The sequence below is a fragment of the Paenibacillus aestuarii genome (assembly GCF_027789125.1).
Classification (GTDB): domain Bacteria; phylum Bacillota; class Bacilli; order Paenibacillales; family NBRC-103111; genus Paenibacillus_E; species Paenibacillus_E aestuarii.
This window is the reverse complement of record NZ_JAQFVF010000050.1, coordinates 1-56,844: the sequence shown is the minus strand read 5'-3', so window position 1 is coordinate 56,844 and position 56,844 is coordinate 1. Positions and strand designations below refer to the sequence as shown.

At 51.3% G+C, this 56,844-nt stretch carries 60 protein-coding genes, 11 tRNA genes, 1 pseudogene and 1 riboswitch (1 of these 73 only partly in view); of the genes and pseudogenes, 12 read left to right on the top strand and 60 right to left on the bottom strand.

Translation table 11 applies throughout. The annotated features are described in order from the left end of the window. From O9139_RS21245 to O9139_RS21225, 5 genes are all read right to left on the bottom strand, one after another. Positions 1–118, bottom strand: the start of a protein-coding gene (locus O9139_RS21245) for an MFS transporter (RefSeq protein ID WP_270881447.1). It extends 1,190 nt beyond the left edge of the window; the window shows 118 of its 1,308 coding nt (coding positions 1–118); it begins with the start codon at positions 116–118; the stop codon falls past the left edge of the window. A gap of 12 nt (positions 119–130) precedes the next feature. Further along, a complete protein-coding gene (locus O9139_RS21240; RefSeq protein ID WP_270881446.1) occupies positions 131–889 on the bottom strand; it encodes a PIG-L deacetylase family protein in 759 nt (252 codons plus the stop codon). A gap of 230 nt (positions 890–1,119) precedes the next feature. After that, complete coding sequence (locus O9139_RS21235; RefSeq protein ID WP_270881445.1) at positions 1,120–2,043, bottom strand: NAD(P)/FAD-dependent oxidoreductase; 924 nt, start codon at positions 2,041–2,043, stop codon at positions 1,120–1,122. 88 nt (positions 2,044–2,131) lie between these two features. Then, positions 2,132–2,716, bottom strand: coding sequence for a 5' nucleotidase, NT5C type (locus O9139_RS21230; protein ID WP_270881444.1), 585 nt, complete (start codon positions 2,714–2,716; stop codon positions 2,132–2,134). 42 nt (positions 2,717–2,758) lie between these two features. Further along, complete coding sequence (locus tag O9139_RS21225; RefSeq protein WP_270881443.1) at positions 2,759–3,514, bottom strand: GTP cyclohydrolase II; 756 nt, start codon at positions 3,512–3,514, stop codon at positions 2,759–2,761. A 289-nt stretch (positions 3,515–3,803) separates the two neighbouring features. On the opposite strand from O9139_RS21225, the gene O9139_RS21220 reads away from it, so the two are divergent. From O9139_RS21220 to O9139_RS21205, 4 genes are all read left to right on the top strand, one after another. Beyond that, positions 3,804–4,136, top strand: coding sequence for an ArsR/SmtB family transcription factor (locus O9139_RS21220; RefSeq protein ID WP_270881442.1), 333 nt, complete (start codon positions 3,804–3,806; stop codon positions 4,134–4,136). Positions 4,137–4,247: 111 nt separating this feature from the next. After that, the gene (locus tag O9139_RS21215; RefSeq protein ID WP_270881441.1) at positions 4,248–4,754 is read left to right on the top strand and encodes an SRPBCC family protein; all 507 of its coding nucleotides are present in this window, start codon (positions 4,248–4,250) and stop codon (positions 4,752–4,754) included. A gap of 126 nt (positions 4,755–4,880) precedes the next feature. Next, the gene (locus O9139_RS21210; RefSeq protein ID WP_270881440.1) at positions 4,881–5,174 is read left to right on the top strand and encodes a hypothetical protein; all 294 of its coding nucleotides are present in this window, start codon (positions 4,881–4,883) and stop codon (positions 5,172–5,174) included. 130 nt (positions 5,175–5,304) lie between these two features. Next, positions 5,305–5,853 carry a hypothetical protein gene (locus O9139_RS21205; RefSeq protein ID WP_270881439.1) on the top strand — a complete coding sequence of 183 codons (549 nt, stop codon included), beginning with the start codon at positions 5,305–5,307 and terminating at the stop codon, positions 5,851–5,853. Between the two features lie 47 nt (positions 5,854–5,900). Here O9139_RS21205 and O9139_RS21200 read toward each other — a convergent pair whose 3' ends face one another. From O9139_RS21200 to O9139_RS21155, 10 genes are all read right to left on the bottom strand, one after another. After that, positions 5,901–6,755 carry a DUF6454 family protein gene (locus tag O9139_RS21200; protein ID WP_270881438.1) on the bottom strand — a complete coding sequence of 285 codons (855 nt, stop codon included), beginning with the start codon at positions 6,753–6,755 and terminating at the stop codon, positions 5,901–5,903. A 23-nt stretch (positions 6,756–6,778) separates the two neighbouring features. After that, complete coding sequence (locus O9139_RS21195) at positions 6,779–7,795, bottom strand: CehA/McbA family metallohydrolase (RefSeq protein ID WP_270881437.1); 1,017 nt, start codon at positions 7,793–7,795, stop codon at positions 6,779–6,781. Beyond that, positions 7,788–8,264, bottom strand: a complete 477-nt coding sequence (locus O9139_RS21190; RefSeq protein ID WP_270881436.1) for a hypothetical protein — start codon at positions 8,262–8,264, stop codon at positions 7,788–7,790. The genes O9139_RS21195 and O9139_RS21190 overlap by 8 nt, the downstream gene beginning before the upstream one ends. Next, a complete protein-coding gene (locus O9139_RS21185; RefSeq protein ID WP_270881435.1) occupies positions 8,261–9,589 on the bottom strand; it encodes a hypothetical protein in 1,329 nt (442 codons plus the stop codon). The genes O9139_RS21190 and O9139_RS21185 overlap by 4 nt, the downstream gene beginning before the upstream one ends. Next, positions 9,590–10,390, bottom strand: a complete 801-nt coding sequence (locus O9139_RS21180) for an ABC transporter permease (protein WP_270881434.1) — start codon at positions 10,388–10,390, stop codon at positions 9,590–9,592. A gap of 44 nt (positions 10,391–10,434) precedes the next feature. Beyond that, positions 10,435–11,637: an extracellular solute-binding protein gene (locus O9139_RS21175; RefSeq protein WP_270881433.1), complete on the bottom strand. Its 1,203-nt coding sequence runs from the start codon at positions 11,635–11,637 to the stop codon at positions 10,435–10,437. Between the two features lie 26 nt (positions 11,638–11,663). Beyond that, positions 11,664–12,716 (bottom strand): ABC transporter ATP-binding protein, encoded by a 1,053-nt coding sequence (locus tag O9139_RS21170; RefSeq protein WP_270881432.1) that lies wholly within the window; start codon positions 12,714–12,716, stop codon positions 11,664–11,666. Between the two features lie 15 nt (positions 12,717–12,731). After that, positions 12,732–13,556 carry an ABC transporter permease gene (locus O9139_RS21165; RefSeq protein WP_270881431.1) on the bottom strand — a complete coding sequence of 275 codons (825 nt, stop codon included), beginning with the start codon at positions 13,554–13,556 and terminating at the stop codon, positions 12,732–12,734. A gap of 151 nt (positions 13,557–13,707) precedes the next feature. Then, positions 13,708–14,421 carry a GntR family transcriptional regulator gene (locus tag O9139_RS21160; protein WP_270881430.1) on the bottom strand — a complete coding sequence of 238 codons (714 nt, stop codon included), beginning with the start codon at positions 14,419–14,421 and terminating at the stop codon, positions 13,708–13,710. 150 nt (positions 14,422–14,571) lie between these two features. Beyond that, positions 14,572–15,903 (bottom strand): MFS transporter, encoded by a 1,332-nt coding sequence (locus O9139_RS21155; RefSeq protein WP_270881429.1) that lies wholly within the window; start codon positions 15,901–15,903, stop codon positions 14,572–14,574. Between the two features lie 448 nt (positions 15,904–16,351). Here O9139_RS21155 and O9139_RS21150 point away from each other — a divergent pair, with 448 nt between their 5' ends. Beyond that, positions 16,352–16,588 carry a hypothetical protein gene (locus O9139_RS21150; protein WP_270881428.1) on the top strand — a complete coding sequence of 79 codons (237 nt, stop codon included), beginning with the start codon at positions 16,352–16,354 and terminating at the stop codon, positions 16,586–16,588. Between the two features lie 45 nt (positions 16,589–16,633). Here the strand turns inward: O9139_RS21150 and O9139_RS21145 are convergent, their stop codons facing one another. From O9139_RS21145 to O9139_RS21110, 7 genes are all read right to left on the bottom strand, one after another. After that, entirely contained in the window at positions 16,634–17,833 is a 1,200-nt protein-coding gene (locus O9139_RS21145) for an MFS transporter (protein WP_270881427.1), read from the bottom strand. Between the two features lie 38 nt (positions 17,834–17,871). Next, positions 17,872–18,327, bottom strand: a complete 456-nt coding sequence (locus O9139_RS21140) for a MarR family winged helix-turn-helix transcriptional regulator (protein ID WP_270881426.1) — start codon at positions 18,325–18,327, stop codon at positions 17,872–17,874. Between the two features lie 120 nt (positions 18,328–18,447). Beyond that, entirely contained in the window at positions 18,448–18,621 is a 174-nt protein-coding gene (locus O9139_RS21135; protein WP_270881425.1) for a hypothetical protein, read from the bottom strand. A gap of 491 nt (positions 18,622–19,112) precedes the next feature. After that, complete coding sequence (locus O9139_RS21130) at positions 19,113–20,588, bottom strand: protein adenylyltransferase SelO (protein WP_270881424.1); 1,476 nt, start codon at positions 20,586–20,588, stop codon at positions 19,113–19,115. 95 nt (positions 20,589–20,683) lie between these two features. Beyond that, positions 20,684–21,949: an FAD-binding protein gene (locus tag O9139_RS21125; RefSeq protein WP_270881423.1), complete on the bottom strand. Its 1,266-nt coding sequence runs from the start codon at positions 21,947–21,949 to the stop codon at positions 20,684–20,686. 417 nt (positions 21,950–22,366) lie between these two features. Beyond that, on the bottom strand, positions 22,367–22,696 hold the full coding sequence (locus tag O9139_RS21115; RefSeq protein ID WP_270881422.1) for an antibiotic biosynthesis monooxygenase family protein: 330 nt from the start codon (positions 22,694–22,696) through the stop codon (positions 22,367–22,369). Positions 22,697–23,242: 546 nt separating this feature from the next. Continuing rightward, positions 23,243–23,806 (bottom strand): TetR/AcrR family transcriptional regulator, encoded by a 564-nt coding sequence (locus tag O9139_RS21110; protein ID WP_270881421.1) that lies wholly within the window; start codon positions 23,804–23,806, stop codon positions 23,243–23,245. Positions 23,807–24,124: 318 nt separating this feature from the next. Between O9139_RS21110 and O9139_RS21105 the strand changes: the two genes are divergently transcribed. Then, entirely contained in the window at positions 24,125–25,462 is a 1,338-nt protein-coding gene (locus O9139_RS21105) for a hypothetical protein (RefSeq protein ID WP_270881420.1), read from the top strand. A 52-nt stretch (positions 25,463–25,514) separates the two neighbouring features. On the opposite strand, the gene O9139_RS21100 is transcribed toward O9139_RS21105, so the two are convergent. Beyond that, positions 25,515–26,312, bottom strand: a complete 798-nt coding sequence (locus O9139_RS21100; protein ID WP_270881419.1) for a TrmH family RNA methyltransferase — start codon at positions 26,310–26,312, stop codon at positions 25,515–25,517. 7 nt (positions 26,313–26,319) lie between these two features. Continuing rightward, a pseudogene (locus O9139_RS21095) lies at positions 26,320–26,978 on the bottom strand (potassium channel family protein). Between the two features lie 145 nt (positions 26,979–27,123). Between O9139_RS21095 and sspI the strand changes: the two are divergent. Beyond that, positions 27,124–27,327: a small acid-soluble spore protein SspI gene (gene sspI, locus O9139_RS21090; protein WP_270881418.1), complete on the top strand. Its 204-nt coding sequence runs from the start codon at positions 27,124–27,126 to the stop codon at positions 27,325–27,327. A gap of 128 nt (positions 27,328–27,455) precedes the next feature. On the opposite strand, the gene O9139_RS21085 is transcribed toward sspI, so the two are convergent. The 8 genes from O9139_RS21085 to zwf all read right to left on the bottom strand — a co-directional run bounded on the left by O9139_RS21085 (position 27,456) and on the right by zwf (position 36,863). Continuing rightward, a complete protein-coding gene (locus O9139_RS21085; protein ID WP_270881417.1) occupies positions 27,456–28,550 on the bottom strand; it encodes a Gfo/Idh/MocA family protein in 1,095 nt (364 codons plus the stop codon). Between the two features lie 20 nt (positions 28,551–28,570). Further along, positions 28,571–29,200 (bottom strand): ThuA domain-containing protein, encoded by a 630-nt coding sequence (locus tag O9139_RS21080; protein ID WP_270881416.1) that lies wholly within the window; start codon positions 29,198–29,200, stop codon positions 28,571–28,573. A gap of 60 nt (positions 29,201–29,260) precedes the next feature. Continuing rightward, complete coding sequence (locus O9139_RS21075; protein ID WP_270881415.1) at positions 29,261–30,421, bottom strand: Gfo/Idh/MocA family protein; 1,161 nt, start codon at positions 30,419–30,421, stop codon at positions 29,261–29,263. A 16-nt stretch (positions 30,422–30,437) separates the two neighbouring features. Continuing rightward, positions 30,438–31,466 carry a LacI family DNA-binding transcriptional regulator gene (locus O9139_RS21070; protein WP_270881414.1) on the bottom strand — a complete coding sequence of 343 codons (1,029 nt, stop codon included), beginning with the start codon at positions 31,464–31,466 and terminating at the stop codon, positions 30,438–30,440. Positions 31,467–31,586: 120 nt separating this feature from the next. Continuing rightward, entirely contained in the window at positions 31,587–32,375 is a 789-nt protein-coding gene (locus O9139_RS21065) for a YheC/YheD family protein (protein ID WP_270881413.1), read from the bottom strand. A gap of 180 nt (positions 32,376–32,555) precedes the next feature. Further along, a complete protein-coding gene (locus tag O9139_RS21060) occupies positions 32,556–34,139 on the bottom strand; it encodes a peptide chain release factor 3 (RefSeq protein ID WP_270881412.1) in 1,584 nt (527 codons plus the stop codon). A gap of 28 nt (positions 34,140–34,167) precedes the next feature. Beyond that, complete coding sequence (locus tag O9139_RS21055) at positions 34,168–35,226, bottom strand: metallophosphoesterase family protein (protein ID WP_270881411.1); 1,059 nt, start codon at positions 35,224–35,226, stop codon at positions 34,168–34,170. Positions 35,227–35,324: 98 nt separating this feature from the next. Then, positions 35,325–36,863: a glucose-6-phosphate dehydrogenase gene (zwf, locus tag O9139_RS21050; RefSeq protein WP_270881410.1), complete on the bottom strand. Its 1,539-nt coding sequence runs from the start codon at positions 36,861–36,863 to the stop codon at positions 35,325–35,327. Positions 36,864–37,055: 192 nt separating this feature from the next. Between zwf and O9139_RS21045 the strand changes: the two genes are divergently transcribed. Continuing rightward, entirely contained in the window at positions 37,056–37,430 is a 375-nt protein-coding gene (locus tag O9139_RS21045; RefSeq protein ID WP_270881409.1) for a hypothetical protein, read from the top strand. A gap of 54 nt (positions 37,431–37,484) precedes the next feature. On the opposite strand, the gene O9139_RS21040 is transcribed toward O9139_RS21045, so the two are convergent. Further along, entirely contained in the window at positions 37,485–37,928 is a 444-nt protein-coding gene (locus tag O9139_RS21040) for a GNAT family N-acetyltransferase (RefSeq protein WP_270881408.1), read from the bottom strand. 177 nt (positions 37,929–38,105) lie between these two features. Between O9139_RS21040 and O9139_RS21035 the strand changes: the two genes are divergently transcribed. Then, positions 38,106–38,744 (top strand): hypothetical protein, encoded by a 639-nt coding sequence (locus tag O9139_RS21035; protein ID WP_270881407.1) that lies wholly within the window; start codon positions 38,106–38,108, stop codon positions 38,742–38,744. A 59-nt stretch (positions 38,745–38,803) separates the two neighbouring features. On the opposite strand, the gene lepB is transcribed toward O9139_RS21035, so the two are convergent. The 5 genes from lepB to O9139_RS21010 all read right to left on the bottom strand — a co-directional run bounded on the left by lepB (position 38,804) and on the right by O9139_RS21010 (position 42,645). Next, a complete protein-coding gene (gene lepB / locus O9139_RS21030) occupies positions 38,804–39,352 on the bottom strand; it encodes a signal peptidase I (RefSeq protein ID WP_270881406.1) in 549 nt (182 codons plus the stop codon). A 22-nt stretch (positions 39,353–39,374) separates the two neighbouring features. Next, positions 39,375–40,019, bottom strand: a complete 645-nt coding sequence (locus O9139_RS21025; protein WP_270881405.1) for a response regulator transcription factor — start codon at positions 40,017–40,019, stop codon at positions 39,375–39,377. Beyond that, positions 40,003–41,082 carry a sensor histidine kinase gene (locus tag O9139_RS21020; protein WP_270881404.1) on the bottom strand — a complete coding sequence of 360 codons (1,080 nt, stop codon included), beginning with the start codon at positions 41,080–41,082 and terminating at the stop codon, positions 40,003–40,005. The genes O9139_RS21025 and O9139_RS21020 overlap by 17 nt, the downstream gene beginning before the upstream one ends. Positions 41,083–41,110: 28 nt before the next feature. Beyond that, entirely contained in the window at positions 41,111–41,773 is a 663-nt protein-coding gene (gene liaF / locus O9139_RS21015; RefSeq protein WP_270881403.1) for a cell wall-active antibiotics response protein LiaF, read from the bottom strand. Between the two features lie 254 nt (positions 41,774–42,027). After that, positions 42,028–42,645, bottom strand: coding sequence for a PspA/IM30 family protein (locus O9139_RS21010; protein WP_270881402.1), 618 nt, complete (start codon positions 42,643–42,645; stop codon positions 42,028–42,030). 165 nt (positions 42,646–42,810) lie between these two features. After that, positions 42,811–42,962: riboswitch (cyclic di-AMP (ydaO/yuaA leader) on the top strand. A 4-nt stretch (positions 42,963–42,966) separates the two neighbouring features. Between O9139_RS21010 and O9139_RS21005 the strand changes: the two genes are divergently transcribed. Further along, positions 42,967–43,758: a stalk domain-containing protein gene (locus O9139_RS21005; RefSeq protein WP_270881401.1), complete on the top strand. Its 792-nt coding sequence runs from the start codon at positions 42,967–42,969 to the stop codon at positions 43,756–43,758. A gap of 256 nt (positions 43,759–44,014) precedes the next feature. On the opposite strand, the gene O9139_RS21000 is transcribed toward O9139_RS21005, so the two are convergent. From O9139_RS21000 to O9139_RS20960, 9 genes are all read right to left on the bottom strand, one after another. After that, on the bottom strand, positions 44,015–45,205 hold the full coding sequence (locus O9139_RS21000; protein WP_270881400.1) for a GNAT family N-acetyltransferase: 1,191 nt from the start codon (positions 45,203–45,205) through the stop codon (positions 44,015–44,017). A gap of 86 nt (positions 45,206–45,291) precedes the next feature. Then, positions 45,292–45,426: a hypothetical protein gene (locus tag O9139_RS20995; protein ID WP_270881399.1), complete on the bottom strand. Its 135-nt coding sequence runs from the start codon at positions 45,424–45,426 to the stop codon at positions 45,292–45,294. 132 nt (positions 45,427–45,558) lie between these two features. Then, entirely contained in the window at positions 45,559–46,860 is a 1,302-nt protein-coding gene (locus O9139_RS20990; protein WP_270881398.1) for a molybdopterin molybdotransferase MoeA, read from the bottom strand. 23 nt (positions 46,861–46,883) lie between these two features. After that, positions 46,884–47,888 carry a GTP 3',8-cyclase MoaA gene (gene moaA / locus O9139_RS20985; RefSeq protein WP_270881397.1) on the bottom strand — a complete coding sequence of 335 codons (1,005 nt, stop codon included), beginning with the start codon at positions 47,886–47,888 and terminating at the stop codon, positions 46,884–46,886. A 29-nt stretch (positions 47,889–47,917) separates the two neighbouring features. Further along, positions 47,918–48,535 (bottom strand): molybdenum cofactor guanylyltransferase, encoded by a 618-nt coding sequence (gene mobA, locus O9139_RS20980; protein ID WP_270881396.1) that lies wholly within the window; start codon positions 48,533–48,535, stop codon positions 47,918–47,920. After that, on the bottom strand, positions 48,532–49,137 hold the full coding sequence (locus O9139_RS20975; protein WP_270881462.1) for an MOSC domain-containing protein: 606 nt from the start codon (positions 49,135–49,137) through the stop codon (positions 48,532–48,534). The genes mobA and O9139_RS20975 overlap by 4 nt, the downstream gene beginning before the upstream one ends. Positions 49,138–49,256: 119 nt before the next feature. Beyond that, a complete protein-coding gene (locus tag O9139_RS20970; RefSeq protein ID WP_270881395.1) occupies positions 49,257–50,591 on the bottom strand; it encodes a molybdopterin-dependent oxidoreductase in 1,335 nt (444 codons plus the stop codon). A 148-nt stretch (positions 50,592–50,739) separates the two neighbouring features. Continuing rightward, positions 50,740–51,972 (bottom strand): MDR family MFS transporter, encoded by a 1,233-nt coding sequence (locus tag O9139_RS20965; protein ID WP_270881394.1) that lies wholly within the window; start codon positions 51,970–51,972, stop codon positions 50,740–50,742. A gap of 110 nt (positions 51,973–52,082) precedes the next feature. Continuing rightward, positions 52,083–52,463: a hypothetical protein gene (locus O9139_RS20960; protein WP_270881393.1), complete on the bottom strand. Its 381-nt coding sequence runs from the start codon at positions 52,461–52,463 to the stop codon at positions 52,083–52,085. A gap of 203 nt (positions 52,464–52,666) precedes the next feature. Between O9139_RS20960 and O9139_RS20955 the strand changes: the two genes are divergently transcribed. After that, entirely contained in the window at positions 52,667–53,461 is a 795-nt protein-coding gene (locus O9139_RS20955) for an alpha/beta fold hydrolase (protein ID WP_270881392.1), read from the top strand. Here the strand turns inward: O9139_RS20955 and O9139_RS20950 are convergent. Both O9139_RS20950 and O9139_RS20945 read right to left on the bottom strand, forming a co-directional pair. Then, the gene (locus O9139_RS20950) at positions 53,451–54,674 is read right to left on the bottom strand and encodes an ROK family protein (protein WP_456299767.1); all 1,224 of its coding nucleotides are present in this window, start codon (positions 54,672–54,674) and stop codon (positions 53,451–53,453) included. The two genes, O9139_RS20955 and O9139_RS20950, sit on opposite strands and share 11 nt — an antisense overlap. A 62-nt stretch (positions 54,675–54,736) precedes the next feature. Further along, a complete protein-coding gene (locus tag O9139_RS20945; RefSeq protein ID WP_270881461.1) occupies positions 54,737–55,537 on the bottom strand; it encodes a class I SAM-dependent methyltransferase in 801 nt (266 codons plus the stop codon). 154 nt (positions 55,538–55,691) lie between these two features. Between O9139_RS20945 and O9139_RS20940 the strand changes: the two genes are divergently transcribed. Beyond that, positions 55,692–55,817: a YjcZ family sporulation protein gene (locus O9139_RS20940; RefSeq protein WP_270881390.1), complete on the top strand. Its 126-nt coding sequence runs from the start codon at positions 55,692–55,694 to the stop codon at positions 55,815–55,817. 55 nt (positions 55,818–55,872) lie between these two features. Here O9139_RS20940 and O9139_RS20935 read toward each other — a convergent pair. The 11 genes from O9139_RS20935 to O9139_RS20885 form a co-directional block, all read right to left on the bottom strand. Then, positions 55,873–55,951, bottom strand: a tRNA-Leu gene (locus O9139_RS20935). A 7-nt stretch (positions 55,952–55,958) separates the two neighbouring features. Continuing rightward, a tRNA-Leu gene (locus O9139_RS20930) sits at positions 55,959–56,044 on the bottom strand. A 4-nt stretch (positions 56,045–56,048) separates the two neighbouring features. After that, positions 56,049–56,122 (bottom strand) — tRNA-Cys (locus tag O9139_RS20925). Positions 56,123–56,132: 10 nt separating this feature from the next. Next, a tRNA-Gly gene (locus tag O9139_RS20920) sits at positions 56,133–56,207 on the bottom strand. Positions 56,208–56,221: 14 nt separating this feature from the next. Further along, positions 56,222–56,293 (bottom strand) — tRNA-Gln (locus O9139_RS20915). An 11-nt stretch (positions 56,294–56,304) separates the two neighbouring features. After that, positions 56,305–56,380: transfer RNA gene (locus O9139_RS20910), tRNA-His, on the bottom strand. 14 nt (positions 56,381–56,394) lie between these two features. After that, positions 56,395–56,468 (bottom strand) — tRNA-Trp (locus O9139_RS20905). Between the two features lie 7 nt (positions 56,469–56,475). Then, a tRNA-Tyr gene (locus O9139_RS20900) sits at positions 56,476–56,560 on the bottom strand. A 9-nt stretch (positions 56,561–56,569) separates the two neighbouring features. After that, a tRNA-Thr gene (locus tag O9139_RS20895) sits at positions 56,570–56,642 on the bottom strand. Between the two features lie 14 nt (positions 56,643–56,656). After that, positions 56,657–56,732: transfer RNA gene (locus O9139_RS20890), tRNA-Phe, on the bottom strand. A 20-nt stretch (positions 56,733–56,752) separates the two neighbouring features. Beyond that, positions 56,753–56,829, bottom strand: a tRNA-Asp gene (locus O9139_RS20885). Positions 56,830–56,844: the final 15 nt, after the last annotated feature.

The window sequence follows — 56,844 nt, the reverse complement described above, 5'->3', positions numbered from 1 at the left end:
AAACGCCAAGCACGGTGACATAGTAGAAAACGGCCACCGCGCTGAACGCTTGCCACAAAACGCTGAGGCCGACCTGATTGAAGCTGTAAGCCAATTTTTTGGACGTCGAGATTTGCATGATAATTTCCCCCTAGCTGTGAAGTGCTGCTGGAAAAAAATGCAGCTGCTGGCCGGTCAGCACCTTGAACGCCTCGGCATAGCCTTCGGCTCCCGGGGTCGCTTGCTTCCAAGTCGCATACAGCTGGCTCGCGTGATACTCCAGATACATCTGCAGCATCGGCCATTGCGCATCGCCGAACTGGCTTTCGTGAGCCAGAATAGCTTCGATTTTCCGCTGCCAATGCGGGGTAACGTCGATGTAGGTATTCGGGTGCGCGGTCGCATAGAAAGCAATTTGCGGCACTGTGTACGGATTCGCGTCTGGATACAGGAACGTATTCGCGGAAAAAAGCATCGCAGCGGCCACTGCTTTGCCGGTCTTGATGTGATCGGGATGAGCCTCGTACGGCATCCACGGGTCGACGGTGAGCAGCATATCCGGGCGCTCCTCTCTAATGATCGGGATCAGCTTGGCCAGCAGATCCTGTTCCGTGTAATCGCCCATATCCGGGAAATCCAAGGCGATTTGTTTGCTCACCCCGACGATGCGTCCCGCTTCGGCGCGTTCTTTTTTGCGGATTTGTACGATGTCGGCCGTTTGAGGCACCCGTGAGGACCCACCGGCTCTCCCGTCGGTCACCGTAATGTAAACGATTTCACAACCGCGTAACGCAAGCTCTCTGAGCGTACCCGCTGCGCCAACTTCGTTATCGTCCGGGTGAGGTTCGACACAAACGATTTTCTTCACTTGAAGCAGCTGCGGCAGCCCTAAAACTTCAGCAATATTCATGATCTCTGCCTCCTGAGCGATCTCTTGAGCGTATTATATCATCCTCCTGTCGAATATTGGTAGATGCTCTATAGACCGAATGACAGACGAAGATGAAAATTCAATTGTCTTCGGTAATGAGTCGCCAATTCGGACTGGACCGCGGGTGGTTAACCTGGCATCTGCTGCAAGCGGGCTTGACCGCTCTACAGCAAGTTGCACTATAAAAAAAGAGCTGCACCCGGCAGCTCTTAAATCTCTTGATAAAATCGCTGGCTATCGAGCGCAGCCATACAGCCGGAGCCAATCGCATTCAAAATCTGCCGGTACCGCCGGTCCTGCACGTCCCCGCAAGCGAACACGCCGGGAATGTCCGTCTCCGTCGTCCCAGGCTTCACCAACACATAGCCCTGCTCGTCGAGCGGCAGATGATTGACAAGAAATCCCGTGTTCGGCTTGCTGCCGATCGCCACGAAGATGCCTTCCGCCTCCAGGCGCTCCTCCTGTCCCGTTTCCTGGTTGGTCACCATAAGTCCGGCGATGCCTTTGTCCCCCGGAATTATCTCCACCGGCATGCGATTCATCAGGAATTTGACCTTCTTCAGCTTCCGCACCCGCTGCTGCAGGGCTAATGAGGCACGCAGCTGCGCGGAACGGTTGACGACGACAATCTCGGAGGCATAGTTGGTTAAATAGATCGCTTCCTCCATGGCCGAATCGCCGCCGCCGATAACGATCACTTTTTTATCACGGACAAAAAAAGCGCTGCAAGGCGCACAGGTGCTCACACCGAGGCCCAGATGCTCTCTTTCGCCGGGGATGCCCAGCAGCTTCGCGGTCGTCCCTGTGGCAATGATCAGCGTCTGCGTCTGGATCTCCCCCCAGCCTTCCATCCATAGGCGAAAAGGTCTGCTCGACAGATCCACCTTGTAGACATCGCCGATTTTGACCTGAGCGCCGAACTCTTCGGCTTGTCTGAACATATTATCCAGAAGCTCAGGTCCATCAATGCCGCGCAGAAAACCCGGGAAATATTCAACTTCAGTCGTTGTCGTCAGATGGTAGCTTGGACTCTGGCCCTTGATGACGAGCGGCTGAAGTCCAGCTCGCGCCAAATAAACGGCAGCCGTAAAACCGGCAAGTCCGGCTCCAATAATTACACTTTTGTACTCCATACAAGCCTCCCATGGCTTTCCATGTTTCCATTATTATGACTCGCCGTTTCCTACCCTATACCTGAAAAGGAAAGAGGATATCCCCGTCTTATTCAGACTTAGGGATATCCCCTTTGTTCATTTCATCTTTTAACTGCTCCCATGAGGTAATGCGCGGCAGCTTCAAATGTCTGTTATAGGACCTGTCCCGCACATACACCTGCAGCGCAAGGTCGGATAATGTCTCCAAAACAGCCGGTTTATCGTCAAAATAATAATCAAGCTCAAGTTCCTTGATAATATGTACTTTCTCTTTGTCATCCATCCCGCAATAAAAATGGCCGTCTGCGACAGGAAAGCCGTTCTTCAGCAGCCACTCCAGCGTGCGTCCGCAGTGATTCTTCGGCCTAGCCGTAATGTAATAAACCTCGTGTCCCGCTTCAACCAGCTCGTTCAGCATCTCCACAGCATGAGGGAAAGGCGGACAAGACGTATAATAGATTTCGTCACGCAGATTTGCCCACATAGCCCCGCCTTCTTCTCTCGTCATTCCGAAAGCTTCATGAATCTCCAGGGTCGGTATCGCTTCGAATACGTCCACTCCGATGTTTTGTCCGAGTTTTTGATTATATAAATGAAAAGCATGCTGTCGTAAATCAATCAACGTATCATCAATATCAAATCCAAGCTTCACGGTTTTCCTCTTTTCCCCAACTCGGTCACGTTGGCCGGTTTCTTAATCGTTGCAGCAGCCTTCGCCCTCTAGATGGCCGGAACGGGCAATTTTTGTCTGCAAGTACTTCTCATTATACTCGGACACATCCCCCCACAGCTCGACCCGATCGGCAATGTTCATGCCGGCTTTCTTCAGTGCTGCAAGCTTTTTGGGATTGTTCGTCATCACTTTAACCGGTTTCGTGCGAAGCGCCTTGAGCACGCGGATGGCGTCACTATAATCTCTGGAATCATCCACAAAGCCCAGCTGTAAGTTCGCATCGACCGTATCAAAGCCATTTTCTTGTAAAATGTAAGCCAGTGCTTTGCTGAACAATCCGATTCCTCTGCCCTCATGATTAGCCAAATAGAACAGCGCTCCTGTGCCATGGTCGGCAATAGCTTTCATCGCCGTTTTCAGCTGGAACCCGCAGTCACAACGCTTGGAGCCAAAAATATCGCCAGTATGGCAGATCGAATGCAGACGGATTAGCGCCTCATCCGCGTGCTCGAAATCGCCGTGAACCAAGACGCTGGATTGTTGAAACTCTGCCAAATTCACCGACGACAGCTTCTCAATAATGCGTTCAAAGTCATCGGTCACTTCTTTGCAATTCAGCCAGCAGTACCATTTGAATTGTACCGTCTCGTCGAACAAACGCACAGGCAAATTAATCGGTCCGACCAGATAAATCGCTTTTTCATTTGCTTCAATGAGCTTTACTTTGTCTTTTAAAATGTTCAGGACTTTCGGGTCCATCGATTTGGTCGCTGTCATAGGCTTCTCCTTTAAACGTAAACTCTTCATGGCTCTCTGCCAAGCGCGGATCGAGCCATTCTCCCAATAGGTTGCGCAATTTTTTGCGTTTAAATAGATGAATTCGATGTAACCAAATAATAATTATACACGATGTTACAGAAATACGCCCAAACGGACTCAATATCACCTCTGGATTGAATCGGTTAGAAATTGGATAAGCTGATACTATGATAAGTTTTCGATGAGAGGAAAGCTTTGATTTTAATATTCCTTGACAGGAATATTCCTAATGAGGTATATTCAATTTATGAATTCAACACTTACCGCTCTAGCCGAACCAAACCGCCTGCACATTGTGGAGCTCTTACGTGACGGCCCCTTAACTGTCGGGGAGATTGCTGATCGGCTCGGGCTGCAACAGCCGCAAGCGTCCAAACATCTTCGCGTCTTAAGCGAAGCCGGACTGGTCGAAGTCCAGCCGGCAGCCAACCGGCGTATCTATAAGCTGCGTCCTGCGCCGCTGCAGGAGATGGACCGCTGGCTTGCCTCGTTCCGGAACCTGTGGGAAGAACGGTTTGACCGCTTGGACGATTATTTGCGCGAGCTGCAAGGACTGGATAAGCCCAGCGATCACGAATGATCCAAAGCAACGCATGCATTGAGCACCCGCGGACCATCATGATGGTGGAGGGTCGTTTGGATTCATTTTGAGCAGCATTTACACTTACTATTACATTTGGAGGGATTACCCATGTCTAACCAACAAGCAACTAGCAATCTCGTTATTACACGCACTTTAAACGCGCCGCGCGATCTCGTGTTCCAAGTATGGACCGATGCGAATCATCTGGCCAAGTGGTGGGGACCGACAGGCATGTCCATCCATGTGGCGAAGCTGGATCTGCGTCCAGGAGGCATGTTTCACTACAGCATGAAAACGCCTGACGGCCACGAAATGTGGGGCAAATTCGTATACAACGAAATTTCGCCGCCGGACAAAATCGTGTTCACCAACTCCTTCTCCGATCCGGAAGGCAACTCGGTACGCGCTCCTTTTGCGCCGAACTTCCCGTTGGAAGTGCAAAATATTTTGACCTTTACTGAGCAGGACGGCAAAACGATCCTAACGCTCACCGGCGGTCCGATCAACGCTACAGAAGAAGAGGTGCAATTCTTCGCGGCGATGCAAGAGAGCATGCAGCAAGGTTTTGCAGGTACGTTCAACCAGCTCGAAGCTTACCTGGCGACTCAGGCTTAAGCTGCGGCTGCAACGGCAATGGCAATGGCACACAAAAAGCGGAAGCCTTGGCTTCCGCTTTTTGTTGTGCGGTACCACGCCATGCCCGGTGCTCGGATGGCGGGATAGCAGAAGCGCTGTTCCGCTATGACACCGGAAATGTTAATTCCGCAGAAGGAGCGTGAAACCAGTATGTTTCAAGCGATGAAGCAATTGCTAGTAAAGCTGATGTATGCCGTTAACAGATTTCAATACTTCATCATGACCCTGGTGATTCTAGGCCTTCTAGAGCTTGTTTTTTACTCGGATGTATTCATCACCTTATCTGCAATTCCGGAGTTTGCCCCATTCGCCACAGCTCTGATCATCATAATCGGAGTCGCCAAATATGTAAAACATGTGAAAAAAAGAAAATCAGGCCGTGAAAATGACCCTTCATGAGGTCGGTTCAAGTTGCATTTTTCGACAAAATCCTTTATATTCTTATCTTGTGAGCCTAAAATGTCTCATATATTTTGGAATTTATTACAAGGAAATACATCCTTAGATCTTACTCAAAGAGGTGTTTATCGTGACTTTGAAAAAAACGGCAGCAGGCCTTGCCTTGCTTACAATGATGATTACAGGAGCAGCTTGCTCTTCCGCACCTAAACAAGCAGCGTCGCCTGCACCGACAGCCGCAGCTTCTGCAGCTCCACAAGCTACAGCTGAGAGCCAGGATGCAGTGAACATGAAAGGCTACATTGCAGCACGCATCGCAGAGGAGAAAGCCGAGTACCTGTTCGCGGAAGCGAAATCCAAAGATGGCGGATTTATTTTGAACCCTGTCGCTGCGGACAGCAAAGAGAAAGCTGTGAAGTTCCTTTCCAACTATTACGATGCGGCCATGGCGGATAAATTGGCTGCGCATTACTTGACAGATCAAACAGCGGATGGCGCAATCGTAACGAACAAAACGTCGTTCTTCCCAACCAACCTGTTGGATTCAAAAAAAGAAGATATCACGTATGACACCGCAAACACGAAGGATCAAGTCAAATTCACGACGAAAGACGGCGTAACCGTTACGACGAAAAAAGTGAATGACAAGTTTGTTCTCGCGGATATTGCGAAAAAATAACATAAAGAGCCGTCCGAGTCGTTCATCGACTTTGACGGCCCTTTTTATTAGATGCTCGTTTCATAGATAAGCATATCTCCGAAACCATCATCGGGTACCGCATAGAACCTCAGTACCTGATCCTTATACTCCACGTAGACCGGATTGCGGGTAAGGACATGACCTTCTACCGAATACTCCGTCACCGGCACCTCGTGGACCATGGTCATTGTCCGCGTGTCGAGCAAGGCGAGCCCGCCCAATTCAACCTTTGCGCTGCCAGAATGTCCTACCGGAGTGGACAATTCGGCAATGCCGCTCAGCAGCATACATCCCCCGCCGATATACTGTCCATCCTGGTAATCGATAAAATGGCTCGAATTATTCCTCTCTTCCATGACATTTCCATGCGGCGTCCATCTGTAAAATTTACGGGAACCCCAGCTATGTCCAATCAGCGTGCCGCTATGCCGGTCACAGATCAAGCCCCCGATATGATCCTGAACCCGAAAAACCTCTTCGACCTGCATAGTTTCAATCTCTACCTTATATATGATCGCTTGGCTATGAGGGCGATATTCAGCTACAGGAATCCAAAGATGACTTCCATCCGTATCGATGCCGCCGGGATGGTACATCGCCCCTTCCCCCAGTACAAGATCATGCAGCAATCGGCCTCGCTCATCCATGACATAGAGGTGACCGACACCCTTGCCCGTAGTCCGGTCATAGCCGAGACTGGAATCGCTGCAAGGGGCAGGAGCTTCCAGCAGTTCTACGGACGATAAATAAAACAAACCGCCATCACGAATCATGCCTTGTGCATGATAATGGTTAAAAGGCACGGAAATCCTCGCTTTTTGCTCCCAAAGGGTATGTCGTGTCAGCATGCGGAATGCATCGTGAAGTTGCCAATTGTCCATCCTATGCCTTCCTTTCCCGAATTTTAGTCACCATTCGTGAAATAGATGGGATTCGTAAACGCGATCATCGTTCTGCATCCGTTGAATACGCCGTACAGTTCCGCTCGCAGCCAAGTGACGTCTTTCACAGCAATTGTAACGGAAGCTTGTCGCGCACCTAAGGGCAGCTGAATCGTCTCGACAATGCCAGGATTGCCGACGAGCTTCACTTCCAGCGTCTGTTCCGGCAGGGTCCACTTCGCCTTGCGGCGATCAGGATCGAGCTGCACAGCAATCTCAACCTCCGTGCTAACGTCGGTAACCGTGACTGTTTGGCCGAGCAGATAAACCCGGCCTTCTCCGACACTGGCTTCCATCGTCAGCAGCGGTCCCATCGAGACGGAAACTGCGCCTGCCGCAATAGCCTGGAAAGGATCCGTGCCGCTCGTATATGTGACAGCAATCGGCTCCTGCTCCGACCCGGAAGCATGCCAGTCCCGGCCGCACGTTGCCGCCATCCGGTAACCTTGATTCAGCACGTCCGTCCATAACGCAAAAGCGCGCTGATTGCTGCTGCTCACGGAAGGAAAGGTGCCTGACCATACTTCAATGAATTGGATATCCCGCCAATCGGCGATCTCGTACTCCCAGTAGCAGCCGGTGCACATCGGACTCCCTACCCGGTATGGGTGGGCAAGACCCGCCAAGGCGCCGATCGCTCGGACTTCACGCAGCCCTTTCGCCAAGTCCTGCGGGCCAAAGTCTCGCCAATCCGCATAGTTTCCTGCCGCAAAACCTAGTACGAGCATATGACCGTAAAATGTCGTCCATTCCAACCCATTCATAATTCGAATGCCCGTCTCCTGCTCCACCGCTTCCTTCCCCAGCAAGCCGGAAGTCGTATTGTGGTCGGTGAGCGCGATACAGTCCAGTTCGAGGTCAGAAGCGCTGCGCGCCAACTCCAGCAGCGTATGTCGTCCATCGCTGTGCTGTGTATGCGTATGGAGTTCGCAGGCCAGCCAGCGCAGCCCTGCCCGCTCCTCTTGGTTAAGCTCACTCATGAAATCCCTCCTTGCTTTGGCCAAGCACCTGCAGCTCGTATGTGCAAATCTCCGTTACGACCGCATGCACGCTAACGGTAATCCGCCACATGCCTGCGCGGATCGGCCCAGGCCAAAACCCGGGCGACGCATCGGTGATGCGGATACGATGCTCCTGCTCCGGCGTATGCCGATGGGCCGCCCCCCGATAACCCTGCGGATCGTCGAGCGACAGCGTCAACAGATTTTGCAGCGGGAATACTTTTTCCCACTGTTCCACATACATCGCAAGTCGCTCGCCTTCCAAATACTTCACCGCAGCTTCCTCGACAAGCGCCTTCGTCCGCGCTTTGTCTTCCAGCACTTTGGGCGCATAGCGGAACTTGATATACAATACGCTAAGTCCTTCAGGGACGAGAACTGAATAGCTGATCTGGCTTCGGGAAGCTGTTGCTGTCACATGTCCTTGCACTTCAAGCAGCGTTCTCATCGCGCACACCATAAGCTTGCAACCGGAGACTCTCCAGTCAAAACAAGCTCCTCTCCCGTTTCAACGGCCATGCCCGGCAGGAAGTTTGCATCCAGCATGAACGCTTTCAAGCCCCGAACCTTAACCCTATGGGCTCCGCCTTCCCAAAGCTCCACTTCAACGCACGCAATATCGTTCACCGTTGTCCCCTGGGGCAGCTGCACCGTCGTCGAGAACCATTCATACGGCCCGTCGTAAACCGCCTTAAAATCCTCCATCTGCCAATAACCGAACGAGCTCGAATAGGTCATATCGCTGTCTTTTAAGCGCACGCGGATATCTACGCATGTACGCTTCTTCATGACGGCGTCTTCTACCCATTTGGACGTTTGTACATACAAATAATCGCGAACATCACGGACTTGCCAATGCTCAGAGCCATCCCCTGCAGCGATCAGTTGGGAGAGCTTCCGATGGCGCATATACTCCCAAGCCATCATTTGGTACGTGAACGGAAAAGCATCCATCACACGCTCCCTCGGTTCTTCCGCAGGGTTCCAGCGATACGCCGGCGCGAATAAGAAGCGATATCCGGACGTCGGTACATCCGTAACCATGCCGTGCGCGCTTGCCGCTTGCATCACAGGGTGGCCACCGAGCAACGATCCTCCGCGATATTCGGTCGTGACATGGTGCAGCCCTTGATAGGTGGCCTTCACCACTTCGTAGTCACGATCCAGCTCTACGCGGAGCGTCCATTCGATGTCGGTGAGACGGCCCCATTTGGCCATGAGCATAGGCGCTGGAGTTCCTTCATCTTCATGGCTGTACAGAACCTGATACTCCAGAATCGTCCCGGTGCTGCTGGACTCCATCGTATAGAACACGACCAACGGTGTGTCCGTGTATGTGCTCTCCGCGGGATGCCCCAAATTTCTTCCATATAAGACTGGCGCATACCGGTACACCAAACCAAGCTCCGAATCCCGGGATACCCGATGGATTTCCGCTGCTTTCACTTGCGCTTGCTTCGTTAACGGTGACGACAGCTCATGGAAGCGCAGCTCCACTTCGTATTCGCCTGCATCCAAATATCCGAGCAGCCGTGGATATTCCAGCCACCGCTCGCCATAAAACAACACGATGTCCTGGTTGTACTCGCCGTTCACCCAAACTTGGAGCATGACGGACTCCCGCTCCTCGACCAGCCAATCGCCATCACAGGACGCGGTCATCGTGAACTCGGCAAAACCGGGTTCTTTCAGCTCGAAAGCGAACCGGACACTTTGCTCCCGATCTATAACCTCAGGAACATCTGATTTATTATTAAGAACTAGTTCTCTCATCTATGAACGCTCCTCCTGGATCATGCTGCGGATATAGAAATACCCCATGAACGAACACAGCACAAACATGAACACCGCCGTGGCGCTCGTTCTGCCAATCTCCTTATATGCGCCGAACATTTGTTCCATTGCGACACCCAGCACTTGCGGGGCATTCGGTCCCATCAAGAAAGGTGCGGTAAAGCCCCCGATAATGCCCATAAATACAAACGTCATCGTGACCAGCATCGTCTTGTAAGACAGCGGAATAATGAACCGCCAGAGGATCTGTATGCGGCCGGCACCGGCGTCTTTGGCGCTTTCCACAATCGAATTCGGAATACTAGAGAGCGCTGAGCTAAGCATCATCGTGGCAAACGGAATGTTAAACCACAAGTTGGCGAGCAGAATGCCCGAGTAACTATATATGATTTTAGGAAAATAGTCCCCGCCCGCCAGCAGCACAAATCTCGCCAGCCAACCGTGATTGCTGTACATCGAAATCATGCCATAGGTGCCGATCACCGAGGGGATGAACATGGGGATAAAATAAAGCCGCTTAATCCAGTCCACAATTTTCCCCTGATTAAATCGCAAATACATCGCCAGCATGTAGCTGACGAGAATGACAATGACCATCGAGACGATGGTCAAGCTCAGCGTGAAACTGATATTCTTGCGCATGAATTTATCTGCGAATAGAAACACGTAGTTGCTGAGGGTAAATGATCCGGTATCATCGTCTTTAAAGCTCTCCTGGATCGCCAGAAGGATCGGAATGACAACGACGAGCAGCAGAATAAGAAAAGAAGGGATAACCATGGCTATCCCCAAAAGGTTACGCTGTTTGTTTTTCATCGCTGATATCAGTTGCCTCCAGCGACTTCCCGCTGCCAGCGCTTGTTGATTTCATCGCCAAGGGAACCGATCGTGAACGTACGGTAGCCTTTCGCCACGCTCTCGAACTTTTTCTGCAAATCTGCCGGCATTTCCGACCATTTGATGCCTGGGTATCCGTACATTTTGTTAATAACTACCGTTTGTGCTTCCGGTGTCAGCGCGTAGTTGATGAATTTCTCAGCTGCTTCTTTTTTCTCCGACATCGCTGGAATGGCAATATAGGAAGGACCGCCTGTAAAAGCAGGCTCGATTTGTGTCAGCTTAATGGTGTCAGGCAGCGTTTTTTTGCTGATTTGCTCCAGACCCATATCCGACCAAGCCGGAATCATATCGACTTCACCGCTTGCCAGAATGTCGAGTGTACCTTGGTTTTTCTTCGGATAAACACCTTTTTGATACATGAATGGACCGAGTTCTTTAAGCAGCGCAAAACCTTTATCCCATTGTTGCATAACAGACGGATCTTCGTTATGAACCGCATCAGCCGGCAGGAAGTTATAAATCGCCGTTTGCACGAAGGAGGAGCCGGATCCGCCTGTAGCCGGATCATTATAAGCAAACTTGCCAGGATGCTTGCGGATCCAATCGTACAGCTCATCTGCTGTCTTCGGAGGCGTCGGAACATTTTTGCTGTTATAAGCCAAGACAACGGAGGAGGCACGGTAAGGTACAGCCAACTGATGTACGTCGTTCATATAAGCTGCATCCACTTTACTCAAGTTAGGGATCAGCGAATTATCCATTTTCATCCATACGCCGTCTTTTTCACCCTTAGTCAGATTGCTCAGACCTGTTTCGAAAACGTCGATATCGATGCTTTTTTGACCCGCTTTTTTCGCACCCAACACTTTATCAATCGCTGCGCCTTCCGCTTGGCCGTCAGGCAGATGCACCAGCTTCACCTTAATGCCTGGATTTGCTTTTTCAAATTGCGGTGTCAGCGTTTCCCACATTTCTTTGACGTTAGCCGAACCGGAGAAATAGAAGTTCAGTTCAACTGGTTTTTCGTCTTTCTTGTCAGCCTGCGCAGTGCTCGCCGGTTGGGCGCTTGCTGCCCCTGATGCCGCTTGATCAGCAGCCTTGCCGCAGCCGCTTAGGGCAACTGCCATTGCCAGTCCACCAAGCACCAATGTTTTGCCCTTGAACACTTTCTTCATCCATTTCTTCACGATAATGCCTCCTCTTATATATTAGGTTATCTATGAAACGCGGTTACCCGCATAAAGCCGATAGGAACGGATTGCCCATGTTCTAGTGCTGCTGCTTGCTCTCTCGGCACAAAAAGCTTGATGGGTCCAGCCACAGTATCCGCTGTAACTTCGGCGTAGTGCCCCAGCACCATCACCTGACGGATCGTTGCCTGGAAAGAAAGCTGATCCTTCGCCTCTTCGCCGTCCAGCAGGACGATATCTTCCGGGCGGATCGCTGCTGTAACAGCGCCTTCCACCGGACGCTCCACCGCAAACCGTCGGCCTTGAATATCCACGACGCTGCCCTCGCCCTGAGCGGGCAGGAAGTTCATGCGCCCGATAAACTGCGCTACGAATAAGGACTCGGGATGGTCGTAGATGCGCTGCGGCGAGTCGAGCTGCTCGATGCGACCGCTGTTCATGACGACGATCCTGTCGGAGATCGAGAGCGCTTCTTCCTGATCATGCGTCACGAAGACCATGGTCAGCCCTGTGCTCGATTGAATCTCTCGCAGCTCCTCGCGCATTTCCAGACGCAGCTTGGCGTCAAGTGCGGAGAATGGCTCGTCGAGGAGCAGCACGGCCGGATCGAGCAGCAGAGCGCGGGCTACAGCGATACGCTGCTGCTGACCGCCGGACAGCTGGCTGGGCATTTTGTTCTCGGTGCCGGGCAGGCGAACCAGGTGCAGCACCTTATCAACGGCAGCCCGAATCTCCTCTTTCTTGCGGCCTCTGATTTTCAGACCGAACGCGAGATTATCATAGACCGTCATATGCGGCCACAGGTTATAGCTTTGGAACACCATCGCAGTCGGCCTTTTTTCCGGCGGAACCTTCAGCACGCTCTTTCCCTCAATGAGGATATCGCCGCTATCAGGCTCCTGGAAGCCGCCAACTGCGCGAAGCACGGTCGTTTTACCGCAGCCGGACGGACCCAGCAGCGTTACAAGTTCGCCCTTGAACACATCCAGGCTTACACCTTTCACGCCGTCCCCGGTCTTAAATATTTTTTGAAAATTTTGGATTGAAAGCTGTGGCTGTCGATTCGTCATCGTCATACAATCCGGTGCCTCCTATTTCATTGTGAATCCGCTCGACATGACATCCGCGTTAATGAATCGGCGGGCAGCCAGCAGAAGAAGAATTGTCGGAAGCGTCAGGATGATGCTGAAGACGCCGCCAGCGGTAGTCGGGTAATTTTGAACGATCGTGTACATGATAAGCGGCATTGTGCGAAAATCGGGAATACCGACCATGAAGGTCCCTTGCGCCTCATCAAGCGAAGAAAGGAAGGTGAAGATCGACGCCACCACGATGCCGGGAAGCGCCATTGGCAAGGTAATGTGCCAGAACACCCGCAGCGGTCCTGCGCCTACATCGCGTGCCGACTCTTCCTGGGACTGGTGCACACTCTTGAATGCCGACGCCGGAATCCAGGTCATGTACATCAGCGTATTGACCATGTGAATCAACACGACGCCCATGAACGTATTCATCAGATGAAGCTTGAAGAATAGTACGGCGATGGATACGTACAAGCCCATCTTGGGAAAAGCATGAGTTAATAGAAAAGAGAAAAGGAACATCTTGCTTAACCGGAACCTGATGCGGGCAAAGGCATATGCGGCGGGCAAGCAAATGACGATCGACAGCAGCGTTACCACCGTCGCAATCCCGAACGAGAGCGAGATCGATTCGATGACCTCGTTCTGTTGAAACACGTATGCCCACCAAGTGAATGACCATTCCTGCGGCAAAATCGCCGGATACTGCCATTTGCCGGAGAAGGCCAGAATGAGTAAGTTAATCAATGGTCCCATAAAAAATAGGATAAAGAGGAGGAGAATCGCCCACTCGATCCATGCTTTGCCAGAGACTTGCTTAAGTTTCCAACTCATATGCGCTCCTTTCTTTATTAAGAGGTATAGACATCTCATGAATATGATAATAACTTGTAATCGTTAATAGATCGTCAACTGGACATGTTGATTTTGTAAAGATAAGAAAGAACCCCGATCGCTGAGGATCGGGGTTCTTTCGAGCACGTCGCTATGTCGTTCGCCGGATATTAAATGTAAACACATCATTGCGTAAGTAATCCCGCGAGAACAGGACAGGCCTGTTGGCCTCGTCATAATGCACTTGCTTCAACATCAGCACCGTCGTCTGCGGATGCAGGAGCAGCCGCTGACAATGACGATCGATATGCAGCGGGACGCATATTTCCGAATCTGCCGTGACAATCTTCCGGCCAAGCCGTTTCTCAAAAAATTGCAGCAGCTTGCCTTGGAACTCGTCGTGATCAAAGGCATCGCCAGCAATCTCTTGCGGGATCGTATTCATGGAAAAAGCAACAGGCTCCCCGTTCGCAGTATGGACGCGCTCCATATTGACCACCGGATCGCCCAGCTTAATGCCAAGCGCAGACGCCGCTTCCGGCGAACAACCCTCTTTGGTGAATTTGATGCGGCTCTCGCCTTGATCCAATTGGGCTGTGCGAATCATAGCGCCGATGCTGGAGAGACGCTCCAGTGAGCTTGGAATCATGGGAAGCGGCTGAATCACGAACGTACCCACGCCATGCTTCACAAGCAGTCTGCCTTCCTGCTCCAGCATCTTGACGGCGGCGCGAAACGTCTCCCGGCTGACGCCGAATTCTTTGGCCATCAGAATCTCGGAAGGCAATCGTTCGCCGACGCTAAGCTGTCCGGAGTCCATCATTGCCTCCAGGCACTGCTTAACCCTTTCATGCTTTACTTCCATAGAATAAAGAACAACTCCTCTAGACATCTAGTTGTATCTTTATTGTGTAATACGCTGCAATATATTGTCAAGACTCAGGATTGGATCGTAAGCCGTCATCGGTATTGCTGCATCTCTATATACAAAAAGCCCGAAGCCTAAGCCTCGAGCTTATTGAGTTTTTCGATTTCCCAGTACAATTCGTGGCAGGCGGCCGGATTTCTTTTCCGTATAGGTACCGAGCTTCCACTGGATCCAAACCATTGCGAAGTGCAGGAAAAAGATTACGGACAAGCAAATAAAAATGGACGGAATTCCCCAATGGTTGGCCATAAATCCGCCGAACAAAGCGCCGCACACGTTGCCAAGCGAGTTCGAACTCTGGTTGAAGCCGTAGATACTGCCCCGCGCCCGCTCCGAGGAAAAGTTGCGAAGCAGCGTGCTGACAGCAGGGACGAGCCCGCCTACGCTTAAGCCCAACACGAACCGGTTCGCCAGCAGCAGCCACGGATTCGTAATCCACACTTGCGGAATATACAGAAGCGACACGGCGAGCAGACAGCTCATCAGCACGAGATGGCTGCCGATCCGGTCGGCAAGACGCCCTAATAAAGGCGCCGCCACAATCGTACCTAGCGCGCTTGCGGCATACACCATACCGCCGATCAGGGCGACATGGGAGTCGATGTTCATGCTTTTGACATACAGCGTAATAATCGGCTCGATGCTCTGGAAGCTTCCGGAGATAAGGAAGGTGGAGAGAAACAAGGTCAGCACCACAGGCGCTTGCCTGATTTCGGCGAACAGCCCGCCCTTTGCCTTGGCTTCCGTTGGCCCAGGCACAATGGCTGGCGCTGATATAGCTGCCGATCTATATGCTGCACGGCGCTTCCCGCGATTTTTCAACCAATTGAACATCTCCAACTTCTCATACACGCGCGTTTCCTTCACACCGAACACAATCAGCAGCGTGGAGAACAAGAGCAGCGTTCCCGTTATGTAGAAGGCATTGCGGATCCCTACTGTTTCCGCCAGCAATCCGCCGATTAGGGGGCCGAGAAGATTGCCGCTGACATTTCCCGTCTGCAGCACTCCGAGCGCTTTGCCGACATGCTCCTTAGGCGTTTCAATCGCCTGAAAGGTGGAAGAAGCTGTAATGAACCCGGCGACCAGCCCCATGGTCATCCGCAGAATCAGCAGCTCCAGTGGAGACCGTACGAAGCCCATCATAATAATAACAATGCCCATTCCGATCCCGGAACGGATCATCATCAGCTTTTGACCGTACTTGTCCGACAGCCGCCCCCATAACGGGGAGGACAGCGCGATAAAGAAATGATTGCCTGCAAAAATAAACGCCGCCCACAACGCCGTCTGCTTCACATCCGTAACGCCGAGATCATGTACATAAAAGGGGAGAAACGGAATGATCATATTAATGCCAACAGAGCTCAAAAAAGTGCCAGTCCATAACAAAATCAGATTTTTCCGCCAAACCTCCACGCACACTCACTTCCTTTTCTAAGTAAGTTTCATTATAGGCCTGGCAGGGATGATTTACCATTTGGGAAAAGGCCAAAATCCCCCTTATTCCTCCTTCCAGTAGGTTGGGGGGCCGGGCCGCTTGGGTTAACGCACTTTTTAAGCGGTTTCGCTTCATCTTTTGAACTTTTGAGTTGCGAAAAGACGCCCGGAGTAATTGCCATCGGCATATGCCGTAACTGTTCTGCCTGCAGGCACTTCTATATAGCCCCCTAAAGCAACTTTCTCGCTCTGCACCGCCTACCCGTTCACATTCATCGCCATCCTGCCCTCACCGCGGGGCCCCGCGCTAACGCCGCCTCTCGGGGCCATACTCGCGAGCTAACAGCACTTCAGCGTGTTTATTTACTATCGCTGGGTATAATATCCTTCAGCAAGATGAGATCCGTTAGCGCAGGAGGAACATATTTTGACGAGTTTACCATCAGCAAACGACATAGACGTGTATTCCTTCGTGATCAACAACGCCACGTCAATTGAATTGAGAGTGGATAATGACAAAGTGAAAGACACCGTTGCCATCATGGAGGGTCTGGGTTTTAAAGGAAAAAATTCATGGGCGTCCATGCAATTAAAGGGGTATACGGTGATTGAATTCTGGAAGAAGGACCTCGTGAAATCGGAGGCGCAAGAGAACGGCGTGTAAAAAAGAGGCTGCCTATAGGCAGCCTCTTCGTCTAAGGCAACAAAGCTACTTCGCCGAACTCGGCTCAGCAATTGCTGCAGGATTTCGACGATGATGAAGCGCGAAATAAATAACCGCGGTAAACGCCACGATCACGGCGGAAATCAGGTACATATGCGCATATCCGGAGCTTTCGGCCAGCAATCCAAGCACGTAAGATCCCACGCCATAGCCGGAATCAAACAAGACAAAAAACGTCGCGGTTGCGAGAGCTTGGCGATGTACGCTTGCTTTTTTGACAGCAATGGTCTGGAAGCAAGGAAGCATCGAACCGTACCCAAGACCGCATATCGCCCCGGCCAAAAGGAACATCGCAGGAGTGTGCGCCAGCCCCAATAAAATCATCCCAATCGTAAAAGCGACAATGCATGGATAAACAATGACATGCTCACCGTATTTATCCAGAATTTTACCAACTAACGGGCGAGGGATGACGATCATAATGCCAAAGCATACGAAAAAGTAGCCTGCCATCGCGCCGATCGATAAATCGGAAGCATAGACAGAAATGAATGACGTCAATCCGCTATAAGCAAAAGCAAGGACAAATCCAGCTAAACCTACCGGTATGACGGACGGCTCGATAAGGTCCCGCCAGTGAAGCTTCCCTTTGGCAGCACGCGGCGCTGCTTCTATTTTGGGAGAACGGGTCAATAAGGCAAAAACAAGCGCCAGCAAAGCAAAGAAGCCGCAAATGATGAACAGGACCCGAAATCCGAAGTGTGAATTGATGGTTAGGCCGATGAATGGCCCAATAACCATCGCCAAGCTCATAAACAAGCTGAAATAGCTGATGCCTTCGCCTTTGCGGTTCGCCGGAATCAACCTGAGGGCAACAGCCGTCGTCGACGTGGTTGAAACAGCGAAGCTCCCGCCGTGCACAAAGCGCAAGACAAACAAGATCACCAAACTATAAATATTCAAATAGTATGCAGATGCGATGAAAAACAAAAGCAGTGAAATAAACACCATTTTTCGCTCACCAAACCTGCTGATCCACGTTCCCGCAAATAACCTTGCCAACACGGAAGCTATAATAAAAATGGTCATCGTCAGACCAATCTGCTCTTCCGAACCGCCTAAGTTCTCCTTCACAAACACAGGCAGCGACGCTGCCAATATGTAGAAGGTGATAAACACAAAAAAGCTGCTCAAACAGATCAAAATAAAGTTCGAGCTCCACAGTACGTTTTTATTGTCTCTCATCGTTTCTCTCCTATTCGGTCTCCTCCGTGGATCTATAGTTACTCTGCCGCCACCCGGCGCCGCTCGATATTGCGGTTTACTTTGAGCATAAATGCTTTAAATGCCTCAATCTCAGCCTGCGGAATATCCACAAGAATCTCCTGCACAAATTGCGCCTCGACCGGCATGAGTTCCAAGGCAGCCTCTCGTCCCGACTCAGTGACGAACATATTGAACGATCTGCGGTCCTCCGGATTCGTGACCCGTCTAACAAGGCCCTTTCGTTCCAGCTGATCCAAGATGCGGGTAACATTAGCAGGATCTTTCTCCGTGCGCTCGGCCAGCTCTTTTTGGCTGATGCCTTCTTCATTATGCAGGGACATGAGCAAAGACCATTGTTCGGATGTCAGATTATGTGTTTGAAACAGCTGCGTTAAGTTAAGCGTCAGTTTGCGCCCTGTATTGACAATTAGGTAGCCTACAGAATCTTGAAGCTTCAGTTTTGATCCCTCCAAATTAATTGATATGACAACTATATTTATAACAATTATTTTCGAAAAAGTAAATAAAATAAAATCTCCATATCCGCATTGTTTACGAACATGGAGATTTTCATTATGAATAAGAGATGACAATCAATTCCAGCCTTTAGCGATAACTGGTTTCTTTTTGTGATGAATCCATTTGGCGATGAGACTCCATTCCTTTTTCCGTTTGAGAGTGAGTTTCAGACCTTCCATTAAAAGTGTGGATCTCAACTCGTCACGACGATTGAGTGTGTGCAGCCTCTTTAGGAATTGCTTGTCCATATTCATCCCTCCCCGACTTTCCTTTCATTATAAACTTGCCATGGAAAAATTGTTGTCAGATTGTCGCTGCGCCAAGCACTTGTTTTGTCGAAAAAGTCTGGCCGTTTACTAGAATTCCGGCTCATTCATAGACAAAGAGGAATTAATTCGAAATATGCTGCTGAACACAATGTGGAGAAACATGGAAGCTGATGCTCCTGCAGCGAACGAAGAACTGGAAGCGTGATCAAATGGAATTGAATTCGATAACCGAGAGTTCGAGAAGACACTCGAAGATCCTGATGAAACCATTGCAAGTTTGGCGTTGTTGCATTTATACGACAACATGAGCAAAGCGAGGCGTGGGCTTGGGCCCACGGAAGCTAGAGGCTCATGCGCCCGCTGCACAGAACCAGCTTGCGCGGATTTCGCGCCTTGCACCGGCCGCGGCACTCCCGCGGGGCCAGCTAGCGCAGCTTCTACACCACGCCCCGCGCCCCTCCTCACTTCTATCAAGTCCCGCAATAAGTCTGATACGCACAAGACGAAGGCTCCGGCAGCGCAGCATACTCAACCTGCGCAGCGGTATATGCGAATGGATCGGCTAACGCCTGCAAAAGCCGCTCCATTACGCTGAAGTCGCCTTGTTCCACCGCGGCTTCAAGCGCTTCCTCCACCCGGTGGTTGCGCGGGATGACCGCTGGATTACTACTCCGCATCAGCTGCTGAGCAGCCGTTTTGTCCTCCTGCTGCCGGCCCAACCGCGCCTGCCACTGCTCCTGCCACTGGGCGAAATCCGCATTGTCCGACAGCCCGGTCTCCTCCATCCGATCCAGAGTTAACGCACGGAACGTATTCGTGTAGTCCGCCTCTGCCTCCTGCATCATCTTCAGCAGGCGCTCAATCAAAGCGCGGTCTTCCGGCTCCTCATGGAATAAGCCCAATTTTGCCCGCATGCCTGCCAGCCAGTGTTGCTCATACTTTTTCGAAACACCCGAAATCTCATCCTGCGCCAGCGCAAGCGCCTGCGTTTCATTCTCATCCAGCAGCGGAAGCAGCGCCTCTGCCAATCGCGCGAGATTCCACGCGGCAATATAAGGCTGATTGCCATAAGCGTAGCGTCCATGACTGTCAATGGAGCTGAATACGGTAGCCGGATCATAGGCATCCATGAACGCGCATGGACCATAATCAATCGTCTCACCACTGATGGCCATATTGTCAGTGTTCATCACGCCGTGAATAAAGCCGACGAGCATCCAACTGGCAATAAGCTTGACTTGGCGCTCGATCACGGCCCGAAGCAGGGACAAATAACGGTTCTCCTCATCCGCCACTTCCGGGTAATGCCTCTGCACCGTGTAATCGGCGAGGGCCCGCAGATCCTCGACCGTCCCCCATTGTCCAGCATATTGAAAAGTTCCCACCCGCAAATGGCTTGCAGCCACGCGGGTCAGCACAGCGCCAGGCAGCGGGGTTTCGCGCCTGATATACTCCCCCGTCGTCGCCACAGCCAGGCTGCGGGTCGTCGGAATGCCTAGCGCGTGCATGGCCTCGCTAATGATATACTCCCGCAGCATCGGTCCTAGCGCTGCTCGGCCATCTCCCCTGCGGGAGTACGGTGTCGTACCCGCGCCCTTCAATTGAATATCGACCCGCTCCCCGCGGGGCGTGATCTGTTCGCCTAACAGCAGCGCCCGACCATCTCCCAGCATCGTAAAGTGGCCGAACTGGTGCCCGGCATAAGCTTGCGCCAAAGGCGCTGCTCCCTCGGGAATGCGGTTGCCGGCAAATATTTCCGCAGCCTCAGCACTTTGCAGCGCCTTCGCATTGAGCCCTAGCGACACAGCGAGCGGCGCGTTCAGTACGGCCAGCTTCGGCGCGCGCACAGGTGTTGGGTTATGCGCGGCATAGAAAAGTTGTGGCAGTCCAGCATAACTATTTTCAAAATTCCATCCGATTGCATCTGATGCCATATGTTCGGTCATTGGATCTCCTTTTATGAATCTGATCTCACTATTCTCAATTCCCTCATCCTTAGCATATACAGTTTAGGGATTTTTCGCGTTGCTATTTCTGCCTCTTATTTCCCCATCACATAAGTTTCTAAAAAAGTATTGCGGAACTTTCCTTGCGGGTCGCCTTGCAGCAGCAACTCCCGGAAGTCCCCAAGCTTCTCATAGAGCGGCTGCAGCTGCGCCGGCTGCATCGTAAACAACTTCGCCCAATGCGGACGGGCTGCAAACGGCGCCAGTTGCGCTTCGATCAACGGAAGCACTTGCCGGACGGCCTCCCAATCCGGTTTCCATGTAAAGTGAATGGCTACCGACTCCCGCTCGTAATTGGGGCTCATCCACAACTGGTCTTTGGCAATGGTACGGATTTCGGAAATAAACAAGAGCGGCGAAATGCGCTCCGATATACGGTCAAGCGCACATAAAGCTGCATAAGCATCTTGCCGTGAAACGAAATATTCGCTTTGCAGCTCCTCCCCTGCGCTCGGGGTAAACGCCATTTTGAAATGTGCCAACCGTTCATGCCAAGGACCTGGAATACCCATTTGCTCGCTGCAATTTTCCGCAGTTATTCCATCTACCGGATGCCTAGGAGCTGCTGCTTGTTTCGCACCGTAGAACTCCGTTCCAAGTTGCGCATTAGCTGCGTCGCTCAGCTCACTCAGGTTCTGCTTCAGCCAGACTTGATTGATATTGCCGTTTCTCCAATCCGTAAAAAGGCTCACACTGTAAGCACTTGAGAAAATATGATCAAAGTGCTCTTCCAGCTGTGCTAACGGCAAATTCTCATACACTTGCTGACTCACCTGAAAACTTGGGATGACATCGAGCGTCAATTTGGTAATGACGCCTAGCCCCCCAAGCCCTACAGCCGCTCCTGCGAGTCCGTTCTGACGGGAGTACTCGACGATCTCTCCATTCGCCTGTACGACCTCAATGGCATCCAGCACGGTGGCCAGATTGCCGTTGCGGTCGCCTGAACCGTGCGAAGCCGTCGCGCATGCCCCAGCAACGGTAATGTGCGGCAGCGATGCCAGGTTATGAATGGCATAGCCTTCGTCATACAGGTAGCTCGCCAGTTCACCATACCGGATGCCGCCCTCAACGGTTACTTTCTGGCGCCCACGATCCAAGGCAATCACACGATTCAGCTTCTGCAGCGAAATCTGGCTGCCTGTGGAATCGGCTATGCCGTTGAATGAATGGCGTGTGCCCAGCACTTTGATTTGCTTGCTGCGGGCTACAAGCTCTTGAATCTCCTCGACATGTTCAGGAATATGAAACTCTGTGGCACTGTATGTGTAGTTGCCAGCCCAGTTTTTGTTATTTTCCATATATTTACACTCCTTAATAAGAGATGCATGCTTCAATTAAGAGTTCGATTTAGGCGCATGGAAATCCTTGTCTTGTCTTTGTCTTTGCTTCGATCGAAGCAGAGGCAACAAAAAAACTCGACTGCCGCATCCAGCGAGCAATCGAGTTTCTTTATTCCATTTGCTATTACCAAGGAAGCTCGCTATCTCCAAAGAAAAATTTCCCTGTCGGACCGTCAGCATCTCATGTAGCGCCAGCCATTTAAAGCATCTTCCCCATAAAATCTAGGATTGTTAAGATGTGTTGAAGAGACGGGACCATTGATAACCGCGCCTTCCGTAATGATCAACCCTACTTCATGCGGTAACCCCACTTGATTTTTCAGCCACAAAAAAAAGCCGCAATGATGCGGCTTCAGCAAAATGTTGGCGATTCTATTATTCGCTGGCTGATTCAAAAGTTTTCACAACTTCATACATGCCGGGGTCGAACTTGGCAATCTTCAAGGCTTCCTGAAAGTACGGAAGAGGTCTGGGATCATCGCGCATTGCTTGATAATCTTCTTCACTTCGCCATTGCGCGTACATCGTCACTTTGGTCCCATCCAAGCTGCGATGGAGGCTGCAAGATATGAAACCAGGTGCGTACCGTACTGAAACTTCTGTTGCATTGGTAAGCAGCTCCACGACCCGATCCTGATTCTCCGGTTCAACTGTAAATACATTGATAAATGTCAGGATATTCTGATTCGTCGCGATGTGTGTCATAAGACGTCAGCTCCTTCAACTATTTTCATACCAGACGGTTAAAGTAATCCAAGTCATCCATATAACTTCGCTTATCTTTAGCAACAGGGCACGATTCATGCATGATGTAAATTAGTTTCTCTCGAACTTATCGTACATCCGCGACACAGCTGTATTCAGCTCTCTCACTTCCTTGAAGCCAATACCGCCTCTGCCTGACTTCGGCCAAATCCTCGACTTTTGAAATCTCAATGAGCTTCCTTGAAGCCTCTTCCAATTGGAATATCCATTCCAAAGTTAGTATAACGAATTCCTACACTTAGAGTCAACCAAACCCGGAATGTTTACTCCAATAAAATATTACCAAACCGCTGAGAAAGCAGAACTAACGCCTGAATTCAACGCCGAAGTTACAGTAGTTTTTCTCGGAACACTATTAAAATTTAGAATTTTCGTTCCACCACAAAAGAATATCCCATCTTAGAGGAAGTGCTAAGAGTGGAATTTTCGTTCCAGATCATCCACAAAAAGCCCCTTTGAGACCATAACCTCAAAAGGGCTGTTTTATCATACGAGTATCGCTTTCCATGAAGCTTCAAGAACTTGTTGCGTCTGAATTTCGTTCAAAGGATACTTTTGTACATAATACCCCTTCAGTATGGAAGAGATAATACCATGGATGAGCTGATGGCACAGATGAGAATCCATCTCTTTGAAGACCCCCTGCTTTTGCCCTTCGATAATCAAAGAAAGGATAACCTCCCGAGAGTTTTGGGCATCGTCCATATCGCGCAGCTCAGGTGAAATATACGGTGAAAAGGAGAAGCTGTCGATAAATAAAAATTCCTTAGGATGATGCATGCCGAATTTCAGCCTGTTCAATTGCAGGCACTTGAAGCGCTCATATAGGCTTGCTTCAGGATCGTAACCCTTCAGCAAATATTCCCCCATCAAGAGTCGCGCCTCCCGGTATACCGCATTCACCAATTCCTCTTTATTGGCAAAATAATTATAAATCGTGCCTGACCCCACGTTAGCTTTCTTAAAAATTTTCGCGAATGTAACAGACTGCAGCCCCTCTTCATCAATCAAGTCGAGTGTCGCAGCCATAATGTCCTGTTTTTTGCTCATCTCGCTTTCACCTCTTGCCGCTAAAAGTGAGTAACAGAGATTTCATCTTGCTAACAATATCACTGTTTTCACTTTCTACTTATTCCACATCTCTTAAACTTTTCATTTACTGTATCATAAAAGCCGTAATTAATTCCATTTAAAATAATATTCCCATTATTCGCTGTGCTTGCTTCCTTCATTCACTTACACGAACTTACGCTTGTACCGCTGCGCCCAATCTTCAACCATTTATTGACACTTATAATCTTAACTGATATATTTCAATAAAACATACTATTCCTATATGAATTAAAAATTCGGAGGTGTTCCATTCTTATGAAACCATTGAAATCCCGTAGGCCCTTGCAAATAGCCATTTTAACAGCTGTGCTCCTATCCTCGGTAACCACTTTAAGCAGTGCGGCTTCAGCGAGTGATTCAACAGTCGCATACAAGCAGTTTCTGAATGATAAGTATGCCATCACTTTGTCAGACACCTTATCGAAGGGCGATTTCATTATCGCAGTGAGCCGCATCCTGAAAGTGGAAGCAAAAGATCAAACCAATGTATTTGCAGACGTACAAAAGGACAGTCCTTATTATAAAGCAGCCCTTGCTTTGCACGAAAAAGGTATTCTATCCGAAGGCATACTGCAGGGTGATCAGCCGCTTACTCAACTGCAGGCGACTTTCATAGCTTTAAAAGCCTCCGGCTTAAAAGAACTCGCTTATACCTATCCCGAGGATAAAATTAAGGCCGCTCTGGCTAAAGTACATATTGATTACGAACAAAATAATCAATTAACACGACAAGCCGCCCAAGAGCTGGCTGCCGCCATTGATACTGGTCTTGTCTCTTCTGGATTCGAAGCGGATGCTGCGGCTAACCAAAGCTTTGCTAATGATCTGCTTGGTAAGATTCTGACTTTTAATAATCAATACAAGCATTATATTGGAACGACTTCCGATGATGATATTTTCCGTAAAATTAACGATGCCTGGCGTACGGAGGATCTAATTTCATCAACAGATTTGCGCTCTGTCTTCGATGAAGCCTTAAAACAGAATCTTATTACCGGTTACAACTTGAAGGATGCTCGTTTCGATGCAAATTTTGATCCAAAGCTATCTCTCACCTATGGACATTCTGACATCACGCATGCGATCCAGTTAATCGGATTGCTGCGCAGCGAGAACATCCAGGCGAAAGTACAGCTAGAGCCCAAAACGTCTGCCTTCATCTATTTGAAAGAGTGGGGCGAGCCAACACAATCCGACGATTATCAAGTCGTCCAAATCGAGAACGGCAATTTCATCGCCTATGCCAAGGAATACGACATTGAATTCGAATTCGATAATACGGAGCAAAAGAACAAGTTCCAACAGGTCATTTACCAATATGCTAAAAAGAACAGTAAGGACCAGACAGGACTCATTTATTCTTCCTGGTGGCAGCCGCTCTACTATTCATTATCCGAAGTGAACGACTATAAAGTGATTGCTAATAATAAAGTCAATAAAGGCCATTATTATGCGCAGTCCTTCTCCCTCAGCGATAAATCTGACGAAGTTGTCGCTGGTCTAAAGAAAATCAATGCCAGCTTGAACGTCGACTCCTATAAATTCTGGGTGGACGAACCCTTCTACAATTATCTGCTAGGTGATTATAAATAAAACTAAAAACAGTTGCTCGGGGCTCCTATTCTCCCGAGCAACTGTTTTAGTTTTATACCAACCGCTGCCGCGAAGCCTCAAACAGCAGCACCGTCGCGGCCATCGCCACATTGAGCGACTCCGCCTTGCCCTGCATCGGGATGATCACCTGCACGTCCGACTGCGCGGCCACCTCCGGCGACACGCCCTTCGCCTCGTTGCCGAGAATCAGCCACGTCGGCTGGCGCAGGTCCGTGTCGTAGCACGAGCGCTGCGCCTGCAAGCTCGTGGTCACAAGCCGCACGCCGCGCTCACGCGCACGCGGCAGCAGCTCCAGCAAATCTGCCTCAACGATCGGCAGATGATACATCGATCCCATCGTCGAACGGATCGTCTTGGGATTGTACAGGTCGACCGTGCCCCGACCTAGCACAACGGCACTGGCACCAACCGCATCTGCACTGCGGATAATGGTGCCCAGGTTGCCCGGGTCCTGGACACCGTCCAGCACGACCGCCAGCTCCAGCGCGCTTGCCAAGAGCTCGTCCGGGTCCAGGCCCGGCTTCGTTACGACCGCGAAGATGCCTTGCGGCGTCTGCGTATCGGAGCATTTGTCCAGCACCGCCTGACTGACGCCGACCCATTCAACGCGATCCGCAGCCCATGCAGCGAGCTCCTCCGGCCTTCCTTTGTCTACGCTGAAGACAATCGTCTCCACAGGAGCACCCGCGCGCAGCGCTTCCTCTACGAGGTGATACCCCTCGATCAAATACTTGCCTTGCTTATCTCTGCCGCGGCGCTCCAACAGCTGCGCCCATTCTTTTACTCGATTATTTTGGACGGACATAATTTCCGTATATGTACTTGTCATCAATGATCTACTCCGCAAACGTCACTTCAAAAGATTGAAGATCGTGATTTTTTCCTACTACGACTAAAATATCCTGACTTCCCAGCGGCTGATCCGCGCTTGGCGCAATATCCATCTTCTCATCCCGCTTGATCGCGATGACATTGCAGCCATACTTGGCGCGGATATTAAGCTCCTTTAAACTTTTGCCGATCATGTGCCCGGTGACTTGTACTTCCACAATGCTGCAATCTGCTGACAATTCAATGTGATCCACAATATTGGAAGATATCAAATGATGCGCGACCCGCTGCCCCATATCTCTTTCCGGGTAAACGACTTTATCCGCACCAATCCGCTTGAGCACTTTGCCATGCAGATCGTTCACCGCTTTGACGACAATCCTCTGCACACCCATCTCTTTCAAAATCAAGGTCGTGAGAATGCTGCTTGAATGTCTTCGCCGATAGCGACGACCACAACATCAAAATTGCGAATGCCCAGCGCCTTAAGCGCCTCTTCATCCGTTGAATCCGCCTGTACAGCATGGGTGACGACCGAGGATATGTCTTGCACCGTCTCCTCCGACGAATCGATGGCGAGCACTTCGAAATCGAACTGCGATAACGTTTTTGCCACGCTGGAGCCAAACCGGCCTATGCCGATGATCGCGAACTGTTTTCTCATTCGTTCCCGCCTCCCAGTTCTGTCAATATCTCTGTATTATAGCATATCAGACTTCTCTTCTCACAATTCATGGCACGAGCATGAAGCATTCGCAACTTGCGCATATTAGGAGAGATAACGTTAGGGAAGCGAGGAGCGCATATTGTTGAACATTAACCTTAGACAAGCCGTCATTCAGCGCGTTCAAAACAAATCCAATGAAGAGCTTCAGGAAATCATCGATGACTCGATCGGCGGGGTGGAGCAAGTACTTCCGGGACTTGGCGTACTGTTTGAAATCATTTGGCAGCACAGCGATGAGAACATACAATCGGAGCTGGTGGAGACGCTCAAAGGCCATCTGCAATAATCTTGAAGATTATGCCATGAATGCAGCTAGGCCAGGTTTGCTGACCCACAAGCCCGGCCCAAGCTTTTTATACATAAGCAAACATCCCGCTCTTACAGGAAGAGGAGGATGCTGGATGCATTCCGCTATTATAACATATTATGAATTGGCAGCGCCGCTGGTTTCTCACAGCTGCTTTGCATGATGTAGTGCTGGCCTGAATCCGAAGCATCATGGAAGCCATGCATCGCTTCGAGCACATGGTAAGCCAGCTCTCCGTTCGCCCGATGCTGCGACGTATTGCCCTCAATCAGCGCTTGTGCCAACGCAGCTACACCAAGGCCGCGGGAGTTTTCCGTGTAGCCGTGGGTAAGCGGGATCGGCTCCCAATCGCCGCCGGCACGGCGGATGTAGACAGGGCCGCCGAACGTATTCGGATCTGGAACACGCAATGTGCCGTGACTGCCGTAAATCTCGATATTCGGCAGCTGCGTAGTGCCCTTAATATCAAAGCTTGTGATCAGCGTAGCGATAGCCCCGCTGTGGAAATCAAGCACACCCGCGATATGCGTAGGCGTTTCGACGGTAATCTTCTGCCCGAACTTCTTCTCGCTGGAAATCGTCCGCTCCGGAAAGCTGATGTTCGTGGAACCGGTTACCCGGCGAATCGGACCGAGCAAAGCGACCAAGGCCGTTAGGTAGTACGGTCCCATATCGAACATTGGACCTCCGCCTTGTTGATAGTAGAACTCCGGATCCGGATGCCAATGCTCGTGCCCGCGGCCCATCATGAAAGCTGTTGCGGCCACCGGTGTGCCGATCCAACCGTCTTGAATCAGCTTCAGGCAGGTTTGAATGCCGCCGCCGAGGAACGTGTCAGGAGCGCTGCCAACCAGCAAATTTTTGCTGCGGGCAAGCTCCAGGATGCGCAAACCGTCCTCGCGGGTGACCGCAAGCGGTTTCTCAACATACACATGTTTGCCTGCTTCCAATACCTGCAAGCATACCGATGCGTGCGCCGCTGGAATCGTCAGATTGATGACAATATCAATCTCGCTGTCGGCCAGCAGCTGTTCAACGGTATAAGCGTTAGCGATTCCGAATTCTTCCGCTCTCGCCTTAGCGCGGTCGAGATCAAGATCGGCGCACGCGACCAACTCCAGATGTGCGAATTTCGGAATATTTTTCATATAAATCGCGCTAATATTGCCGCATCCAATAATACCAACTTTTTTTCTACTCATCTCTTCAGCTCCTCCTGACCTTATCTAGCCGCCCACAGCATGCCGCGGCGCATCAATTCGAGGGTTTGCGGCATCCGTACAATATTCGCCTGGTGACCGAGCGAGTTATAGTACACTTTGCCGTTGCCATACGTTTTCGTCCAGACCACAGGCATTTCCACATCGCCAAAATCCGTCACCGCATGCACTTGAATCGCAGGATCAACATGCATGTAATATTTCTCGGACACGACGACGAAATCTTCAATGCCTGAAGTCAGCGGCTGCTCCTGATTTTTGATGCGAACCGTATATGTAACGCCATCATTGCCAGGATGCGCCACCCATTGGCCCCCTACCATATATTGGTATTCCACTTCATTGCGAAAAGAGTCCGCCATCCCGCCGTGACAGCCGGCGATTCCCGTACCGCCTTCTTTCACCGCAGCCAACAACGGCGCCAATTGCTCCTTCTCGATCGTGCCCATCGTCCACACTGGAACAATGAGGTCGACGCTGGCCAAACGTTCTGCATCTTTGAAGCTGTCGAGCGTATTGGAAATTTCCACTTGAAAACCTTCTTCACGAAGCACGCCACCGAAAATTCCAGCCACTTCCTCGGGCTGATGACCGTCCCATCCGCCCCATACGATTAACGCTTGTTTGCTCATGCTTTTCAGTCTCCTCTCCATATGTAAAAGCCCATCCAAACTCGCAAGCCCCCAACACGTTTATACTTCGCTTAAACGTACCCAACGACGCTCTGCGATCGAGCGGTCAACCGCCTCAAGCACTTCCTGACATTTCACGCCATCGACGAAGTTCGGCACCGGCTGCCGGTCTTCAGCGACCGCATTCATCAGCTCAACGACCTCATGCACAAACGTATGCTCATAACCAATCGTGTGCCCCGCCGGCCACCAAGCATCCATATAAGCGTGGGCAGCATCCGTAGCCAGTACGCGTCGGAAGCCTTGGACATCCTCGGCGTCATCGGTGAAGTAAACTTGCAGTTCGTTCATCCGTTCAAAATCAAACTTTACGCTACCCTTGCTGCCGTTAATCTCAAACGAATTCGTGCAGCGGTGGCCCGGCGCGAAGCGCGTCGCTTCGAAGCTGCCGAGTGCGCCGCCGGCGAACCGCGCCATGAACAACGTCGCGTCATCGACGGTGACGGGTCCGCGTGGCGCATCGGCGCTGCCTTTGGCGCTGAGACCTGTCATCGCCGTCGGCAGCGGGCGCTCCTTGATGAATGTCTCGCTCATGCCGATGACTTCGGTCATGTCGCCGATCAGGTAGTGCGCAAGATCGATCAGATGCGCACCAAGATCACCGTGCGAGCCGGAGCCGGCCACTTCTTTTTGCAAGCGCCAGACGAGCGGGAAGGAAGGATCCACGATCCAATCCTGCAGGAACCAGGCGCGGAAGTGATAAATCTGGCCGAGACGTCCGTCGGCCACGAGCTTCTTCGCCAGCTGTACCGCTGGCGCGAACCGATAGTTGAAGCCGACCATGTGCTTCACGCCTGCCTCTTCAGCCGCTGTAAGCATCTCCCTGGCATCCTCCAGGGTCAGCGCCAGCGGCTTCTCGCAGAACAGATGCTTGCCGGCCTTGGCCGCTGCAAGCGCAATTTCCTTGTGCGCATCACTGGGCGCATTGATATCGACGATGTCGATCTCCGGATGTGTGACCAGCTCGCGCCAATCCGTTACATACCCCTCCCAGCCGAATTGCTCGGCTGCTGCTTTGACACCGCTTTCATCTCGGCCGCAGATCAGTTTCATCTGCGGCACCGCAGTTTGCGGGAAGAACATATGCAAATCGCGGTAAGCATGGCTGTGCGCCTTGCCCATAAATTTATAGCCGACCATACCGATATTGTAAGATTTCATGAATAAATGCCTCCTTTTATTCGTGATTTCTAAGCGAGGACTGCCTGACGATGAGCTGTGTCGGCAGCTTAACCTGAAACGACTTTCCACTTTCTCCATCCAACACTTGTCCCAGCACACGCCGGGCGGCTGCCTTGCCCATCTCGTAGAAGGGCACGCTGACGCTCGTCAGCGGCGGATCGCTCAGCTTGGCGGCATCCGAGTCGTCACAGCCGACGACGGCCAAATCGCGCCCCGCCGTCCAGCCCCGCTCGCGCAGCCCCTGCATCAGCCCGATGGCCATGCGGTCGTTCGCCGCAAACACGGCTTCCACCTCGTCCCGCTGCTCCCATAGTTTCGCCGCTGCCTCGTAGCCGCTTTTGCGACTGTAGTTGCCTTCGAACAGCAGCTGCGGACTGACCTCCAGCCCTGCGTCGTTCATCGCCTGACAGTAGCCCTTCAGCCGATCCATGCTGTTGGAGTACTCCGGCGAGCCGTTGAGGAAGGCAATGCGGCGATACCCGGCTTCCTGCAGATGCCGAACCGCCATGCAGCTGCCTTGCACATGATCGGCATCGACCTCGCTCAGCTCCATCCCTGCGAAGTGCTGATTCACCAGGCAGAAGGGCAGCTTCTCTTCCTGCAGCCGCTGGAGCGACTCGCGCTGCCCCGGGGTGTCTCTGGAGCCCAGAATGACACAGGCATCCACCTTCTGTGAGCGGAACAAACGAATGTAGTCCGCGCTATCTTCAGGTGTCAGCAGGGTCAAGAGCATATCATAACCCTGCTCTCTGACCTGCTCGCCGATGCCGCTAAGAATTTCCGCGAAGTAATACGTCGAAAAGAGATGCACCTTCGGCATATAGGGCAGAACGACACCCAGATTGCCGCTGCGTCTGCGGGCGAAGCTTTGCGCTATCGCATTCGGGTGATAGTTCAACTGCTTGGCCGCCTGCAGCACACGTTCCTTCGTCGTAGGTTTCATCGGACCGAGCCCGTTAAATACGCGGGATACCGTCGCTTCCGAAACGCCGGCCAAGTCAGCTACCTCTTTTCTTGTTACCATGTTCACGCCTCCAGTAAATCGTTATGACTGATTATTACGAACTAAATGTACACGCGTACATTTTCTCATTGATCACCATATCTTGTCAATAAAAACTTCAGCAAAAAACCGGTTATGCACTCATAACCGGCTGTACGATCTTTCGTATCTCCGCATCTTGGCAAATATCCGCTTATCCTTCAATCTGCGGAATATAAATGGATCCGGACTCGTATTCACTTCGAGAATCCACGGGTTTAATTCTTTATCCAGCGCGACGTCGACGCCGATTTCTTTGACCCCTCTGTATTTGGCATGAATCGCTTTCGCTACTTGCGTGCCCAGCGCATGCAGCTTGAGGATATAACGTCGCTGTTCTTCACCTGTCACATAGCTCGCCAGCAATGTCTCTACGGGCTTTAACGTCCCGCCGCTGTGAAAGTTGGTCACGATTTTGCTCGGATGCGCGACTCGCCCGATAATTCCCGTTGTCTCCCATCTGCGCTGCGGCGTTTGCTGCACCATCACCCGCAAGTCAAATCGGTTACCTTTGTACTTAAGCAAGTGAATGCCTTTTTGTGCCAAATAGTGGCGTTTATTCGTTACTCGCAAAATGGAAGCATACATCTCATCGAACGTATCAAAGCGGCTTTCTTTCACGCCAAGCTGATAGGAGTACGCTTTATCCTTGGCCTCATCGGCCCATTCTACCCGGATCACCCCGTTGCCAAACATGCCGATATTCGGCTTGACGTACACCATTTTGTAATCCTTCAGCATCTGCAGAAGTGTACTGTGTGTCATGCGCATCGTCAGCGGAACATGCTTGCGCAGCGCTGGAAAGGCTTCAACGGCTCTAGTTTTCCCAATTTTGCTGTGCACGTATCTGGCTCTGCCGAGGTTTATTTTTCTCTTGGGCCTTTTCTTCATTTCTCTGCCTCCAGCTTCAATTTATCGAAATCAGCCAACGATTGGGCTGCAACCTGCCAGCAGAATTAGTTAACGGAACTTTAAGGCGAACCCGTACCTATTGTATGAAGTAACTCCCTAGTTGGCGACTGAAAAAGAAAAGAGGTTAAGCAGATTTAATCTCTGCTTAACCTCTTATGATTACGGAGCGCTAGTCAAGAACTGCGCCGTTGGATTCTTATCAATGGCTGAGCGCAAAGCGTACTCGCTCTCGAACAGGCCGACATAGTTGCCTTTCTTGTCCTTCACCAGCTGGGAGTTAATGCGGAACTTACCCGGATCAATCTTCTCGTCAACGATCCAGCGGGCAAACTGGTAGTTCTGGCGCTGCAGTTGAATGTCCACGCCGTACTCGGACTTCATCCGATGCTCCAGCACCTCGAATTGCAGTTGGCCAACGACGCCAAGGATCATGTCTTCGAAGCCGATCGTCGTGAAGACCTGAATCATCCCTTCCTCGGTCAGTTGATCGATGCCTTTGAGGAATTGCTTCTGCTTCAACGCATTTTTGATCGACACTTTGCTGAACAGCTCCGGCGAGAACGTCGGCAGCTCGTCAAAAATAACCTCTTCGCCTTGGCTCAACGAATCGCCAATCCGGAAAATGCCCGGATCGAATAAACCGATAATATCGCCAGGGAACGCCTCTTCAACGATATCGCGATCCTGTGCAAGGAATTGCTGCGGCTGTGCCAGCTTAATGTCCTTGCCTGCGCGATTGTGCTTCACGGTCATGCCGCGCTCGAATTTACCGGACACGATGCGCAGGAAGGCGATGCGGTCGCGGTGCGCCGGGTTCATGTTCGCTTGAATTTTGAACACATAACCGGTGAATTTCTCTTTCGTCGGCTCAATGACACCAACAGAGCTATTGCGCGGTTCTGGCGTCGGCGCCAACTGCAGGAAGTTCTCCAGGAACGTTTGCACGCCGAAATTGTTGACCGCACTTCCAAAAAATACCGGTGTCAGTTCGCCTTTCAGCACTTTCTCCATATCAAAAGGATCTCCGGCCACGTCCAGCAGCTCGATATCCTGGCTTAATTGCTTATGCAGGAACTCGCCGGCGATTTCCTTGACGAGCGGATCGTCCACACCGCTTACTTTGCGGACTTCGATCTGCTTGTGATCGTCGCCTTGGAACAGCTCCAGCTGTGTTTTCTCGCGGTCGTAGACGCCGCAGAACTGCTTGCCGGAACCGATCGGCCAGTTCATCGGATAAGAGCGAATGCCGAGCACTTCTTCCAGTTCCTCAAGCAGCTCGAACGGATCGCGTCCCTCCCGGTCCAATTTGTTAATGAATGTGAAAATCGGAATCCCGCGCATCCGGCACACTTGGAACAGCTTCTTCGTCTGTGCCTCGACCCCTTTGGCTACGTCGATCAACATCACGGCGCTGTCCGCTGCCGTCAGTGTCCGGTACGTGTCCTCACTGAAGTCTTGGTGACCCGGTGTATCCAGAATGTTGACACGATGTCCTTCATAATCGAACTGCATCACGGAAGACGTGACCGAGATCCCACGCTGCTTCTCGATTTCCATCCAGTCTGAAGTCGCGTGCTTGCTCGCTTTGCGCCCTTTTACCGTACCGGCCAGGCGAATGGCGCCCCCGAATAAGAGCAGCTTTTCCGTCAAAGTTGTTTTCCCCGCATCCGGGTGGGAAATAATCGCAAACGTGCGCCGTTTGGCGACTTCCTCTTCAAGTTGTTTACTTATTTGCGTCGTCATCAGTTTAGTCCCTTCGTTCTAACTCGAATTATGCTTGCTGCAAATCAATGCTCCAGTTCGCTTCCGCGATAAACGTGCGGTTGCTGAACTCTCTTCCGCGAACTACGACTTTATTGGCATACACTTGCACATAGATGCCTTGCGCTTTATTTTTGGCTTCCTGCTGGTAAGCCCGATTCAGCGTTCTTCCGACGGAAGAGTTATGGAAAAAGTGGAACGACTCCTGCACATAGTGCGGAGTACCGTTTTGGAAATCCTGGTGGCGGTGTCCACAGAATACAAACACATTTTTATAAGGTTTCAGCGTCTCTCTAAATTGCATGGCGCGAATCAATTGATGCGACCCGCCATCCGTGCCGACCGGCGGCAGCGGCTGGTGCGTCATCACAAACAGCGGCCTGCCCGGTTGGTAAAGCGCTTTGACCCGCTCCTTGAACCAAGACATCTGCTCGTCTGAATACCAAGCGCCTTCACCGACTTCCGGCTTCTCCTGCACATAGGCTTCTTGGGAGAGCAGCAGAATAGAGTGCCCTTTGGTCGTAAATTCATTGTAAATCTTCTCATAGCCAAAAAACTTCTTGAATTGCTCCCTGGACATCGCGTCCGTCTTGCCGTTCGGCATCGCTCCCTGGTCCCAGCTATTCGCTTTGTTGATCCAGATCGTATAGTAATCGTGGTTCCCCATATTCGCATACACCGGGGGAAGTTTATAGTCGTTTACAATGGACCGCAGCTCCTTATAATCGCGTTCCGTTCCGGTATCGGTCAAATCGCCTGTAAGCATAACGGCATCGACCGGTCCGTCGAAATGCGTAACATCATCCAAAGCCTGCCTGAGCTTCTTAATCGTTTGCGGATCTCCGGCAGTTACATGTAGATCGCTTAATATAAAATACGACATAAGTGGTTCCGTTGACAATGATTCTAACGGTGACTCAGGTGCCGCACTCGCATCAGGCGTCCCCGCACTAACCAAAGCTTCTTCCGACAAAAACTTCTTTTTCAACAATTGGCTGAAAAGTGCGCTTAATCCGACAAGAGCCGCCCCAATCATCAATAAGTATCGAATAAATGCTCTTCGCGTCATGCTGCACCTCAAGTCGTCATTATGGGCGTTACGGCATCTATTATAGCATGAAAAAAAACCAACGGACAGAAGTGCCCGTTGGCAGATATCGTATAATGTTACGTTAACACCGATGCTTTCGGCGCTACCGTTTCCCAATCGACTTCGCCTTCGTTCTGACCGTTGATCGGCCACCATTTGAAGCCGTCTTTAGCCAGCATTTCTGCGGCTTCATCCGGTCCCCAGGATCCTGCCGGATACGTCTTAAGATCCGTCGAGGTCTCCGCCCATGCGGCAGCGATACGGTCGACATACGTCCAAGCCAGCGCCACTTCATCCCAACGAGTGAAATAAGTGGAGTCGCCGCGCGCCGCGTCATGCAGCAAACGCTCGTAGGCTTCCGGCGTATTGATGCCGATCTGGCAGCTTTGGCAGAAATCCATCGCCACCGGTACAATGACGCCTTCCGAGCCCGGCTGTTTGGCGTTCATTTTGAAATAAATGCCCTCCATCGGATTGACGCGGAACACCAGCAGATTCGGCTGCAGGTCGTGTTTCTTCGCCAAGTACACGTTGTTCGGGATGTTTTTGAACTCCACCACAACCTCGGTCGTTTTGAGCGGCAGTCGCTTGCCTGTGCGGATATAGAATGGAACGCCTGCCCAGCGGAAATTATCGACATGCACGCGAGCGGCAAAATAAGTCTCCGTCGTCGACTGCGGATTCACGGAATCCTCATCACGGTAAGCTGGCAGCGATTTGCCTTTGGCCGTACCGTTCGTATATTGGCCGCGAACGACGTTGGCCCGCACGTCTTCGCTGTTCTCAAACAGGCGGAGCGATCGCAGCACTTTCACCTTCTCATCGCGGATATCTTCAGGATGCAAGCGGCTTGGCGGCTCCATCGCCATCATCATGAGCATTTGCAGCATATGGTTCTGACCCATGTCGCGCAAGGCGCCGGAGTGGTCGTAGTAACCGCCGCGTTCTTCCACACCGACTGTTTCGCTCAGTGTAATTTGAATATTCGCTATGTACTTATTGTTCCACAGCGGCTCGAAGAAGGCATTGGCGAAACGCACGAACTCGATGTTCTGGACCATCTCTTTGCCCAGGTAGTGGTCAATGCGGTAAATATCCTGCTCTTCAAAAACTTGACGCAGTTGACTGTTCAAACGCTCTGCCGAAGGCAGATCATAGCCGAATGGCTTCTCGATGACTAGGCGGTGCCAGCCCTTCGTCTCCAGTAACCCGCCTTCGCGCAAGTTATAGGAAACATTGCCGAACAGCTCAGGCGCCAAAGCGAGATAGAACAACCGGTTGCCCCCGGTCTGGAAACGCTCGTCGAGCTTCGCTGTCAGCGCGTTCAGCTCATGGAAGCCGGCGACATTATTAATATCGAGGGACATGTATTCAAAATGCTTCGCGAATTCCTGCCATTCTCCGTCGTCGGCAATTTTGTAACGGGCAAAATCGTTGATCGACCGCTGCACGTCCTCGCGGAATTGCTCATTCGTTCGAGGTCTACGTGCAAGACCAACAACCGCAAAATTGTGGCCTAATTTACCTTCGCGATACAAGCTGTAAAACGCAGGAAACAGCTTTCTTTTAGCCAAATCCCCTGTTGCTCCGAAAATATAAAACACAGCTCCGCTCATCTATGCATCATTCTTCCTTTTTTGGATTAGTTAATATGCTTAGCATACCGAAAATAAGAATCGGATTCAACTTTTTGCGCGATTTGTCAGATAACTTTTTCTTATAAGAAAATAGACATTCGTCTATACCCGATACGTCTAGCGCCGAATAGGCTAATATCGAGTCAAAAATCCGGAGGTGTACATTCAACCATGCAGCGCATAGATCCTATTAATGAACAAACTTGTGCGGCGTTATACGGCAAGCCGGTTCTGATGTTTCTGCAAGACGGTGCAGAAATTTTTGGTACGTTGAGCCGTATTGAAGACGGTAAACTCATCATCAATGATCAGTCTGCCCAAGTTGCCGCCAAGCCTAAGAAGAAAGCAAAAGCCAAAATCAAGAAATCCGCAAAGAAAGTGAAAATCAGCCAAGAAGAAACTGTGGAAACCCCGGCGTTCGTGCCATACGGCTTCCCCTATGGCGTTGCGCCATACGGCACTCCGCCGGTAGGCACGCTCGGATTCGGCTATGACGCCGCAATCAGCGTTGACATCGCCGCCCTTGCCGCATTATTTGCGCTATAGGTTGCCAAAAATATAAGCAGGGCTACGGATGACGACTCCGCGGCCCTGCTTTTGCTAGCGAATCTCTTTTGTCATCAAATAACAGCCAACGTCCGGTATATATTGTTTGACCGAATACCCTCTATTCACATAGAACCGGTAGGCATTCTCATTAATATCGTCAACCAGCAGCTCGACGCTGCGACACCGCTCGGCCTTACCGTAGTTTTCAGCAATATCCATGAGCTTGCGCCCCCACCCACGGCCTTGTTCTCTTGGATCAACGGCCAGCATATCGACGAATAGGACACGTGATTTGCGCAGAAAGGTGATGAACCCGCAGGCACGCCGAGTCCCTTTTGCGGCTACATAGGTAATATTGTGGTTCAATCGTTTGCGAATTTCTGTAAATGTTGCGGAAGAGCCGCTGTCCACGGTTCTGGAAAAAGGCACGAGTTGTTCCAAGACTAAGCGATGAATAACCGGATCGTCAACGGGAGCCAATCGTTTGCGAATCATTCGGCACCGCCTCCAATGCAGAGAGCAATAATGTTATCTTATGTCGGCGGACTGCCGCTTGACTCCGCAAGAAGCCGCAGCATGAAAAATAATTCATGCGAAGTACCAATTTACCCCAATTGCTGCGAATGCTATAATATTCTAATAAAAGGAAGCTAAAATGAGGTGATACATCCTTTGATCAACGCATATCCAATCACAGCCATTACCAGCTACCAGACGCATAAAGATTATTACCGCATTAACGCAATCCGCAGCATTACAGGCGGCAAAACGAGCACTTCCCGCCAGCCCTTCACCCAGAGCTACGAACAATCCGCGTATAAACAATACGCACAACAAGCGGCACAGCAGCTTGCGGATCTCACCCAATCGGCGCAAAAGGTGAAACAATCGGCCTACAGCTTAGCGCAGTCCTCGAGTGGCGCTTTGTCTGGTTCCATGCATAACTATGTCCAAGCTTTTAACCAACTCAAAACGCAATTACGCAGTGCTTCCGCTTCCTTCAATAGCTCCGCGCTCGATCAGATTGAACAGTCTGCCAGTCCATCTCCATTGAACGATGCAGGCATCGATCAACTTGAAGACGGCACGTTTGAACTCAAGAATCCGGATCAAGTACAAGCATCCACGCCCGGATGGACCCGTCTCGTCCAATCCATCAAAGACAATATGGGGCAGATCGATCAGGCCCCTTCCGAAGCTCTACTGCAGCTCAATCAGTCTCCGCTGAGCCCTTATCGCAAGTATCGTTTGCCATTGCAAGCCTACTTGCCTGTTCCCCTACACGGGCTTCTGCTTGATCGGCGCATGTAAGGCTATAAAGCAAAAGCAGATCCCGGCTCATCCGCGATGAGTGAGGATCTGCTTTTTTATTAGAACACCTTTTTTCCGAGCACATGATCAAGCGGAATATACCCGATGACCCGGCTGTCCATGCTGTTGTTGCGGTTATCACCCATCACGAACACGTGGTCCTCCGGCACTTTCCATTTCATATCGGCCGAATCGCGCATCTGTTCATTAATATAGGGCTCATCCAACAAGACGCCGTTGCGGTACATTTTATGATCCTTCAACTCCAGCTCATCGCCTGCCTTACCGATAACCCGTTTGATCCAGACATGCTTGTCATCCTTTTGGGTAAGCAAGCTGAGCAAAGGGCTGTCCAACAGATCATTTTTGAACGTTCGTTTTAAGTCTATGCGACTGTCAATAATGACAATGTCGCCATAGTTAGGTTCATTCCCCAAAGTATGCGACAGCTTAGACACATACACACGCTGTTGGTCATGCAAGGTAGGGTCCATCGAATGGCCCATGACCTTGGTCGATTGAAAAACAAATACGCCTAAAAATATGACGAGTATAAAAGAAATGGCTATAGAACCGACCCAACTCCATATTTGCTTCAACACTTGCATGCGCTTCGCTCCTTCTCAGCTGTTATTCGGCCAACCCATGCTTGAACGCATAGATGGCGGCCTGTGTCCGATCCTCAACCCCCAGCTTCGCAAGCACGTTCGTGACATGGAACTTGACGGTTTTCACACCGATGAACAGCTCATCCGCCAGCTCTTGATTGGATTTGCCCTTGGCGATGAGGCGAAGAACTTCCATTTCCCGCTCCGTCAGTTCTTCATGTGGAGCCGCTTCCGCCTTGGGCTGACGAAAGCGGTTCATAATCTTCGAAGCGACTTGCGATTCGAGGATGGATTGACCTTTCGCCGCGGCTCTTATCGCTTGGGCAATTTCTGAAGCGCGTGACGTCTTTAATAAATAACTGAAAGCACCGGCCTCGATGACCGGATACATTTTTTCATCGTCCAAAAAACTGGTCAACACGATAACTTTACATTCGGGATAAAGCTGCAGCAGCTTGCGCGTCGTCTCAATCCCATCCATGCCTTCCATAACAAGATCCATCAGCACGACATCAGGGCGATACTCCTGTGCCAAGCGAATGCCGTCTTGTCCATTGCTCGCTTCCCCTACGACTTCAATCCCGTCTTCCGTTCCAAGAACAGCCGCGAGACCGATCCGCACCATCTCATGATCGTCGACCAAAAGCACCTTAATATTCGAGTCCAATGGTATCTCCTCCTGAGCTTTGCTGACCTAGTATCGGCACTCGGATCTCTATACGCGTTCCCCGATCCGGCGCCGTAATAATATGTAAAGACCCGCCTATTTCATTCACACGCTCTTTCATCGATACAATGCCATATGACGCATGCTTCTTGGCATCGAGTTCGAATCCGACACCGTCATCGCGGATGGCCAGCCGCACGCCATCAGGGCGATGCTGCAGCTTAACCTCCAGCTTATTCGCCTTCGAATGCCGCAGCGCATTCGACAGCGCCTCCTGGACGATGCGGAACAAGTGGTCCTCAATCCCCTTGGGCAGGCGAATCTCTTCATCCATTTCCCAGGTAATTGCAATGGGCACCTTCGCTGCCAATTCCTTCAGCAGCTCGACGAGTCCTTCGGAGAGGCGTTTGCCTTCCAGATGGACTGGCCGCAAATGCAGCAGCAGGGCGCGCATCTCCGATTGGGCCACCGAAGCCATCTCCTCAATCAGAAAAATTTGCCGCTGCGCTTTCTCAAAATCCTTGTCCAAGGTGCGGCCAACGGCCGTCGCCGTCATCGATATCGCAAAAAGCTGCTGGCTCACCGCATCATGCAGCTCGCGCGCCAAGCGCTGGCGCTCTTCGATCACCGCCGAGAACCTGGCCTTCTCCGCGAGTTCAGCGTTATTGTTGGATAAGCGCTGCAGGGAAGTCACCTGCTCCTCCCACTTCTTCATAATCCGGCCGAGCTGCTCGCCGAGCCGCCCGATCTCATCTTCTTCAAAGGGGATCGGCGTGCGGGTAAAGGTCCCTTTCTCCAGCAGGATCATCGTCTCCATCAGCGGTTCCAGCCTGCGTGTCACCCGGCTGCTGCTCAAGAAACCGTAGATGGCGCCTAGACCGACGACAGCCCCCATCGCGATGAAAGAGAGCTTCACTCCCTCCTGCCAGCTGGTGAAGGCGCCCAGCAAGCCTCTTGAATTCAAGAAATAGATGATGACGGCTAGCACAATTAAGCTAAAGAGGATCGATTCGCCCATGCTGCGCCATATCATATTCGTTAATCTTCGTTTATAGCCATCCAATGTGCGCTGACCCTCCCGACATCTATCGTTACAATACCTTGATGTTGATATCTCCTACGATGTAAGAAACTATAAGTTTCACCCGGTGATCACTGCTTTCATAATTCGCCGATTGCCATGTCAATTTGTTCATGACGCCGGTTTCCCGCTCCGTTGCAATCTGAATCTGACCCATGGTAACGGAAGATGTCACTGATACGCCGATATCGTCCGGCACTTTAATATCGATGTCGCCGACGACTCCTTGCAAGATGACTGTCGTGTCCCTTTGCTCCAAAATGGCCATAGACAGATCCATATAAGTTTCTCCAATGATATACCAAGTGCTGCAGTTTCGTAAAATCCAAGGCTCCCTGCCCAGCCTGACGCTATCCATCAGCTTCTGCTTCTGTATATAGGTATCATCGCGGTGCACCTGCTTGGAACGAATGAAAAATAGCCCCAAGGAGATTAAGATGACGGATATAATAATCGTCAAATGATTGCCGAATAAAATGACTACCCCCACGCCAATCAGGATGAAACCTTTGCGTTCTCTACGCGAGCGAAGGCGATGAATGCCCAGCAGAATCAGAACAGCCGCGAGAATAGGGAAAAAGCCGATCGTATGATCCAGAAGCAAAAAAAGGCCGGCTCCAATAAGCACCAGCGCTGTATTGCGGTTGCGGTTGTTTTTGGATTCTTCTCCCATAGCTGCACCTCCTCTGGCTGCCATATAACGGATCTATGCGTCAATTGCGATACTCTATTATTTATAAAAAAGCCTACACGACACTCATCCTAGCATACCATAAGTACGGACAGCCTCCAAGCAGACATTTGCCTCGCGCAGCAAGGCCTTGGCGGATCTGCGCGGCTACTTTTTGCCGCGCAAATCTGCGTCGCCGCTCAGTCTATACTGCTGCTTCCACCTGCGGGGATCCGATCGCCATCAGCCTTTCGCGGCTACTTTCTGCCGCGCGGATCGTCGCGGCGATGCTGCCGCTCCTGCTGCATGTTGCGCTGCAGCGTCTGCCACTCCTGCTGAAGGTTGCCCCCGGCCTCCTTCAGCGTCTCACGCGATAGGCGGCCTGCTTCGCGCACCGCCTGCAGTGCTTCCCGACCGAGCTCGCGGCCGGCTACCTCAAGCTCGCGCAAGGTGTCGCGAGCGTCCTGCCGCGGCGCCTGCGAGCCGCCGCGCTCTTCCTCGGCTGCGAGCTCAGCCCGCAGCTGGCGCAGCGCCTCCGCGAGTGCCAGGACTTCGTCCTGACAGCTCGCGTATTGCGTGCGGTAGAGCTCGCACGCTTCAAGCTGGCGCTGCCGCTCCAGCAGAGCGATGCGCGCCATCTCTTCTTCGCCGGCGCGCATCGCGAGCTCCGCCTGTTCACCGCGCAGCTGCGCGAGCTCTTCGGCGTCCATGCGCAGCTGGCGCAGCCGGAAAGCTTGCTGCAGCGCTTCATCATAGCGCTGCTCCAATTCCTTCAGCGCGGCCTGATCCCGGCCGCAGCCTCCTTTATCTATGTGCTGCATCGCGTCATGCCAGGCAGCTTCTGCTATTTTTCCGATTCGATTCAGCATGTTCATGTGACCGCTCCTCACGTTAATCTTCATGCTCTAATCGTAAGACATTCGACACCAGGCTTAAACGGACCCGCGACTGTTTTTCAACCTAGACCTAGGTCCAGTATCCGGCTCCTCCTGCAGGTTTACCAACATTTACCCGTTGTTACATATATAAAGAAAGTGCTAGACTAATTGAAGCCGAATCCGGTGCACCGACAAAGTGCCGGTACGGGGGACGATTTACTTGGGGTGAATATTTGCTGATTTTTGAAGCAGACTAGGGAGAACCTTCTTCCCGAACCCGTCAACTAACCTCGAAGGCTCATGAAGGAGGAATACGAATTGAATAGACTTACAAAGGGGCTATCATGCCTGGCTGTTTTTGCGACAGTCATGGTCGGCAGCTTTGTCACGCCATTTTCTGCCCATGCAGCGGGGATGGATGTGAAGATCCAAATTAACGATAGTCTTGTTCATTTTCCGGACGCACAGCCTTACCTGGATGCGAATCAATCAACACAAGTACCGATCCGTTTTGTAACGGAACAGCTTGGTTATTCGCTGGATTGGAAGAAGGAAGGCGACCAGGTGCAAGTCACACTTAACAATGACAAACATTCGATCACGTTGACATCCGGTCAAAATGAAGCCCAAATTGACAATCAACAGGTGGAAATGGACACGCACGCTGAATATCAGAATGGCCGCGTATATGTGCCTTTGCGGTTTATTACACAGGCCTCCGACATTCCTGTGCATTGGGATTCAAGCAGCAAGCTCGCCATCTTGAACAAAGACGGTAATTATCATCCACCAGACTATGAACAGTTTCAAGCTACCGTATACTCCTCCGATCCGTCAGAAAACGGCGGCTATGGCGCTTATGATTATATGGGTAACCCATTAAAACTTGGCACCGTCGCTGTTGATCCGAGCGTCATTCCACTAGGCTCCAAACTTTACATTGAAGGCTATGATTTTAACGGTTTGCCTACCGGCGGTATGTATGTTTATGCCACAGACACAGGCGGTTCCGTCAAAGGCAATCATGTTGATATCTACATGCCTGGTTCTAAGGATGCTTTGCAGAAATTCGGAGTTCAAACAATCAAAGTTTACCGCTTGCCAAATTGAATTACAAAAGGTAAAAGGCTATGAAGAAGTTTTCATAGCCTTTTTAATTTCTTCTAAACCAAGTAACGAGAATTTGCCCACTTATAATGGCTGTTTGGGCCGCGGACGGCAACTTCAAGTAAAAAAAATGCAGGCATGGGGTTCGCTCCCTTGCCTGCATTTTTGCTAACTGGCGCGGTCCATTCCGCTCAGCCTCAGTTCACCTGATTAACGGAACGGACTTTCGGCTATGGAAGCCTGCCAACTGCCGCAGCATCTAAAAAAAGTCCGCCAAATAAGTAACCCGCTCCGGAATAGCCGCTTCCAGCCTAGCGATCGCCTCCGGCATGCCCTGCAACCGCCCGATTCGCGCCAGGAAACCCGCCTTCTGATAGCCGATCAACAGCGCCGATAGCGCTTGAATGGAACCGCTGACAACGCTCGCGCCTGACGGAATCTCTTCCTCGGCCAGCTTAAGCGCCTGCGCAGACGTTCCGTTGCCGGTAAAGTCCAAACGAAATACGCCCTCATTCCATTCCGCATGCGCATCGGAGACTTTCAAATAGATCGCCTCCGCCCTTTCTCTAGCTGCAAACGGATACGTATTCACAAATTCCGCCACATCCACAATTCTCGCTGAGAAGTAAGGAATGACCTCCTGCTTGAATCTCGGATCGGGAACCAGGAACGCCAGTTCATCGTCCTTAGGCGCGTTCATTTCAACCTTATTGATCATAGAATCATGATCCCCCAGGAATTTCCACAATCCACGTCTAGCTTCCTCATCCAAATACACGAATTCATGAATCGTCATCACGCGTTCTTTAACTTGATAGAACACGTAGCCTTTCGGCTCTCCCTGGGTATCGCGATAAATCGCGGTGATCCCCTTCTTTGACTTGAAATAGCGTTGATTCCACCATGCCTCATCCCGTACTAACATGCCGTTATAACGCTGTGCATGCGCCTCGTAAAGCGGGTTCAGCAGCTCCCAGTTTTTCTCAATGCGTCGGACACTGCTGCCTTCCGGTGCTTGGAATCGAGGCAGCTTATCCACAGGGATTTCATATTTTAAATATTCGATATACGTCTCCCAGCCGAATTTGCGATAAAATTCGAACTTAAACGGGTGCAGGAACGACACCGTCTGTCCCGCTTCTTTCATCATCCGGAGCGTCTGCCCCAGAAGCTGGCCGACCATTCCGTTCCGCCGGTATTCAGGCCAAGTCGCGACGCCAGCGATCCCACCCATAGCAAACTGCTTGCCATTCAGCCAAGTAGATAAGGGGATAATGATCAGTTTGGCGGCCAAGCTGCCATCAATGAAGTATCCCAGAACCTGATTATTATCGTTCCCTTCCAGCCGTTCCGCCCGTTCTTCTGCGGTTAATTCATATTGAAAAGCAAACTCAGACAGGATCGTGCTTTCATAGAATTCTTCCTTTACCAAAGTACGAATTTCATTCATTCGGCGATCACTCTTTCTGTCAAAGATTACCTGCATGGTTCAAAGTGTACGGCAGTCCCTCTGATATTTCAATATAAAATATGATTTTAATGATTGCTGCGCTGCAGGAAGACGGACTGTCCACCAGCCAGCCAACAGAAGGAACCGGGCAGCAGGGCAATCGTCCAGTCTTGGAATTCGGCCGGCGTTGTTCTGGTTCTGTTTGTACTGCTTGTTATCATCCTTCGCACATTCACATTCTAATCCGAGTCATACTCCCGTCGGCCTGTCGTGAACCTGTTTCCAAGTTCAAGAAGCAGACATCGACAGACTTTTTGACATAAAAAAAGACCCCCGCCATGAAGGGCGGAAAGTCATGAGTGGACAAGATCAATTTTGACAAGTTCGCCGCGCTGAAAGCCTTGCCCGCCTGCGGGAAGCCTGATCAAACAATCCGCATCTTTAATGGACACCATGACGCTTGATTTATCGATCCCGGCCGGCTTGACCCAGAGCTGCCCTTCCCTGATACGCATCGTCCCTCGTACATAGCGCGGATATGCCGAAGCTTTGCCATAATCTGCATCCAAATAGGCGGACACGGTCTGCGCACAAGGCTCGGCACATCCGAGCATCGCCTTCAGCAGCGGCTTGGCAAACAGCTCGAATCCGACGTAAGATGCGCCAGGGTTGCCGGACAGGGCAAGCAGCAGCTTATCCTGCCAAAGCGCTGCGCTAGTTGGCGTACCAGGCCGCATGGCCACCTTATTGAACAGCAAGCGGCCGTCCCACTGGCCGAACACCTCCACCAGCACGTCATAATCCCCGACAGATACGCCCCCGGAGGTGATCACCAAGTCCGCTGCCGTTAAAGCACGCTTCAGCGCTTCCTGCACTTGATTCGCGTCATCAGGGAGCGCCGGCCATATATGCGGCACACCGCCCGCAGCCTCCACTTGTGCCGCCAGCATGTAACTGTTGCTGTTGCGGATGCGTCCGGGCGCCAGTGCATCGGCGACGTTCAACAGCTCGGAACCCGTGGAGAATATGGCCACGTTTGGCTTCCGGCTCACCGGAACCTCACTATAGCCGAATGTGGCCAAAATCGCCGCCTCGCCCGGCCCGAGCAAACTGCCCCGTGGCAGCAGCAGCTCACCGGCGGTGATTTCACCGGCAATTGGCGTAATGTTGCTGCCGGTCGGCAAGTTCTTTTTAATGCTGACATTTGTACCAGCACCAGAACCAGCAGCATCAGCGCCACCAACAGCGCCCGCTCCCGCATCCTGCAGTGAGTCCGTCATCTCCAGCATGACGACGCAATCCGCGCCATCCGGTACTGGCGCCCCCGTCATGATCCGCGCGGCTTGACCCGCTCCGACTGTCAGCTTAGGCATCGTACCGCTCGGAATCCGCTCGATAACTTCCAAGGATACAGGGGATTCCGGCGCAGCGTGCCTGATATCCGCAGTGCGAACGGCATAGCCATCCACACCCGACCTGCGAAAATGCGGCACGGGATGGTCCGCGTACACATCTACGGCAAGCCTGCGGCCGAACGCTTGGGTTAAGGGCACATATTCAATTGCCATCTTGGCGGCGTGCGGATATAGCCTTGTACGGGCATCCTCGACCGAAATCACGTCGCGGCCGAACTTCAATTTGCTTTCGCTGCTCACTTCCCCTTCATGCCTCCTACCGACTAACCGCCGATTTGCGACATGCGCCGCAGCGTTGGTGTATGGGACTGATCTTGATTCATTAGCGCTTCCGCCATTTCATGATTTTGCGGTTTAATGTCCAACGCCCGGAAGAACAAATCTTCCACCGCAGCATCATCGCCAATATATTTACGAACATTAAATTCATCCGACCAGTACAAACAAGGCTTCACATTGCCATCAGCTGTGATCCGCAGCCTGTTGCACGTCTCACAGAAATGATCGCTGATCGGGTGAATCAAGCCGAAGGAGCCCAAGGCGCCTTCAATCCGGAAATTTTGCGACGGTCCGTTGCCATACACAGACTCGGATGGCGCTGCAGTCCAGCCCTTCTCTGCACATCGTTCCAACACCGTCGATAACGGCAAATAGCGATTTTTCCAGATATCATCTTGGTGGCCAATTGGCATATATTCAATAAACCGGACCTGTACCGGTCGATCTATGGTCATTTGCAGGAAATCTTCGATTTCATCATCATTAATGCCCTTCATCAGCACGACATTCAGCTTGATCGGCGACAGCCCGACGCGATGAGCCGCTTCAATACTATCGAGTACACGGCGGATATCGCCGCCACGCGTAATGAGCGAAAAACGGTCCGCTTTTAAAGAATCCAAGCTTATATTTACACGGGTCAATCCGGCAGCACGCAGCTTTTCAGCCCGCGAAGCGAAATAGATTCCGTTCGTGGTCAGCGCAATATCTTCAATCCCTGGAATCTGTGAAAGCATGCCGATCAGCTGCTCCAAATTTTTACGTACCAAGGGCTCTCCGCCGGTCAATCGCAGCTTTCGCACCCCAAGCCCCGCCAAAACACGGACAACCTCGGTAATTTCCTCAAACGTTAGCAGCCTTTCCTCAGGCTCAAATTCCATGCCCTCTTCCGGCATGCAATATACACAGCGCAAATTGCAACGATCCGTTACAGAAATTCGCAAATAATCATGCATACGTCCAAAACGATCAACTAACAACTTTGGCATCGGAGTTCACCCCTTTCACCAATATTATGTCATATTTCCTGACAAAAACCTAGCAATTCCTTATATTGTTCCGGCGTATTCATATTCGCGGCAAAGTTCGTGCCAATTCCGTACTGCGCAAAAAAAGGCGCGTCCAGCTCCGACCAGTCTAACTGCTCAAGCAAACCCATCAATCGGTACTGCCCGCTCGCGAGCAGCGTCTCCGCCTTTGCACCGATCACGCGGGTATATAGGCCGTGCAGCGGGTGCAGACGCCCTTCAAGAGCAGGTATCGCCGCTTCACAGTTCCTCGCTTTGACGATTCGCTCCATCGCGACAGCGGCCGCTGATGAAATATAGGGCATATCACAGCCAACCACCCACATCAGCGCTTCGCCAGCTGCCTGCGCAGCGGCATGAATGCCGCCGAGCGGCCCAGTTCCGGTGAACTGGTCACCGATACAACGCACATTAGCTGCTTTGACGCTATCTAGGTACGGCTGCAGCGCGTCTTGTGCGTTAGTAACGACAAGGATCTCCGGGCAGCAGATTGCCATCTCTTCCAGCTGCCTAACAATCAGCGGCTTGCCCTGCACGGGAAGCAGCGCCTTCAACCGGCCTCCCATTCGCCGATTCATACCACCTGCTAATATGACACCTGTCATCATACAGTCAATTCTGCCAAACGATTCTCGAACGACTCCCGCCAACTTGCCGATAAAGCTTCTACTGACAAAATCCGCTGGATCCCCGATATGTTCGACTTATCCTGATACTTCACATGATTGGCATCCGCGAGCGTAACGCCTAGCTCATGCTTTTTGATCCGCTCCACACGCGGATGCGGCGGAATGACGCCTTCCTGCAGAACTCTAAAATAAAACCCTGTATATCCAGTATCCTGTACCTGTACGGCTAAATCCACAACATCATGGCGCTTCGCCAGCTTATAGCATGGCTGCCGGGGCTGTGAGACCTGTACAACGGCTTCACCGATGGCAAAAACATCGCCGATACACACCTCATCCTCGAGCATACCGCTTACGGTCAGATTTTCACCGAACGACCCGAAGCTCAGCTTCTTATTTAATTGCTTCTCCCAGTATGGATAATGTTCTGAAGCATATACACATAGAGCCTTATCCTCGCCCCCGTGGTAAACCAGATCCGCTTGGCCGTCACCTTCTAATTGCGTCTTGGATAAAAACAAAGGAGAGCTGACCGGCGATTTAACAATCCCCGTTACCAGCTCTCTTCCTTGATGGATCATCGATTGCGGCAAGCCTACGTTGACCGATTTAATTTCCACCGAAATCCCTCTTTCTCCGAAGCATAGTTATTCTTCTACTATACCAAAGTCATTCGGGAAAGTCAGTGATTTCGAAACGTTTATACGCCTTCCTGCGGCACCCATACCCAAGCATCATTATCATAGCCGCGCTGCTCCCAGTATCCGATGTGCTCCTTATCAATCAACTCAATGGCTTGAAGCCATTTCACCGACTTGTAAGCGAACATCTTCGGCACGATCAAACGGACAGGACCGCCAAGCTGCTGCGGAATCGGCTTGCCGTCCAGCATCACTGCGACCATCACATCGTCATAATCGGCCTGATCCAAAGACAGAGCGTCCGTGTACACCTTATCGCCGGAGTAAAACTTAACATATTTGGCCGAAGGCTTTACTCCAGCCGCAGCCAGCATCTGCTTCAGCGGAATGCCTTCCCACGTGCATTTGTTCACCGACCAGCCGGTCACACAATGAAAATCGCTCACTTGAACGGTGCGCTTCAGAGCCAGGAACTGCTCCCAGTTCCATACATTCGGGCGCTCCACCAACCCGGATATGGCGAACTGCCACGTATCCGAAGAGAATGCGGGAATATCCGTCACCGTGTAGACGCGGAAATTCCCTTGGGCTCCTCCGCCGATTACAGCGGCGGAGTCGGGCAGTGGCGTCGGCGGCGGAATCATCCGGTTGCCGTCCTGGGAAGCTACCTCGGCGATGTCATTGCCGCCGGTATCGAACGCGCCTTTGATCCAGCGGTAAAAGGCGGGGCCAACCGCGATCACGAGCAGCAGTCCTGCGGCTAAGCGCAGGAACGAGGCTCGCGTGATCGGCGACTTTTTCAGCGCGTCGATGACCGCCTGCGCTGCTGTACGCTCTGCCGCGGCGTCCGCTGCGCTCGCGGCTGCAGGGGCATAGGCCGCCGGCTGCGCGGCAGGCGGCCTTGCCATTGCAGCGGCTGCAGCCTGGTCGAGCCGCTGCTGGCGCTTCAGCCATCTGCTGCGCGAGATGGCGTGGTACACGGCATAAGGCACACCGACCCAGGTCAGCAGGTCGTGAATAAGCAATGCCGTGTTGTTCCAAGCAGGTGGCAGGTGGCGGAACTGCCACAGTACCACCCCCGACGCGCCCCAGCCGAGCAAGAGCGCGAGCACGAACACCAAATTCGCACGCCGGCTCGGCTGGGTGCGAATTTGGCGCCAATGTTTGCGCAGCAGCGGTGCATACAGCGCTATCAACAAAATAGACGCGACGCCCAAATATATATGAAGTTCCTTTAGCGTAACCCGGAACCCGCCCAGATCGCCGCGGATCGCCCCGATACTTAAGACAATACCCGTAATCGCCAATAAAAGAAGAATCCATGCGTTCCAACTATGTATCGCATTTAAGCGCTTGCCAAATGAATGCTTCAGCCAGCTTCGTTTGTTGTCCATCTTACCACATCCTTTTTTTTACGTATGGTTCTCTCTCTTTATCATAACGCAAAAACCTGAAAAGTGGTTTGATGAAAAATAAAATCGATAAGCTCCCTATAAGCTAATCTTAGGCAAAAAGCCCCCCCGATATGGAGGAGCTTCCCGTTTACATCGCTAGCTCAGCTAGCGGCTTTTCTTTTTTTTGCTGCAGCTTCCGAATATATAAGGTCTGGGCAATACCGGATAAGATGATGATCCCGCTTAGAACGGCGAACATAAACTCGCCCCCATAATGGCTGAAAAGCAGCCCGCCCAGAATCGGGCCTACAGCCCTGGATATTTGCCAATTCATACCGTATACAGAGAAATACCAGCCTCTCTGTGATTCAGGCGCGATGACGGAGATGACCTTCTGCATATGAGGTCCGAACAACATTTCACCAATGGTAAATAAAAACTCGATCATCAGCAGAAAGCCAAGCAATGGGACGAATCCATAACCCAAGGCGACAATCCCGAACAGCAAATAGGATGCGGCGATGACGAGGAAAGCCGATACATGCTCCGTTCGCTTGGCGATCCATAGCTGCAACGCAATGACCACACAGCCATTAAACGTAATGATCGTGGCAAAAACGGCTTTTGAATTTTCAAAATGCGTTTGCAGATGCAGCGGGAACGTAGTCTCCGTTTGCGCATACAGCAGATTTACCGGCACAGCTAAAAGTGTGATCCATAACAAATCCTTATGATCCATCCACCTGATTTTCATCTTCGGCCTCTGTACTCCTGCCCTCTGCCCTACACCTCGCTCCGGAAGTGTCTCTGGCACTTTCCAAACGACCAACCCGGCATAACCTAATAAGGCAAGCGAGCACAACAGGAAGATCACCGTCGGATTCCATGTAAAAAGCATAAGCCCAAGCAAGGGTCCGAATGCGGAGCCGACATTTAAAGCCGTATGCAGCAGCGCGAACACCTCCGCCCTCTTCTCCGGCGTCACGACATCAGAGATTTGCGCATTCGCTGCAGGCATAAACATGGCGTTACCGATTCCGTTCACGATCGAGATTAGCGCGAATGCCCAGACATGTTCTGCGAACATGTAGCCGCCAATGGCCACCGCCTGGATGACCAGCGAAGCCAGCATCATCGGTTTGCGCCCTAACCTGTCGCTCAATCCGCCCGCGTACAAATTCACAAAGATGCCGACAAGCGGCTGCAATCCAACGATCAGCATGGATAAAAGGACGGATCCGTTCAGTTGATCGTACAGATAATACACCAAATAAGGGCGCATCATGAAACCGGATAGTGAGGTCAAAATCGTCCCGATCACTCTCACCCAGATCGCGGTATCATATTTTCGAACGAAAGCAAACAATGGTATTTCCTTCATAGATCCTCCTCTTGCTGGTTATGATCTACTCATTTTAGAGCCAGCCAGAGAAAAGAAAAAGGTAAAATCTTATTATAGAAGATTTCACCTTTTATTAGGGTAAACTGCGATTAACCGCCGATCCGGATTTTACGGTATGTGTCGATAAAGGAAAGCACATCCACCTGTTTCCCCCTTTTTTTCGCGATTCGAGCCATCTTCACTAATGTGACCCAGAATTCATCCAGGATAGGGGATTCAAAATCAGATTCTTTATCCGACTGTGTCGTCAAGCCACCTTTATAAGATTCTCCTTGATCGGAGATGAGATATTGAATTTGGCGCTTTTTCCATTGGTCGCCGGTTACATAGCTTACGCCGATTTCCCGCATTTTCTTACGCACGGAGGTTACGGGGCGAGATAACTCTTTGGCAATGATAACAGGTGGACATTCGGAGGAAAGTCGTATTAACTTATCGATTTCTTGTGTGGACCAAGGTTTCTTTGTCATCGGGGCAACCTCTTCTCTATGATGTCTTTGGGATAAATAAAGCATAACAAACGAATGTTAGATAAGTATGTGTTAACCATAATGAAAGTGTTACGACAATATTATTTTCGTTAATCTCTGCCCTCGGTTACCCGATATTTGGAAAATTGACTCGAAATCATGTACGATAGTATCAATAGATGCATAAAGGAGAGATGTTGCTGATGAAAAAAACATTAAACCATACACAAGTCTACGTAGAGGAAAAAGGGCAGGGCACACCTGTAATCCTGCTGCATGGCTTCCCGCTGGATCATCAAATGTGGCGTCCGCAAATGGAGGCTCTGGCAGCTTCCTACCGGATCATTGCGCCGGATCTGAGAGGTATGGGGCAGTCTGACGTGCCCGCAACGAACGTATCGCTAGAGGATTATGCGGACGATATTCTAGCCTTGATGGACGAAATGAACATCAAAAAAGCCGCTCTAGGCGGCTTTTCAATGGGCGGTTATGTTGCTTTTGCACTTCTTCGCAAAGCGCCTGAGCGCTTCTCGGCGCTCATCCTCGCGAATACACGGCCTGAGGCGGATGGCCCGGAAGGTCGTAAAAACCGGATGAACATGGCGGTAGCCCTCTATGACAAAGGCGCCGCAGCCGCGAGAGATGCGATGCTGCCGAAGCTGCTGACGGAGCATACGCGGCAGAGCCAGCCGCAGCTGGTTGAAGAGCTGAACACGGTCATGGGCGGCATGCCGCCGGAAGGACTTGTCCACGCCAGCTTGGCCATGGCTTTCCGCCAAGACTCCGTTGACCTGCTCGCATCCATCCATGTACCGACGCTCGTCATCGCCGGTGAACAGGATGCGATCGCACCGCCGGACGTCATGAAGACGATGGCGGATCAAATCCAGCAAGCCAGCTTCCATGTCATCGCAGACGCTTCCCATTTGACTCCGCTGGAGCAGCCAGAAGCATTCAATGCGCTGCTAACCGATTTCCTCGGGCGCATCACTGTTTAACCAGCTGGTTCATCACCATAACAGCCGCACCGATAGCGAGGGCCTCCTCACCTAGCTGGCCCTTGCTGAATACAACCTGATACGCAGGGTAGTAATACGTTTTTCTGATGGCCACCTGTGTAGCCGTTTGAAAAAACAGTTCATTCCCTGCAATAAGCGGCCCCCCGAGAATCACTTTCTCGGGATGCAAAATATTTAACAAATTCGCTAAGCCAATACCGAAATACGTTGCGGCTTCTGTTAGGATCTCCACAACAAGGGGATCATTTTTTTTGAGCGCTTCCAGGACATGGTTGTAAGTAAGCTGCTCCGGATCGTCGATGGCATGCGCCAGCAGCGTGGAACGTCCTTGCTTAAGTGCCGAACGGGCGGCTTTCTCAATTGCATATAAGGAAGCATATGACTCCAGCGCGCCGTAGTTCCCCCCCGCATCGCGATGAACAATGCCGTCGGTTTGGATAATCATTTGACCGACAGCCCCCTCCATATCGACGGCCCCGTATATCAGCTTCCCTTCGGAAATCATCGATGACCGAATTCCGATACCTGCATGCACGTAGAGCAAATGCTTAAAACTTTTGGCGCGCTGTGCCCAGGATTCCCCTAGAATCGCAGTATTAGCGCCGTTGTCGAGCATCGCTGGCAGACCGAGCCGCTCGCTGAGCATGCGGCAGATTTCCACGTTCCTCCATCCCTGCGCAGGAAAATAGGACGGCTCCAAGATGGCTCCGGAGAGCCGATCCACTGGGCCTACCGCGCCGATGCCGATCCCCAGCATCATGGATTTATCCAAGCCGTTTGCTGCAAGCATGTGCTCCGCTTCCTCAGCGATTTGCCTGATAAGCGCATCCGGTGTCATATCCGCTGTCATAAGCCAATGCCGTGCATCCTTCATATTCATCTCCAGATCGACTAACACTAGCTTTGATCGCGTTCGCGATATTTCCAAACCAAATATATACGCGTAATGAGGATTTTTCTCGTATAGGATTGGCCTGCGGCCTCCTGTTGAAGCGCCGAAGCCTGATTCCAGGATCAGACCTTGACCCGTCAACTCATCTAAAAGACGAGTCAAGGTACTGACCGTCATTCCGCTCTGTTCGAGAAGCTCCGTCTTGGAAACTGTTGTTTGCCGACAGATCAGCTCATATATTTCTTTTGCCTTCCGGTTCGGAATGCGTTCTGTAAGTGTTGCTAGGTCCACAGGATGCAGCCTCCAATGATAATCTTTCTCAACTATTTCGCCAGAGGGAGGCAAACTCCTGCCTGCTTCAATCATTCCTTTACAGCCATCATCAGCGTATACCCCAAGTAGCGGTGGTATTTATTGACGAGCTGATCGTATTGTGCAGATACTTTCCAGATTTCCGGATCCAAGAACGACTGTTTATCCGAGAGATGTACCGGGTCCGGGTGCTGAACTTGATCTTCAAACATTGTCCGCGGAAAAGGATGCGAGCCCGAGAAGTCGACTCGGCTAAATTTACAGCTCTCCAGCATATCCTGCCATTCTTTCATACTGAACAACTGCGCGACACCGTAAAAACTACATAACGCTTTATTTATGTCCGGCGTCATACTCTTAATGCGAATGACTTCCCGGTCATATAGTTTGCCCCCTGGCTTCAACACCCGATAGTACTCAGACATTGCTTTCTGCGCTATCGCAAAATTCGTAACGGATTCGACCATGATGACATCAAAAGTGTTCTCCTCAAACGGCAGCTGACATGCATCGCCTACGACAAATTCTACCTGTACGTTTGTTTTCTCAGCCCGCACCTTTGCTTTGGTAATCATCTCAGGACGTATGTCGACCGCCGTAACTTGAATACCTTGCTCCGCCATATAGCAAGCCGTCCTGCCTGTTCCGCATCCAACTTCCAGTACGTGCGTTCCTTTCTCAATGGGATACTTGCGCAGCTGCTCAAGTGTTTCCCCGAATCCGCCGGGATGCGCATTACCTACCCCAAGTTTCGCCAGCATATCTAAGTATTCGATAGCCCCTGCACCTCCATTAGGCAAATCAACCTCATTTTCTACCATATGGAGGGCTGAACGTACATGTTCGGCGATTTGCTCCTTTTTATTAAAAAAGGCGATGGCCCAATCCTAATAAATTCGTTGCAATTAGGCGATTTTCCCAGTCAAAACGCACAGCCAGCCCATAAGATATTACTGTCATTTAACTACTTCGACATAATGCAAATACGGAGATGGGGTGTTATCGATGGGTGCTGTTGCAGGTACTGGTGTTGTTGCAGGTGCTGGTGTTGGAGTTGGATATAATTCCGCCGCTGCTATTCTCGTGCTTTTCATTCTGCTTGTTATTATTACTACAGTATACGCTTGGTAATCCAAAAAGAAAAAGCTCTAAGGGATGATCCCTTAGAGCTTTTTCTTTCGTTGTATACCGGCGAGAGGACTCGAACCTCCACGGTTTCCCACTCGATTTTGAGTCGAGCGCGTCTGCCATTCCGCCACGCCGGCGTAAAAGTGCCGAAGACCAGACTTGAACTGGTACGGTAGTCACCTACCGCAGGATTTTAAGTCCTGTGCGTCTGCCGATTCCGCCACTCCGGCTAATTGGAGGCGCCACCCAGACTCGAACTGGGGGTAAAGCTTTTGCAGAGCTCTGCCTTACCACTTGGCTATGGCGCCTTAAACAATATGGAGCGGAAGACGGGATTCGAACCCGCGACCCTCGCCTTGGCAAGGCGATGCTCTACCCCTGAGCCACTTCCGCATATGAAATTAAAACTGGGGATCAAGGATTCGAACCTTGGCATGACGGAGTCAAAGTCCGTTGCCTTACCGCTTGGCTAATCCCCATTGTTGAAAAGTGGGGCGATCGATGGGACTTGAACCCACGAATGCTGGAGCCACAGACCAGTGCGTTAACCCCTTCGCCACGACCGCCACAGTTATTCAATTGGCAGGGGCAGCAGGAATCGAACCCACACCAAAGGTTTTGGAGACCTTTGTTCTACCTTTAAACTATGCCCCTAAGGAAATGGTGGAGGCTGATGGATTCGAACCACCGAACTCGGAGAGAGCAGATTTACAGTCTGCCGTGTTTAGCCACTTCACTAAGCCTCCATATTACAGTGCCGTCGAGAGGACTTGAACCCCCAACCTACTGATTACAAGTCAGTTGCTCTACCAGTTGAGCTACAACGGCATATAAAACATTCATGGTGGCTCGGGACGGAATCGAACCGCCGACACGAGGATTTTCAGTCCTCTGCTCTACCGACTGAGCTACCGAGCCTTACTAATATTCATTTAAAATGGCGGAGCCGACGGGATTCGAACCCGCGGTCTCCTGCGTGACAGGCAGGCATGTTAGGCCTCTACACCACGGCTCCACACAAGTAAATTGG

Bases quoted from the DNA above. Each gene is read 5' to 3' on its own strand.
- O9139_RS21240 (WP_270881446.1), bottom strand. From the start codon at position 889: ATGAATATTGCTGAAGTTTTAGGGCTGCCGCAGCTGCTTCAAGTGAAG.
- O9139_RS21235 (WP_270881445.1), bottom strand. From the start codon at position 2,043: ATGGAGTACAAAAGTGTAATTATTGGAGCCGGACTTGCCGGTTTTACG.
- O9139_RS21225 (WP_270881443.1), bottom strand. From the start codon at position 3,514: ATGACAGCGACCAAATCGATGGACCCGAAAGTCCTGAACATTTTAAAA.
- O9139_RS21220 (WP_270881442.1), top strand. From the start codon at position 3,804: ATGAATTCAACACTTACCGCTCTAGCCGAACCAAACCGCCTGCACATT.
- O9139_RS21215 (WP_270881441.1), top strand. From the start codon at position 4,248: ATGTCTAACCAACAAGCAACTAGCAATCTCGTTATTACACGCACTTTA.
- O9139_RS21210 (WP_270881440.1), top strand. From the start codon at position 4,881: ATGACACCGGAAATGTTAATTCCGCAGAAGGAGCGTGAAACCAGTATG.
- O9139_RS21200 (WP_270881438.1), bottom strand. From the start codon at position 6,755: ATGGACAATTGGCAACTTCACGATGCATTCCGCATGCTGACACGACAT.
- O9139_RS21195 (WP_270881437.1), bottom strand. From the start codon at position 7,795: ATGAGTGAGCTTAACCAAGAGGAGCGGGCAGGGCTGCGCTGGCTGGCC.
- O9139_RS21190 (WP_270881436.1), bottom strand. From the start codon at position 8,264: ATGAGAACGCTGCTTGAAGTGCAAGGACATGTGACAGCAACAGCTTCC.
- O9139_RS21185 (WP_270881435.1), bottom strand. From the start codon at position 9,589: ATGAGAGAACTAGTTCTTAATAATAAATCAGATGTTCCTGAGGTTATA.
- O9139_RS21180 (WP_270881434.1), bottom strand. From the start codon at position 10,390: ATGGTTATCCCTTCTTTTCTTATTCTGCTGCTCGTCGTTGTCATTCCG.
- O9139_RS21170 (WP_270881432.1), bottom strand. From the start codon at position 12,716: ATGACGATGACGAATCGACAGCCACAGCTTTCAATCCAAAATTTTCAA.
- O9139_RS21165 (WP_270881431.1), bottom strand. From the start codon at position 13,556: ATGAGTTGGAAACTTAAGCAAGTCTCTGGCAAAGCATGGATCGAGTGG.
- O9139_RS21160 (WP_270881430.1), bottom strand. From the start codon at position 14,421: ATGGAAGTAAAGCATGAAAGGGTTAAGCAGTGCCTGGAGGCAATGATG.
- O9139_RS21145 (WP_270881427.1), bottom strand. From the start codon at position 17,833: ATGAGAGACAATAAAAACGTACTGTGGAGCTCGAACTTTATTTTGATC.
- O9139_RS21135 (WP_270881425.1), bottom strand. From the start codon at position 18,621: ATGGACAAGCAATTCCTAAAGAGGCTGCACACACTCAATCGTCGTGAC.
- O9139_RS21130 (WP_270881424.1), bottom strand. From the start codon at position 20,588: ATGACCGAACATATGGCATCAGATGCAATCGGATGGAATTTTGAAAAT.
- O9139_RS21125 (WP_270881423.1), bottom strand. From the start codon at position 21,949: ATGGAAAATAACAAAAACTGGGCTGGCAACTACACATACAGTGCCACA.
- O9139_RS21115 (WP_270881422.1), bottom strand. From the start codon at position 22,696: ATGACACACATCGCGACGAATCAGAATATCCTGACATTTATCAATGTA.
- O9139_RS21110 (WP_270881421.1), bottom strand. From the start codon at position 23,806: ATGAGCAAAAAACAGGACATTATGGCTGCGACACTCGACTTGATTGAT.
- O9139_RS21105 (WP_270881420.1), top strand. From the start codon at position 24,125: ATGAAACCATTGAAATCCCGTAGGCCCTTGCAAATAGCCATTTTAACA.
- O9139_RS21100 (WP_270881419.1), bottom strand. From the start codon at position 26,312: ATGACAAGTACATATACGGAAATTATGTCCGTCCAAAATAATCGAGTA.
- O9139_RS21085 (WP_270881417.1), bottom strand. From the start codon at position 28,550: ATGAGTAGAAAAAAAGTTGGTATTATTGGATGCGGCAATATTAGCGCG.
- O9139_RS21080 (WP_270881416.1), bottom strand. From the start codon at position 29,200: ATGAGCAAACAAGCGTTAATCGTATGGGGCGGATGGGACGGTCATCAG.
- O9139_RS21075 (WP_270881415.1), bottom strand. From the start codon at position 30,421: ATGAAATCTTACAATATCGGTATGGTCGGCTATAAATTTATGGGCAAG.
- O9139_RS21070 (WP_270881414.1), bottom strand. From the start codon at position 31,466: ATGGTAACAAGAAAAGAGGTAGCTGACTTGGCCGGCGTTTCGGAAGCG.
- O9139_RS21065 (WP_270881413.1), bottom strand. From the start codon at position 32,375: ATGAAGAAAAGGCCCAAGAGAAAAATAAACCTCGGCAGAGCCAGATAC.
- O9139_RS21060 (WP_270881412.1), bottom strand. From the start codon at position 34,139: ATGACGACGCAAATAAGTAAACAACTTGAAGAGGAAGTCGCCAAACGG.
- O9139_RS21055 (WP_270881411.1), bottom strand. From the start codon at position 35,226: ATGACGCGAAGAGCATTTATTCGATACTTATTGATGATTGGGGCGGCT.
- zwf (WP_270881410.1), bottom strand. From the start codon at position 36,863: ATGAGCGGAGCTGTGTTTTATATTTTCGGAGCAACAGGGGATTTGGCT.
- O9139_RS21045 (WP_270881409.1), top strand. From the start codon at position 37,056: ATGCAGCGCATAGATCCTATTAATGAACAAACTTGTGCGGCGTTATAC.
- O9139_RS21040 (WP_270881408.1), bottom strand. From the start codon at position 37,928: ATGATTCGCAAACGATTGGCTCCCGTTGACGATCCGGTTATTCATCGC.
- lepB (WP_270881406.1), bottom strand. From the start codon at position 39,352: ATGCAAGTGTTGAAGCAAATATGGAGTTGGGTCGGTTCTATAGCCATT.
- liaF (WP_270881403.1), bottom strand. From the start codon at position 41,773: ATGGGAGAAGAATCCAAAAACAACCGCAACCGCAATACAGCGCTGGTG.
- O9139_RS21010 (WP_270881402.1), bottom strand. From the start codon at position 42,645: ATGAACATGCTGAATCGAATCGGAAAAATAGCAGAAGCTGCCTGGCAT.
- O9139_RS21000 (WP_270881400.1), bottom strand. From the start codon at position 45,205: ATGAATGAAATTCGTACTTTGGTAAAGGAAGAATTCTATGAAAGCACG.
- O9139_RS20995 (WP_270881399.1), bottom strand. From the start codon at position 45,426: ATGATAACAAGCAGTACAAACAGAACCAGAACAACGCCGGCCGAATTC.
- moaA (WP_270881397.1), bottom strand. From the start codon at position 47,888: ATGCCAAAGTTGTTAGTTGATCGTTTTGGACGTATGCATGATTATTTG.
- mobA (WP_270881396.1), bottom strand. From the start codon at position 48,535: ATGATGACAGGTGTCATATTAGCAGGTGGTATGAATCGGCGAATGGGA.
- O9139_RS20975 (WP_270881462.1), bottom strand. From the start codon at position 49,137: ATGATCCATCAAGGAAGAGAGCTGGTAACGGGGATTGTTAAATCGCCG.
- O9139_RS20970 (WP_270881395.1), bottom strand. From the start codon at position 50,591: ATGGACAACAAACGAAGCTGGCTGAAGCATTCATTTGGCAAGCGCTTA.
- O9139_RS20965 (WP_270881394.1), bottom strand. From the start codon at position 51,972: ATGAAGGAAATACCATTGTTTGCTTTCGTTCGAAAATATGATACCGCG.
- O9139_RS20960 (WP_270881393.1), bottom strand. From the start codon at position 52,463: ATGACAAAGAAACCTTGGTCCACACAAGAAATCGATAAGTTAATACGA.
- O9139_RS20955 (WP_270881392.1), top strand. From the start codon at position 52,667: ATGAAAAAAACATTAAACCATACACAAGTCTACGTAGAGGAAAAAGGG.
- O9139_RS20940 (WP_270881390.1), top strand. From the start codon at position 55,692: ATGGGTGCTGTTGCAGGTACTGGTGTTGTTGCAGGTGCTGGTGTTGGA.